The 55668-nt window shown below is 64.8% G+C and carries 53 protein-coding genes, 1 pseudogene and 2 riboswitches (1 of these 56 only partly in view); of the genes and pseudogenes, 12 read left to right on the top strand and 42 right to left on the bottom strand.

Annotated elements, in window-relative coordinates:
• A protein-coding gene (locus AC2FME_RS13735) for a PaaI family thioesterase (RefSeq protein WP_496687376.1) crosses the window boundary here: on the top strand, positions 1-375 show its 3' portion. Its footprint begins 144 nt before the window's first position; only the last 375 of its 519 coding nucleotides appear in the window; its start codon lies off the left edge, out of view; it ends in the stop codon at positions 373-375.
• A gap of 5 nt (positions 376-380) precedes the next feature.
• Positions 381-1697, top strand: a complete 1317-nt coding sequence (locus AC2FME_RS13730) for an MATE family efflux transporter (protein ID WP_496800716.1) — start codon at positions 381-383, stop codon at positions 1695-1697.
• Here the strand turns inward: AC2FME_RS13730 and arsC are convergent.
• The 4 genes from arsC to AC2FME_RS13710 are packed head-to-tail and all read right to left on the bottom strand — an operon-like array spanning position 1694 to position 3853.
• Positions 1694-2035, bottom strand: coding sequence for an arsenate reductase (glutaredoxin) (arsC, locus tag AC2FME_RS13725; RefSeq protein ID WP_496800715.1), 342 nt, complete (start codon positions 2033-2035; stop codon positions 1694-1696). The genes AC2FME_RS13730 and arsC overlap by 4 nt on opposite strands.
• Complete coding sequence (locus AC2FME_RS13720; protein ID WP_496800714.1) at positions 2032-3090, bottom strand: quinone-dependent dihydroorotate dehydrogenase; 1059 nt, start codon at positions 3088-3090, stop codon at positions 2032-2034. Before AC2FME_RS13720 ends, arsC begins: the two co-directional genes overlap by 4 nt.
• On the bottom strand, positions 3087-3518 hold the full coding sequence (locus AC2FME_RS13715; RefSeq protein WP_496687381.1) for a DUF1330 domain-containing protein: 432 nt from the start codon (positions 3516-3518) through the stop codon (positions 3087-3089). The genes AC2FME_RS13720 and AC2FME_RS13715 overlap by 4 nt, the downstream gene beginning before the upstream one ends.
• Complete coding sequence (locus AC2FME_RS13710) at positions 3515-3853, bottom strand: DUF952 domain-containing protein (protein WP_496684407.1); 339 nt, start codon at positions 3851-3853, stop codon at positions 3515-3517. The genes AC2FME_RS13715 and AC2FME_RS13710 overlap by 4 nt, the downstream gene beginning before the upstream one ends.
• Before the next feature lie 107 nt (positions 3854-3960).
• Here AC2FME_RS13710 and AC2FME_RS13705 point away from each other — a divergent pair, with 107 nt between their 5' ends.
• Positions 3961-5538, top strand: coding sequence for a bifunctional metallophosphatase/5'-nucleotidase (locus tag AC2FME_RS13705; RefSeq protein ID WP_496800713.1), 1578 nt, complete (start codon positions 3961-3963; stop codon positions 5536-5538).
• Between the two features lie 60 nt (positions 5539-5598).
• On the opposite strand, the gene AC2FME_RS13700 is transcribed toward AC2FME_RS13705, so the two are convergent.
• On the bottom strand, positions 5599-7251 hold the full coding sequence (locus AC2FME_RS13700) for a tetratricopeptide repeat-containing sulfotransferase family protein (protein WP_496800712.1): 1653 nt from the start codon (positions 7249-7251) through the stop codon (positions 5599-5601).
• 50 nt (positions 7252-7301) lie between these two features.
• On the opposite strand from AC2FME_RS13700, the gene AC2FME_RS13695 reads away from it, so the two are divergent.
• On the top strand, positions 7302-7970 hold the full coding sequence (locus tag AC2FME_RS13695; protein ID WP_496800711.1) for an SOS response-associated peptidase: 669 nt from the start codon (positions 7302-7304) through the stop codon (positions 7968-7970).
• Positions 7971-8020: 50 nt separating this feature from the next.
• The gene (mnmH, locus tag AC2FME_RS13690) at positions 8021-9124 is read left to right on the top strand and encodes a tRNA 2-selenouridine(34) synthase MnmH (RefSeq protein ID WP_496742147.1); all 1104 of its coding nucleotides are present in this window, start codon (positions 8021-8023) and stop codon (positions 9122-9124) included.
• Here mnmH and selD read toward each other — a convergent pair.
• The 7 genes from selD to AC2FME_RS13655 are packed head-to-tail and all read right to left on the bottom strand — an operon-like array spanning position 9064 to position 17174.
• Positions 9064-11223, bottom strand: a complete 2160-nt coding sequence (selD, locus tag AC2FME_RS13685; protein ID WP_496800710.1) for a selenide, water dikinase SelD — start codon at positions 11221-11223, stop codon at positions 9064-9066. The genes mnmH and selD overlap by 61 nt on opposite strands.
• A 5-nt stretch (positions 11224-11228) precedes the next feature.
• A complete protein-coding gene (locus AC2FME_RS13680; RefSeq protein ID WP_496687391.1) occupies positions 11229-11615 on the bottom strand; it encodes a Na+/H+ antiporter subunit G in 387 nt (128 codons plus the stop codon).
• Between the two features lie 7 nt (positions 11616-11622).
• Positions 11623-11892: a K+/H+ antiporter subunit F gene (locus AC2FME_RS13675; protein WP_496800709.1), complete on the bottom strand. Its 270-nt coding sequence runs from the start codon at positions 11890-11892 to the stop codon at positions 11623-11625.
• A complete protein-coding gene (locus AC2FME_RS13670; protein WP_496684569.1) occupies positions 11889-12386 on the bottom strand; it encodes a Na+/H+ antiporter subunit E in 498 nt (165 codons plus the stop codon). The genes AC2FME_RS13675 and AC2FME_RS13670 overlap by 4 nt, the downstream gene beginning before the upstream one ends.
• A complete protein-coding gene (locus AC2FME_RS13665; RefSeq protein WP_496800708.1) occupies positions 12386-13945 on the bottom strand; it encodes a monovalent cation/H+ antiporter subunit D in 1560 nt (519 codons plus the stop codon). The genes AC2FME_RS13670 and AC2FME_RS13665 overlap by 1 nt, the downstream gene beginning before the upstream one ends.
• A complete protein-coding gene (locus tag AC2FME_RS13660; RefSeq protein WP_496680150.1) occupies positions 13942-14301 on the bottom strand; it encodes a Na+/H+ antiporter subunit C in 360 nt (119 codons plus the stop codon). Before AC2FME_RS13660 ends, AC2FME_RS13665 begins: the two co-directional genes overlap by 4 nt.
• Complete coding sequence (locus tag AC2FME_RS13655) at positions 14301-17174, bottom strand: monovalent cation/H+ antiporter subunit A (protein ID WP_496800707.1); 2874 nt, start codon at positions 17172-17174, stop codon at positions 14301-14303. The genes AC2FME_RS13660 and AC2FME_RS13655 overlap by 1 nt, the downstream gene beginning before the upstream one ends.
• A 258-nt stretch (positions 17175-17432) precedes the next feature.
• On the opposite strand from AC2FME_RS13655, the gene AC2FME_RS13650 reads away from it, so the two are divergent.
• Complete coding sequence (locus tag AC2FME_RS13650) at positions 17433-17867, top strand: rhodanese-like domain-containing protein (RefSeq protein WP_496687395.1); 435 nt, start codon at positions 17433-17435, stop codon at positions 17865-17867.
• On the top strand, positions 17864-18682 hold the full coding sequence (locus AC2FME_RS13645; protein WP_496800706.1) for a CE1 family esterase: 819 nt from the start codon (positions 17864-17866) through the stop codon (positions 18680-18682). The genes AC2FME_RS13650 and AC2FME_RS13645 overlap by 4 nt, the downstream gene beginning before the upstream one ends.
• Here the strand turns inward: AC2FME_RS13645 and mdoH are convergent, their stop codons facing one another.
• Genes mdoH through AC2FME_RS13625 form a run of 4 tightly spaced genes read right to left on the bottom strand, consistent with a single transcriptional unit; the run spans position 18683 to position 24664 of the window.
• Positions 18683-20554, bottom strand: a complete 1872-nt coding sequence (gene mdoH / locus AC2FME_RS13640; protein WP_496800705.1) for a glucans biosynthesis glucosyltransferase MdoH — start codon at positions 20552-20554, stop codon at positions 18683-18685.
• Positions 20551-22050: an OpgD/OpgG family glucan biosynthesis protein gene (locus AC2FME_RS13635; RefSeq protein ID WP_496800704.1), complete on the bottom strand. Its 1500-nt coding sequence runs from the start codon at positions 22048-22050 to the stop codon at positions 20551-20553. Before AC2FME_RS13635 ends, mdoH begins: the two co-directional genes overlap by 4 nt.
• Positions 22047-23264: an OpgC family protein gene (locus tag AC2FME_RS13630; protein ID WP_496800703.1), complete on the bottom strand. Its 1218-nt coding sequence runs from the start codon at positions 23262-23264 to the stop codon at positions 22047-22049. The genes AC2FME_RS13635 and AC2FME_RS13630 overlap by 4 nt, the downstream gene beginning before the upstream one ends.
• A gap of 29 nt (positions 23265-23293) precedes the next feature.
• On the bottom strand, positions 23294-24664 hold the full coding sequence (locus AC2FME_RS13625) for a tetratricopeptide repeat protein (protein WP_496800702.1): 1371 nt from the start codon (positions 24662-24664) through the stop codon (positions 23294-23296).
• A gap of 295 nt (positions 24665-24959) precedes the next feature.
• Between AC2FME_RS13625 and AC2FME_RS13620 the strand changes: the two genes are divergently transcribed.
• A complete protein-coding gene (locus AC2FME_RS13620; protein WP_496687404.1) occupies positions 24960-25751 on the top strand; it encodes an inositol monophosphatase family protein in 792 nt (263 codons plus the stop codon).
• Between the two features lie 3 nt (positions 25752-25754).
• Here AC2FME_RS13620 and AC2FME_RS13615 read toward each other — a convergent pair whose 3' ends face one another.
• The 5 genes from AC2FME_RS13615 to AC2FME_RS13595 form a co-directional block, all read right to left on the bottom strand.
• Positions 25755-26321 carry a histidine phosphatase family protein gene (locus AC2FME_RS13615; protein ID WP_496800701.1) on the bottom strand — a complete coding sequence of 189 codons (567 nt, stop codon included), beginning with the start codon at positions 26319-26321 and terminating at the stop codon, positions 25755-25757.
• Positions 26322-27395 carry an ABC transporter ATP-binding protein gene (locus AC2FME_RS13610; protein WP_496800700.1) on the bottom strand — a complete coding sequence of 358 codons (1074 nt, stop codon included), beginning with the start codon at positions 27393-27395 and terminating at the stop codon, positions 26322-26324.
• Positions 27392-29608, bottom strand: coding sequence for an ABC transporter permease (locus AC2FME_RS13605; protein WP_496680168.1), 2217 nt, complete (start codon positions 29606-29608; stop codon positions 27392-27394). The genes AC2FME_RS13610 and AC2FME_RS13605 overlap by 4 nt, the downstream gene beginning before the upstream one ends.
• Entirely contained in the window at positions 29609-30634 is a 1026-nt protein-coding gene (locus AC2FME_RS13600) for an ABC transporter substrate-binding protein (protein ID WP_496680169.1), read from the bottom strand.
• Positions 30635-30727: 93 nt separating this feature from the next.
• Entirely contained in the window at positions 30728-32389 is a 1662-nt protein-coding gene (locus AC2FME_RS13595) for a Na/Pi cotransporter family protein (RefSeq protein ID WP_496800699.1), read from the bottom strand.
• Positions 32390-32556: 167 nt separating this feature from the next.
• On the opposite strand from AC2FME_RS13595, the gene AC2FME_RS13590 reads away from it, so the two are divergent.
• Positions 32557-33372 (top strand): DeoR/GlpR family DNA-binding transcription regulator, encoded by an 816-nt coding sequence (locus AC2FME_RS13590; RefSeq protein ID WP_496680173.1) that lies wholly within the window; start codon positions 32557-32559, stop codon positions 33370-33372.
• Between the two features lie 130 nt (positions 33373-33502).
• Here the strand turns inward: AC2FME_RS13590 and AC2FME_RS13585 are convergent, their stop codons facing one another.
• The 3 genes from AC2FME_RS13585 to AC2FME_RS13575 all read right to left on the bottom strand — a co-directional run bounded on the left by AC2FME_RS13585 (position 33503) and on the right by AC2FME_RS13575 (position 36834).
• Positions 33503-34687 (bottom strand): CaiB/BaiF CoA transferase family protein, encoded by a 1185-nt coding sequence (locus AC2FME_RS13585; RefSeq protein ID WP_496800698.1) that lies wholly within the window; start codon positions 34685-34687, stop codon positions 33503-33505.
• Positions 34674-36293 (bottom strand): thiamine pyrophosphate-binding protein, encoded by a 1620-nt coding sequence (locus AC2FME_RS13580; RefSeq protein ID WP_496800697.1) that lies wholly within the window; start codon positions 36291-36293, stop codon positions 34674-34676. The genes AC2FME_RS13585 and AC2FME_RS13580 overlap by 14 nt, the downstream gene beginning before the upstream one ends.
• A gap of 79 nt (positions 36294-36372) precedes the next feature.
• Entirely contained in the window at positions 36373-36834 is a 462-nt protein-coding gene (locus AC2FME_RS13575) for a DUF302 domain-containing protein (protein WP_496800696.1), read from the bottom strand.
• Between the two features lie 144 nt (positions 36835-36978).
• Between AC2FME_RS13575 and AC2FME_RS13570 the strand changes: the two genes are divergently transcribed.
• Entirely contained in the window at positions 36979-37323 is a 345-nt protein-coding gene (locus tag AC2FME_RS13570; RefSeq protein ID WP_496800695.1) for a DUF1636 family protein, read from the top strand.
• On the opposite strand, the gene AC2FME_RS13565 is transcribed toward AC2FME_RS13570, so the two are convergent.
• From AC2FME_RS13565 to cbiE, 9 genes are all read right to left on the bottom strand, one after another.
• The gene (locus tag AC2FME_RS13565; protein WP_496800694.1) at positions 37311-37805 is read right to left on the bottom strand and encodes a hypothetical protein; all 495 of its coding nucleotides are present in this window, start codon (positions 37803-37805) and stop codon (positions 37311-37313) included. The two genes, AC2FME_RS13570 and AC2FME_RS13565, sit on opposite strands and share 13 nt — an antisense overlap.
• A gap of 64 nt (positions 37806-37869) precedes the next feature.
• Positions 37870-38568 carry a CbtA family protein gene (locus AC2FME_RS13560; RefSeq protein WP_496800693.1) on the bottom strand — a complete coding sequence of 233 codons (699 nt, stop codon included), beginning with the start codon at positions 38566-38568 and terminating at the stop codon, positions 37870-37872.
• A gap of 4 nt (positions 38569-38572) precedes the next feature.
• On the bottom strand, positions 38573-38743 hold the full coding sequence (locus tag AC2FME_RS13555; RefSeq protein WP_496680184.1) for a CbtB domain-containing protein: 171 nt from the start codon (positions 38741-38743) through the stop codon (positions 38573-38575).
• 36 nt (positions 38744-38779) lie between these two features.
• Positions 38780-38988, bottom strand: a riboswitch (cobalamin riboswitch).
• 43 nt (positions 38989-39031) lie between these two features.
• The gene (gene cobF, locus AC2FME_RS13550) at positions 39032-39775 is read right to left on the bottom strand and encodes a precorrin-6A synthase (deacetylating) (protein WP_496800692.1); all 744 of its coding nucleotides are present in this window, start codon (positions 39773-39775) and stop codon (positions 39032-39034) included.
• On the bottom strand, positions 39768-40496 hold the full coding sequence (gene cobA / locus AC2FME_RS13545; RefSeq protein ID WP_496711730.1) for a uroporphyrinogen-III C-methyltransferase: 729 nt from the start codon (positions 40494-40496) through the stop codon (positions 39768-39770). Before cobA ends, cobF begins: the two co-directional genes overlap by 8 nt.
• On the bottom strand, positions 40493-41809 hold the full coding sequence (locus AC2FME_RS13540) for a cobyrinic acid a,c-diamide synthase CobB (protein WP_496800691.1): 1317 nt from the start codon (positions 41807-41809) through the stop codon (positions 40493-40495). The genes cobA and AC2FME_RS13540 overlap by 4 nt, the downstream gene beginning before the upstream one ends.
• Positions 41802-42596, bottom strand: coding sequence for a precorrin-4 C(11)-methyltransferase (gene cobM / locus AC2FME_RS13535; protein WP_496800690.1), 795 nt, complete (start codon positions 42594-42596; stop codon positions 41802-41804). The genes AC2FME_RS13540 and cobM overlap by 8 nt, the downstream gene beginning before the upstream one ends.
• Complete coding sequence (locus AC2FME_RS13530; RefSeq protein ID WP_496800689.1) at positions 42593-42961, bottom strand: cobalamin biosynthesis protein; 369 nt, start codon at positions 42959-42961, stop codon at positions 42593-42595. The genes cobM and AC2FME_RS13530 overlap by 4 nt, the downstream gene beginning before the upstream one ends.
• Positions 42958-44157: a precorrin-6y C5,15-methyltransferase (decarboxylating) subunit CbiE gene (gene cbiE / locus AC2FME_RS13525; RefSeq protein WP_496800688.1), complete on the bottom strand. Its 1200-nt coding sequence runs from the start codon at positions 44155-44157 to the stop codon at positions 42958-42960. Before cbiE ends, AC2FME_RS13530 begins: the two co-directional genes overlap by 4 nt.
• Between cbiE and AC2FME_RS13520 the strand changes: the two genes are divergently transcribed.
• Positions 44156-44905, top strand: coding sequence for a cobalt-precorrin-6A reductase (locus AC2FME_RS13520; RefSeq protein ID WP_496800687.1), 750 nt, complete (start codon positions 44156-44158; stop codon positions 44903-44905). The genes cbiE and AC2FME_RS13520 overlap by 2 nt on opposite strands.
• On the opposite strand, the gene cobJ is transcribed toward AC2FME_RS13520, so the two are convergent.
• From cobJ to AC2FME_RS13480, 8 genes are all read right to left on the bottom strand, one after another.
• Positions 44878-45630, bottom strand: a complete 753-nt coding sequence (gene cobJ, locus AC2FME_RS13515; protein WP_496688981.1) for a precorrin-3B C(17)-methyltransferase — start codon at positions 45628-45630, stop codon at positions 44878-44880. The genes AC2FME_RS13520 and cobJ overlap by 28 nt on opposite strands.
• On the bottom strand, positions 45627-46355 hold the full coding sequence (locus AC2FME_RS13510; protein ID WP_496800686.1) for a precorrin-2 C(20)-methyltransferase: 729 nt from the start codon (positions 46353-46355) through the stop codon (positions 45627-45629). The genes cobJ and AC2FME_RS13510 overlap by 4 nt, the downstream gene beginning before the upstream one ends.
• On the bottom strand, positions 46352-46981 hold the full coding sequence (locus AC2FME_RS13505; protein WP_496800685.1) for a precorrin-8X methylmutase: 630 nt from the start codon (positions 46979-46981) through the stop codon (positions 46352-46354). The genes AC2FME_RS13510 and AC2FME_RS13505 overlap by 4 nt, the downstream gene beginning before the upstream one ends.
• Positions 46981-48108 (bottom strand): precorrin-3B synthase, encoded by a 1128-nt coding sequence (gene cobG / locus AC2FME_RS13500; protein ID WP_496800684.1) that lies wholly within the window; start codon positions 48106-48108, stop codon positions 46981-46983. The genes AC2FME_RS13505 and cobG overlap by 1 nt, the downstream gene beginning before the upstream one ends.
• Positions 48105-51398, bottom strand: coding sequence for a cobaltochelatase subunit CobN (gene cobN, locus AC2FME_RS13495; RefSeq protein WP_496800683.1), 3294 nt, complete (start codon positions 51396-51398; stop codon positions 48105-48107). The genes cobG and cobN overlap by 4 nt, the downstream gene beginning before the upstream one ends.
• Before the next feature lie 6 nt (positions 51399-51404).
• The gene (cobW, locus tag AC2FME_RS13490) at positions 51405-52460 is read right to left on the bottom strand and encodes a cobalamin biosynthesis protein CobW (RefSeq protein WP_496800682.1); all 1056 of its coding nucleotides are present in this window, start codon (positions 52458-52460) and stop codon (positions 51405-51407) included.
• A 2-nt stretch (positions 52461-52462) separates the two neighbouring features.
• The gene (locus AC2FME_RS13485; protein WP_496800681.1) at positions 52463-52846 is read right to left on the bottom strand and encodes a DUF1636 family protein; all 384 of its coding nucleotides are present in this window, start codon (positions 52844-52846) and stop codon (positions 52463-52465) included.
• Positions 52847-52928: 82 nt separating this feature from the next.
• A riboswitch (cobalamin riboswitch) is annotated at positions 52929-53133 on the bottom strand.
• Positions 53134-53205: 72 nt separating this feature from the next.
• A complete protein-coding gene (locus AC2FME_RS13480; protein ID WP_496800680.1) occupies positions 53206-54081 on the bottom strand; it encodes a LysR family transcriptional regulator in 876 nt (291 codons plus the stop codon).
• 108 nt (positions 54082-54189) lie between these two features.
• Between AC2FME_RS13480 and AC2FME_RS13475 the strand changes: the two genes are divergently transcribed.
• The gene (locus AC2FME_RS13475) at positions 54190-55146 is read left to right on the top strand and encodes an NAD(P)-dependent oxidoreductase (protein ID WP_496800679.1); all 957 of its coding nucleotides are present in this window, start codon (positions 54190-54192) and stop codon (positions 55144-55146) included.
• Between the two features lie 424 nt (positions 55147-55570).
• On the opposite strand, the pseudogene AC2FME_RS13470 reads toward AC2FME_RS13475, so the two are convergent.
• Positions 55571-55668: pseudogene (locus AC2FME_RS13470) on the bottom strand (IS5/IS1182 family transposase); the annotation flags it as partial.

Raw genomic sequence — 55668 nt, 5'->3', positions numbered from 1 at the left:
AATTTCGACGAAAAGCTGATCGGCAACCCGTTCCTGCCGGCGATTCATGGCGGCGTCACGGCGGCCTTTCTCGAGGTGACGGCGGTGATCACGCTCAGCTGGGAGCACCTGTTCCCGCGCATCGAAAGCGGTGAGATCGACGCCGATGACATCATCTCTGATCACAGTATCCGCTTTCCCAAGACCATCGACTTCACGGTGGATTATCTGCGCTCGGGCCTGCCGCGCGATGCCTATGCGCGCGCTTTCATCAGCCGGGCGGGACGGCGGTATGCCTCGGTTCGCGTCGAGGCCTGGCAGGACAACCACGCCAAGCTGTTCGCGCAGGCCAGCGGGCATTTCCTGATGCCGCAAGAGCCTTCGGCCAAAGGCTGAGCAAAATGCGGGACGCCTCGGCACCCATCACGCACAGGCGGGTGCTGAAGATCGCGGTGCCGATTGTGCTGTCCAACGCGACGGTGCCGATTTTGGGCGCGGTGGATACCGGCGTGGTCGGCCAGATGGGGCAGGCCGCCCCGATCGGAGCGGTTGGCATCGGCGCGGTTATTCTGGCCACGATCTATTGGGTGTTCGGCTTTCTGCGCATGGGCACGACCGGATTGGCGGCGCAGGCCCGAGGCGCAGGGGACACGGCTGAAACCGGAGCTCTGCTCATGCGCGGTCTGCTCTTGGGCGGCGCTGCGGGACTTTTCTTTGTCGTAGCGCAGGTGGCGGTATTTGCAGGGGCCTTCGCCCTGTCGCCCGCAAGCCCCGAGGTCGAGGCGCTGACGCGCGATTACCTCGAGATTCGCATCTGGGGCGCACCGGCGACCATTGCGCTTTATGCGGTGACGGGCTGGCTGATCGCGGTCGAGCGCACGCGCGGCGTGTTCGTCCTGCAGGTTTGGATGAACGGGCTGAACATCCTTCTGGACCTGTGGTTCGTGCTGGGTCTGGGCTGGGGCGTCGAAGGTGTGGCGGTAGCCACGCTGATCGCCGAATGGACCGGTCTGGCGCTGGGCCTGTGGCTGTGCCGCGATGCGTTCGGTGGCAATCAATGGCGCGATTGGGCGCGGATCTTCGACCCCGCCCGCCTGCGCCGGATGATGCAGGTCAATGGCGACATCATGATCCGGTCGGTCCTGCTGACCGGGTCCTTCACCACCTTTCTGTTCGTGGGCGCCGATCTGGGCGATGTGACGCTGGCTGCCAACCAGGTGCTGCTGCAGTTCCTGGAAATCACCGCTTTTGCATTGGACGGGTTCGCCTTTTCCGCCGAGGCGCTGGTGGGCAGCGCCGTCGGGGCCAAGGACCGATACCAGGTCCGGCGCGCCTCGGTCATGGCGTCGCAATGGGGCGTCGGTGGGGCTCTGGTGCTGGGGGTCACGTTCTTCGTGGCGGGGCCCGCGTTGATCGACCTGATGGCCACAGCGCCCGAGGTGCGGATCGCGGCGCGCGAATACCTGATCTGGGCTGCGCTGGCCCCGGTGATCGGCGTCGCCAGCTGGATGTTCGACGGCATCTATATCGGCGCCACCTGGACCCGCGCCATGCGCACCGCCATGGTCCAGTCGGTGGCGATCTATGTGGTGGCGCTGTTCCTGCTGGTGCCGAGCTTTGGCAATCACGGGCTGTGGGCCGCGCTGATGGTGCTGAACACCGCCCGCGCGGTGACGCTGGGCCTGCGCTATCCCCGGCTCGAGGCGCAGGTGGCCTAGAGAAGGGTCAGCAGGTGCTCGGGCGGCCGACCGATGGCGGCCTTGTCGGCAGTGATCCCGACGGGGCGTTCGATGAGGATCGGGTTCTCGGCCATGGCATGAATCAGGGCTTCCTCGGGCGAATTCTTGCTCAGCCCCAGTTCCTTGAACCGCGCCTCGCCCCGGCGCATCATCTCGATCGCCGGGATGCCCAGCCGGGACAGCACCGCCCGCAGCTCATCCGCGCCGGGCGCGTCCTCGAGGTATTTGCGAATGGTGACTTCGGCGCCGCGGTCCTGCAGCAGGGCCAGCCCGGCGCGCGATTTTGAACAGCGTGGGTTGTGCCAGTATTCGATCACAGCCAATCCTCTCGTTTGCTGCCGACGGCGTCGGCCACCGACTTGAACCCGTCCCGCGCCAGCAGGGCATCCAGCCCCCGCGCGATCTCGGCCGCCAGCGACAGGCCGCCATAGACCATCGCGGTATAGAACTGTACGGCCGAGGCACCGGCGCAGATCTTGGCATAGGCCTGTTCGGCGGTGCCGATGCCGCCCACGCCGATCAGCGGAATCTGCCCGTCGGTCAATTGGCTCAGCCGGGCCAGAACGCGGGTCGATTTCTCGAACAGAGGCGCGCCGGACAATCCGCCGGCCTGATCCTTGTGCGGGCTGCGCAGTCCTTCGCGTGACAAGGTCGTGTTGGTGGCGATGACACCGTCGATGCCCGTGTCACGGGCGACATCGGCGATGTCCCGCAGTTCGTCATCCGTAAGGTCGGGGGCGATTTTCAGAAACACCGGGATCGGCCGCGCCAAGGCTTCGCGGGTGTCCAGCACACCTGCCAGCAAGGCGCTCAGCGCCTTTTTTCCCTGCAGGTCGCGCAGCTTTTCGGTGTTGGGCGACGAGACATTCACCGTCGCGAAATCCAGCCATTGCGCGCAATGGGCCAGCACCTGCGCGAAGTCCCGCGCCCGGTCGGTGCTGTCTTTGTTGGCGCCCAGGTTCAGGCCGATCACCGCGTCCTTGGGGCGATGCGCCAGACGCCGGGCCATCGCCTCCATCCCTTCGTTGTTGAAGCCGAACCGGTTGATGGCGGCGCGGTCCTCGGTCAGGCGGAAGAGGCGCGGCTTGGGGTTGCCCGGCTGCGGGCGCGGTGTGACGGCACCCACCTCGATAAACCCAAAGCCCGCGCGTGACAGCGGGCCCAGGACTTCGCCATTCTTGTCGAACCCGGCGGCCAGACCTACCGGGTTGGGCAGGTCGAGCCCGGCCAGCTGCGTGCGCAGGCACATTGAGGTGACGGGACCGGGCGCTGGGGTCAGCCCCGATTTCAGCGCCTTGATCGACAGGCCGTGCGCGGTTTCGGGGTCGAAACGATGCAGTGCGGCCAGGGCCAGTTTCTCGGTCAGTTTCATCCGAAGGACGCTCCGTTTGGGCTAGGGGCGGTGCGGATCAGGCGCGAGTCGGCCACCGCCGCCTGCCGGTGAATCACCGCCGCACGATAGGCCGGGTCGGTCACCATCTCCAGGAACGCATGGGCCGAGGGGTAACGGGCGATGAACATCTCGTCCCACACTTCGCCCTGCGGGCCGATCAGCGTTGTCTGGAACGTGCCGCGCCAGATGATCGAGGCCCCCAGCCGCGCGATGATCGGCGCCGTTTCGGCCCCATACCGGCGATAGGCTTCGGCGCCGCTCAGCCCCGCGGCGGCCAGGTCGTGGCTTTCGGGATAGGCCGCCTTGGCGCGGAACCTCACAAGGTTCAGCATCTCGATCGGGTGATCGCGGTCCAGCGCCTTGAACGCCTCGAACTGGGCGCGGTCGGGGTCGATATGGCCGGTCATTGCATTTCCTCGGGGAAGCGGTGCGCGCCGTTTTCCAGCGGCAGCGGCTTGGCCCAGACCACATCCGCCATGCGCATGTTGCGATAGAGATGCGGGAACAAGGCACCCCCGCGCGAGACCTCCCATTTCAAATCATCGCCCATTTTCCGGGCATCGCAGGCCACGAGTGTCAGGTTTTCGGCCCCGGCAAAGTGTTTGGCCGCGGTTTCCGCGGCCTGTTCGGCGGTGGAAAAATGCACGAACCCATCCGCCACATCGACCGGCGCGCCCCGGGTTTCGCCCTGTGCCTGCAGGGCCGCCCATTCCTCGGCCCGGAATATCTTGTAGATCAGCATGGCGCCGTGATGCCCCGCGCGCGGGGTAGAATCAAGCCGCATTTCCCCCTTTGACTCTTTGCCGCCCTCGGCGCACGATCTTGGCAATCAATAACAGGGAGTTTCAAATGATTACACGTTTCCTGACATCCGTCGCGGCCCTTGGCCTGACTGCAGGCATGGCGGCGGCCGACTACAAGCTGACCATTCTGCACACCAACGACTTCCATTCCCGGTTCGAGCCGATCAACAAATATGACAGCGGCTGCAGCGCCGAGGACAATGCCGAGGGCAAGTGCTTCGGCGGTTCGGCGCGCCTGGTCACCGCGGTCAACGATGCGCGCGCGCGGGCCGAGAACTCGATCCTCGTGGACGGCGGCGATCAGTTCCAGGGGTCGTTGTTCTATACCTACTACAAGGGCAAGGTCGCGGCCGAGTTCATGAACAAGCTGGGCTATGACGCGATGACCGTGGGCAACCACGAATTCGACGACGGCCCCGAGGTTCTGGCGGGCTTCATCGACACCGTCGATTTCCCGGTTCTGATGTCGAACGCGAATATCGAGAACGAGGAACTGCTGACCGACAGGATCATGCCTTCGACCGTGATCGAAGTGGGGGGCGAAAAGATCGGCCTGATTGGCCTGACCCCCGAGGATACGGATGAGTTGGCCTCGCCCGGCCCCAACATCACCTTCTCGGACCCGGTGCCCGCAGTTCAGGCGCAGGTCGACAAGCTGACGGCCGACGGCGTCAACAAGATCATCGTGCTCAGCCACTCGGGCTATGGCGTCGACCAACGGGTCGCGCAGGAAACCACGGGCGTCGACGTGATCGTGGGCGGACACTCGAACACCTATCTGTCGAACACGTCGGACAAGGCGGTTGGGCCGTATCCGACGGTTGTGAACGGTGTGCAGATCGTTCAGGCCTATGCCTACGGCAAGTTCCTGGGCGAGCTGAACGTGACCTTCAATGACGACGGCAACGTGGTCGAGGCGGTGGGTGAGCCGCTGATCATGGACAACACCGTGACCGAGGATCAGGCGGCCCTTGATCGCATCGCAGAACTGGCCAAACCGCTGGAGGAGATCCGCAACAAGGTCGTGGCCAGCGCCGCGGCACCGATCGAAGGTGACCGGTCAATCTGCCGCGTGCAGGAATGCGAAATGGGCAACCTGGTAGCCGATGCCATGCTGGCGCGGGTCGCCGATCAGGGCGTTCAGATCGCCATCGCCAACTCGGGCGGCCTGCGGGCTTCGATCGACGCGGGCGACGTGACCATGGGCGAGGTGCTGACCGTTCTGCCCTTCCAGAACACGCTTTCGACCTTCGAGATCAGCGGTCAGGGCATCATCGATGCGCTGGAAAACGGGGTCAGCCAGGTGGAAGAGGTCAAGGGCCGCTTCCCTCAGGTGGCTGGGTTGAAATTCACCTGGGATCCGTCGGTTGCCCCCAACGAAGGCCGCGTGACCGAGGTCATGGTGGCCGAGGGTGATGGCTATGTGCCAATCGATCCGGCCAAAACCTATCTGGTGGTCACCAACAACTATGTCCGTAATGGCGGGGACGGGTACAAGATGTTCACGGGCGACGACAAGAACGCCTATGATTTCGGCCCTGATCTTGCGGATGTGACTGCTGAATATCTGGAGGCGAATGCACCCTACACGCCTTACCTCGACGGTCGTATTCAGAAGAAGTGATTATTTGCTAAAAGAAGAAAGGCCGCATCCGGGGATGCGGCCTTTTTTCGTTGGCGGGTCTCAGTCGAACTCGTATTCCGGCCACAGTTCTGGGTCGAACCCGTCCAGCATGGAGCGGACGTGATCGGCGACCTTGCGCCAGCCGCCGATCGACTTGGTCGAGATTTTTTTGCGTACCTGGTCGATACTGGCAGTGCGCACCTGTTTCTTGTTTTCCTCCGGGTGCATCATGCTTTCTTGCCAATCGATCCCGCAGAACGCGGCCACCTGCTTGCTGTAGGTCTCAGGGTCGGCCACCAGTTTTTCGTAGGGCACCGTCAGGATGCGATCCCCGAAGATGGCATCCCAATGCTGCATGTAGCGCCGATACAGGTTGGCCGAATGCGCGATGGAGTCCAAGTTTGACGCGTAGCGCATTCCACTCGCGGGAAAACGGCGAATCCATTTTGACAGACCTACGTCGCGCGGGTCGCGTAGCATGTGCACGATCTTGGCATTCGGGAAGGCCGAGAGGATGAAGCCCACGCGCTGATAGTTGTGAGGCATCTTGTCTACAAAGGCGATGGAGCCGTTAGGGATTGGCGGCATCAGTTCGCGGAACTCTTCGGCGAATTTGCGGGCCTCGGTATCGCCGAACGGCTGATTTTCATCCGAGTAGACCGCCGACAGATCGGCGGCAAGGGTCAGTTCTCCGCAACCGGCGACATCCGGGACCGCACTCAGCATCATCTCCATCAGCGTGGTACCCGAGCGCGGCTGTCCGACTACGAAGATGGGCAAAGGTACGTCTTCGACGCCGGAACTGGGAACGGCCTCCGGGGAGGGGAACAGGAACTTGATCCGCTCGAGTTTCTTCTCCTCGGCGCCGAAGTCGTAAGGGTTTTCCGCGTGTTGGGCGGCATTGGCGCGCGCGAACTGCGGGAGTGCGGCCTCCAGGCCCTCGATTTTCGACTCAAGCTGGGCCTTGGCGAATTCCAACGTCGAATCCCTGTGGTTGAGCTCGGCCATCGCCGCCTCGACCTGCGGCATCAGTGACTTGGCCTGCTCCCGGTCGACCATCGAAGACAGCTGATACAAGGCCGAAATGTGGTGCGGTTCCTGTTCCAGAATGCGCCGGAGAATCTCGGTACACCCCGTCTTGTCACCCGCCTGATGCAGATCGACCGCCTTTCGGAAGGCGATCCCCATGTCGTCTGGCGCCAGTTCATACGCCCGCGTGATGTCGCGCGAACTGTCATCGACAAAGCCAATCCGGCCATAAGCCCGGGCGCGCATGGCCAGAAGTTTGGGATTGTCGGGGTCGCTGGCCAGTCTTTGCGTGGCATGCTCGACGATACTGCGCCAGTTTTGTCCCTTGAGTTTTATCTCATCTATGACGCGGATGATTTCTTTGTTGCCCGGAAATTTGTCCAACATCCGTTCGGAATAGGCCAGGGCCTGGGCGATCTGCCCGGTCTGCATCAGCGCATTGGCGATGTTTTCAACGAATTGCGGGTCATCCGGCTTCAGACGTGACGCCTCCTGAAAATGAGGGATGGATCTCTTGTACTGCTTCATTTCAGTCAGCACGAAACCCGCAATGGCGAAAAAGTCTGCGTCCTTCGGAAATTTCTTGGTGCCCAGCGTCGCTTTTTTCAAAGCCTGGGGCAGTTTGCCTGTTTCCAGATCGGCCAATGCCTTGGCCTTGAGGGAATTTGGTGCTTGAGTTGCCATGAAACTTTGCGTCGCCCGATCCTGTTTTTCCGGTGTTAGGTTCATTACCCATGTGTGGACGGTTTGCAATAACTCTTCCCAATGATGCCATGGCGCAGCTGTTTGCCGCGCGCCCGGCGAATGACTTGCCGCCGGTGCCCAACTTCAATGTGTGTCCCACCAACCCGGTGCATGTGGTCCGCGCCGGGGAAACGGGGCGCAGGCTGGATCCGTTGCGATGGGGGTTTCTGCCCCATTGGTACAAGTCCGAAAATGACGGCCCGCTTCTAATCAATGCGCGCGCAGAGACCCTGGCGGACAAGCCGGCCTTTCGCGCCGCCTGCCGGGATCGGCGCTGCATCGTCGTCGCCACGGGTTTCTATGAATGGACCAAGGACGCGGACGGCGCGCGCCTGCCGTGGTATTTCTACCGCCGCGACGGTGCCCCCATCGCCTTTGCTGGGATCTGGCAGGAGTGGGGGCCGCCTGACGCCCGCCGCGTCACCTGCGCCATCGTGACCACCGCCGCAAACACACGGGTCAAGGCCATCCATCACCGCATGCCACTGATACTCGAGCCGAAAGACTGGGCGCTGTGGCTGGGCGAAGTGGGCAAGGGGGCCGCACGCCTTATGCGCCCCGGCCCCGGGGACCTGCTGGAGTTCTACAGGGTCAGCACCGCAGTCAACTCGAACCGGGCCAGCGGCCCGCAGCTGATCGCGCCGATCGCCGAGGGCTGATCGCTCGGTCGCGGGTTTCCATTGAGCCCCGGCAGCGCTAGACCTTGTCCATGGCAATCGAATTCCCAGACCTGACCGCGTTCTACACCCACGGGTTCGACACGGTGATCGACGTGCGCAGCCCGGCGGAATATGCCGAAGACCACGCGCCCGGCGCCATCAACCTGCCGGTTCTGAACAACGAAGAGCGCGCTCGGGTCGGCACCATCTATGTGCAGCAAAGCCCGTTTCTGGCCCGCAAGCTGGGCGCGGCGCTGGTGTTCCGCAATGCCGCCGACCATATCGAAAACCGCCTGAGCCATCACGATGGCGGTTGGCGCCCCCTGGTCTATTGCTGGCGCGGGGGGCAGCGATCGGGGTCGTTCACCTGGATGCTGCAGCAGATCGGCTGGCGCGCCGAGGTCGTCTCGGGCGGGTACCGCACCTATCGGCGGCTTGTGAACCGGTTTCTGTATGACGACCCGCTGCCGCACCGGCTGGTGGCGTTGGACGGATATACCGGCACCGCCAAGACCGAGCTTCTGGAGCGCTTGCGCCAGAGGGGCGTGCAGGTTCTGGACCTCGAGGCGCTGGCCAATCACCGGGGCTCGCTTCTGGGCGAGCAACCGGGCGGCCAACCCAGTCAAAAGGCTTTCGAATCCTCACTCGCCGCGGCGCTGATTGCGCTGGACCCTTCGCGCCCGGTCGTGGTCGAGGCCGAATCCTCGAAGATCGGTACGCTGATCCTGCCGCCCTCGGTTTGGAAGGCGCTGCGGATCGCGCCGCGTATCCGGATCACCGCACCCATCGAGGCGCGCACGGCTTATCTGGTGTCGTCCTATGACGACATCCTGTCCGATGCCGAGCGGCTTAAAGAGCGTCTGTCACCGCTGCGCCATCACCGCGGCCATGACGTGGTGGATAGCTGGTTCGATCTGATCGCCCAAGGCGACAAGCCCGGGCTGACCCGTGCCCTGATGGAGCAGCACTATGACCCGGCCTATGAAAAATCGCGCCGGGTCCACAAGGTGGACTTGATGGCGCAACTGCAGGCGGAGTCGCTCACCGCAACAGCGCTGGACAGTCTGGCATCGCAAATCGAAGAGCTGTTGGTTCAACCCCGAAGCTTCAGCCCCGGATCCTCGATCAGTTCACCCACGATTTCGGCCGGATAACCCGCAGCCCGCAGCCGGTCGCGCAGGGCCTTGGCGGCGTCGGGTTGGACGGCAGCCAGCAGGCCTCCGGCGGTCTGGGGGTCGAACAGCAGATCGGCTTTGTTGCCTTCGGGCAATTCGGGAACGATCGCACGGTTGTCGGCAAACAGGGTCGAGCGGATGCCGGCGCGGCTCAGCTGGTCCGCCCCATCCATGACCGGCACCGCGTTCAGGTCCAGAATTGCGCCGCAACCCGAGGCCTCGCACAGCCCGGCCAGATGCCCGGCCAGCCCAAAGCCGGTGACGTCGGTCATTGCATGCGCCGCGCTCAGTATACGCGCCGCCTCGCCCTGGGGCTGCGTCATCAGATCATATGCCGCCTGCACCCAGTCGCCGCGTGCATCACCGGACATTTCGGCGGCCATGAGGACCCCGCTGCCCAACGGTTTGGTCAGCAACAGCGCGTCGCCCGGCCGTCCGCCGGACAGGGTGATCGGGTCGGTGTCGCACAGGCCGGTCACCGTGAAGCCGATGGTCATCTCGTCGCCCATCGAGCTGTGGCCGCCGACGATCTCGGCCCCGGCCTGCCGCATGGCCTGGGTCGCGGTCTCCATGATTTCCGCCATCGTCCGGTTCTGCAGTTGCGTGGACATGCGCGGCAGGATCAGGGTTGCCGTGGCGGCGTAGGGCGCGGCGCCCATTGCCCACACATCCCCCAACGCATGCACCGCGGCGATCCGGGTCATCAACACCGGGTCGGCAACGAAGGCCCTGAGGTGGTCGGTGGTCATCACCATCCGGGCCGTGCCGACGGTCAGCAGCGCGGCGTCATCTCCGGGCAGAGGCGTGACATCCGGGCGGTCGCTGCCGGGCAGGACCGACAGGGCCGCGCGCAGCGCGCCGCGCCCGACCTTGGCCCCGCAGCCGCCGCACATCGGCTTTTCTCCCAACGTCTCGCGCAGGCCGGCGGCGTGGTGACGCGGCAGGGGCGGGGCTTTCATACGTGGCAGGTCGCGAAACCGATCCATGAACTTCTGGTCGATGTGGTCCTTCCATCTCCACACCAGCGGGCCGCTGAAAGATGTACCCAGCCGCTCGGCCAGCGCCGATTTCTCGCCCATTGAAATCAGTTTGAGGTAGTCCTTCTGCGGCCGATAACTCCGCATCCGCCCGGCCCCCAGCGCGGCGCGCAGGTTGTCGAACAACACTGGTGCTTCGCGGACCGCAAAGACTCCCGCCTTTGGCCGGGGATCTTCGGACAGGTGCGCGCAGTCCCCGGCCGCAAAGATCAACGGATCGCTGGACTGTAGGTGGCTGTTCACGCGGATGAACCCCTCGTGCAGGGCCAGACCGGTCTGCGCGATCCAGTCATAGGGGCGGGCGCCTGCGGCTCCGGTCACGAAATCTGCGGCGATGTGGCGACCATCTGCCAGTTCCAGGTAATCCGGTCCGACGCGAAGAATGCCGGCTTGTTCGATGCAGTCGATACCCAGGTCGTGCATGGTTCGACGAAGGGTCGCCGCCGCCTTGGAACCAACCGCCGACAAGGCCTGGTCGCGGTCGATAAGCGTCACTAGCGCCTTGCGGTTGCGCGCACGCAAGGCATGGGCCATGGCCATGACCAGTTCAACCCCGGCGACCCCGCCGCCGATGACCGCAACCGAGGCCGGGCCCGAGCCGTTCAGATAACCGGCCCAGTGCGCGGCAAACGGACCCAGAGGCTTGGCCGGCACTGCATGTTCTGCAAAACCGGGCAGGTCGGGCATGTCGGACGTGATCCCCACATTGACCGAGGCCACGTCAAAACCGATCTCGGGGTGGTCGGGCACCTGAACGACGCGACGTTCGGGATCAAGCCCGGTGGCGGGGCCAAGGATGAGCCGAGCGCCCGCGAACCGCGCCAGGCGCACCAGGTCGATATCGAGATCTTCCCGTGCGTAGTGCCCCGCGACAAATCCCGGCAACATGCCAGAATAGGGGGCCGTCGGCCCCGGGTTTATCACGGTTAAACGCACGCCTGGCAGCGGGTTCATGCCCCATTTGCGCAGCACCAGGGCATGGGTGTGGCCTCCGCCGATCAGAACCAGATCGCGGGTCAGGGGCAGGGACGGCGTTTGCATGCGGCTCAGTTCTTGCTGTGGTCCGGGACGTCTTCCATCTGCTCGACCGCGTGGGTGGCCCACAGGCCATCCTCGCCGGCATCGGGCAGGTTCTCGGGCTTTTCATGGCGGTGAATATGCCATTTGGCAATGAACAGGGCCGTGATCGGCGCGGTCAGGAACAGAAACAGGGTAATCAGCAGTTCGTGCATCGACAGGCGCCCCTCGATCAGAACCGAATGGAAGATAGAGGCCAGCAGAACGCCGCCCACGCCCAGCGTGGTTGCCTTGGTGGGCGCATGCAAGCGCGACATCGGGTCTTTCAGCTTGATCATCCCGAATGAGCCGACAAAGCCGAAGATGCCTGACACGATCAGGAAAAAAGCGATCAGCAGTTCAAACAGAAACTCCATGCCGGCCTCACTCGATGATGTTTCCGCGCAGCATGAAGCGCGCGTAGGCCACGGTCGAGACAAAGCCCAGCATGGCGATGATCATCGCGGATTCAAAGAAGATCTCGGTTCCGACGGCAAGGCCAAACAGAATCATCAAGGCGATGGTGTTGATGACCATGGTGTCAAGCGCCAGTACGCGGGTTCCGACGCCGTCGGCGGTGATGATCCTCCAAAGGCACATCATGATCGCGGCGCCGAAACAGGCAAAGGCAAAGTATATTGCATACTCGATCATTCGAAGATCTCCTTCAGGCGGCGCTCGTACCGCTGTTTGATCTGGTCGCGGACGGCGCCCGGATCGGGGGAATCCAGACAATGCACCAGCAGGCAGTGGCCCTGGGCGGACAGGTCGCAGCTGACGGTCCCGGGTGTCATCGTGATGGTACCGGCCAGAACGGTAATCGCCTCGGGGGTGCGCAGTTCAAGCGGGATCGAGACCCAGTTGGGCTGGCGCTCAGCATCCGGCTTGAACAGGATTATCCGGGCGACGGTGATGTTGGCCACCACGATGTCCCACAGCACGACGAGGATGTATTCCACCACCATCGGCCAGTTGCGCAGCACTGGACGGTCGGGCCAGTAGGGCTGCGTAATGAAGGGGATGACGATACCCAGAAGCAACCCGAAAACCAGCGAATTCAGCGACGGCGCGTTGGCCAGCAGCACCCAGACGATCGTCAGCAGAAAGCTCAGATGCGGGTGGGGAAATATCCGGCGCAATAGTTTCATCAGTCTTCCCTTCCCAATACGGCCGAGATGTACTGTTCCGGCGCAAACAACTGCGCCGCCGTGCTGCGAGTGTAGTCCAGCGCCGGCCCGGCGAACAGGGTCAGCAGGACCAGCCCCGCGACGAGGCCGAAGACCGAAGTGAAGGCAAGGCCGGGCTGCGGCTCGGGCGGCGGCGGTGGCGCGGGGTCTGCGTCTTCGGGGGCGGTTTCCGCTTCGGGCGTCGGATCATCCTGCGTGCTGGCGTCGTGGCTTTTCCAGAAGATCAACGAGCCGGCACGCGCAAGCCCCACGATGGTGACGAACGAGCCGATCAGGACCACGGCCCAGATGGCGGTGGCATCAGGCGCGTTCCGCGCGGCATCCAGCACCAGCAGTTTTCCGATGAAGCCTGACAGGGGCGGCATGCCGGCCATGGCGATTGCGCCGACGAAAAACAGAGAAGCTATCAGCCCGTTCTGCGGCATCGGCGGCCGCGGCGCGATTGCCCCGCTGCGGCGTTGCATGACCAGATCGGCCACAAGAAACAGCAAGGCGGTGGCTAGGGTGGAGTGGTAGACATAGTACAAGGCCGCGGCGGTCGCCGACTCGGTGAACAGCGATATGGCGACCAGCAGCGTTCCCATCGAGGCTATGGCGCAGAAGGCCACCATTCGGGCGATATGCTGGGTTCCCAATATGCCGATGGATCCGATGGCCAGCGTCACCAATGCGGCGGGTTGCAGCCAGTCGCCGACCAGTCCCTGCGAGGCCGGGACGTCCGGGCCGAAGACCAGTGTATAGACCCGCAGGATCGAGTAGGCCCCCACTTTGGTCATGATCGCGAACAAGGCGGCCACCGGCAATGGAGCATTGGCATAGCTGGCCGGCAGCCAGAAATGCAGCGGCAGGACGGCGGCCTTGATGCAGAAGACCAGCAGCAGCAGAACCGCGCCCACGCGCAACAGGGCGGTGTCTTCGGCCGGCATCTCGGCCACGCGCAAGGCCAGATCAGCCATGTTCAACGTTCCGGTCACCGAATAGATCGTGCCCAATGCAAACAGGAACAGGGTCGACCCCAGCAGGTTGTAGGTGACGTATTGAACGCCGGCCTTCAGACGCACAGCGCCGCCGCCATGGGTCATCAGACCGTATGATGCGATCAGCAGCACCTCGAAGAACACGAACAGGTTGAAGGCGTCCCCCGTCAGGAAGGCGCCGCAAACCCCCATCAGCTGAAATTGGAACAGCGGGTGGAAATGATCACCGCGCTCATCCCATCCGGACGCGATGGCGTACAGCACGATGGGCAAGGCCAGCAAGGCGGTCAGCAGCACCATCATCGCCGAGAGCCGGTCAAGCACCAGCACGATGCCGAACGGGGCGGGCCAGTTGCCAAGCTCGTAGACATGGATGTCGCCACCCGCCGCCTGCGCGGTGATGGTCAACGCGATACCCAGCAGGCCCACCACGCCCGCTACCGAAAAGATGCGCTGCAGGTCCAGATGATAGCGCAGGACCATGATGATGAACGGGGCCAGGATCGCGGGCAGGACGATCGGCGCAACGATCCAGTGGTTCATGCGTCTTCTCCCGCGCCGTCCACGCTGTCGCGCGCGGCCATGTCGATGTGGTCATCCTTGGCCGAGAGATAGGCGCCCAAGGCGATCATCACGATCACCGCCGTCATCCCGAACGAGATCACGATGGCCGTCAGCACCAGCGCCTGCGGCAGCGGGTCGGTGTAGGGAACCTCTTCGTATTTGTTCAGAACCGCAGGAGCATTCACGGCCAGCCGTCCCGTGGCGAATAGAAATACGTTGACCGCATAGGTCAGCAAGGACAGGCCCAGGATGACCGGAAAGGTCCGACGGCGCAGGATCAGAAAAATCCCGGCGGCGGTCAGCACGCCAACGGCCGAGGCGACGAGAGCTTCCATCAGCCCTGCTCCTTCTTTTCTTGTTCTTCTTCGATCGGGTCATCGCGCAAAGGGTTGATGTCCATCGGGAATTCTTGCGCCATGCCCGGCCGCCACGCAAAGCGCGACAGGCTGTCCAGAGCCAACATCACAGCGCCCAGAACGGCAAGGAACACGCCTGTGTCGAACAGCATGGCAGTGGCCCATTCGAACTCTTCCAGTGGTGGCCAATGCAGATAGCCGAAATCGCTGGTCAGGAAGGGCCGCTCGTTGAACCAGGCGCCCAAACCAGTAGCCGCAGCGATCAATACGCCCCAGCCGATGGTGCCATGGTAGTAGAACCGTTGCCGCTCGATCGCCCAGGTGTAGCCGCTGGCCATGTACTGCATCAGGAAGGCGATCGCGACTATGAGACCGGCGATGAACCCGCCTCCGGGTTGGTTGTGTCCCCGGAAGAAGATATAGGCACCCACCATAAGGGCAATCGGCATCATCACACGTGTCGCAACAACCATCATCAGCGGGTGAGAGTCGCCCGATTGGGGCCAATGTGGCTTGCGGTTCAGCAGGTAGGCGCGAACACTGGTGCCTAGCACGGCCTCGGTCAAAGCAAAGATGATCAGTGCCGCGATCCCCAGCACGATGATCTCGCCGAAGGTATCAAATCCCCGGAAGTCCACCAGGATCACGTTGACCACATTGGTGCCGCCGCCACCCTTGTAGGAATTGGCCAGGTGGAATTCCGAAATCGTCGGGAAGGCGAAATCGCGCAGCATGAGCGCATAGATCAAGCCCCCAGCTCCGATACCGGCCACCACCGAAATGGCAGCATCACGCCAGCGCCGTGCCGTGCTGCTGTCCCATGGGGTCTCGGTCGGCAGGAAGTTCAGCGAAAGCAGCAGGAGGATCATCGTGACAACTTCGACCGAGATCTGTGTCAGAGCCAGATCAGGCGCGGACAGATAGTTGAAGGCCATCGACACGATCAGCCCCACCACCCCGATCAGGACCAGAGACAGCAGACGGTTGCGGTGGAACCACATGATGCCCATCGTCGCTACGATCAGGCACAGCCAGCCGATGATCGGGATGATGGGGGCCTCCAGCGGAACCCGCGTTTCCAACCCGATCGTGCCGGTTGCGAAAGCATAGTACCCCAGCCCGACGGTGAAGGCGATCAGGATGATCGCATAGCGGCTGATGACACCGTTGTGCAGCTCGTCCGTGATCCAGCGACTGGCGGCGGTCAGCGCACCGATGACGGCGTCGAAGATGGACTTGGCCTCGGGGCGGGGGAGGGCGTTCCAGGCAGTTTCGCCGCGACGGTGCAGGGCCAGCAGAAACAGACCGCCCAGCGTAGCGATGACCGACATATACAGCGCCGGCGTAAACCCGTGCCACAGTTTCAATGAATAATAAGGCAGCTTCTCGCCGCCGATCACCGCGGAAGACACAACCGCGACCAAGGGGCCGACGATGACAGCCGAGTTCAGGCCGATCAGGACGACCAGAACCACCAGGAACGCGGGGGCCAACCACAGGCCTGCAGGGGGGTCGTGTGGATGGGCGGGATAGTCGTCACGCTCGGGGCCCAGAAACACGTGGCTGATGAAGCGGAAGGAATAGGCCGCGGAAAAGATCGCTGCCAGCAGAGCCAGACCTGGCACCAGATAGTGGGAATTGCGCCAGACGGTGTGGACCGTCTCTTCCAACATCATCTCTTTCGACAGGAAGCCGTTCAGCGGCGGAATGCCGGCCATCGACAGCGCGGCGATGGTGCCGATGGTGAACGTAATCGGCATCAGGTGGCGCAATCCTCCCAGCCGCTTGATGTTCCTAGTGCCGGTTTCATGGTCGACGATCCCCGCGGTCATGAACAGGGCGGCCTTGAAGGTGGCGTGGTTGATGATGTGGAAGATGGCGGCCACGACGGCGATCTTGGTGCCGAACCCCAGCAGCATCGTGACCAGTCCCAGATGCGAAACCGTCGAAAAGGCCAGCAACGCCTTGAGGTCATCCTTGAACAGCGCGATCACTGCACCGATCAGCATTGTTACAAGACCGGTGGTTGCGACGATGTAGAACCACGCCTCGGTCCCCGCCAGAACCGGCCACATGCGTGCCATCAGGAACAGGCCGGCCTTCACCATCGTGGCCGAGTGCAGATAGGCCGAAACCGGCGTTGGCGCGGCCATGGCATGAGGCAGCCAGAAATGAAACGGGAACTGGGCCGACTTGGTGAAACACCCCAGCAGGATCAGCACCAGCGCCGGCAGGTAATAAGGCGAGGCCTGGATCAGTTCGCGGTTTTGCAAGATCACGCTCAGGTCATAGGATCCCACGATGTTGCCAAGGATCAGCATACCTGCGATCATCGCCAGCCCTCCGGACCCGGTCACGGCCAGCGCCATTCGCGCGCCCTGGCGACCTTCGGGCAGGTGTTTCCAATAGCCGATGAGCAGAAACGAGCTGAGCGAGGTCAGCTCCCAGAAAATCAGCAAAAGCAGGATGTTGTCCGACAGAACGATGCCAACCATCGCGCCTTGGAACAGCAGCAGATAGGTATAGAACTGCCCCATCGGATCCTCGCGCGACAGGTAGAACCGCGCGTACAGGATGATCAACAGACCGATGCCAAGGATCAGCAGGGCAAACAGGAACCCCAGCCCGTCCAGCATGAAGTTGGCGTTTAGCCCCAGCCCGGGAATCCAGTCGAAACGGGCGGTCACGACCTCACCCTGCATGACGGCGGGGATGTGGATCAACAGCCCCATGAGCGCCAGGAAGGTGGTCAGCCCGGCGGCCGAGGCTGCCGCATTGCGACCGGCCCGGACCAGTAAGGCCGGAAAGACAGCGCCAAGAAACGGAAGGGCCGCGATGAGGAATAGGGACAAGTGCGATACTCCGGGCTGAGCGGTCAGTGTGGGCTTGAATTTGTAAGGATAATTTATTGGCTGTCCAGCTATTGCAAGTTTTTCACCTTGCCCTAACGCCCGTGGATTCCGCCGGCCCAAATGCGAAAAAATGACGCAAACTTGATTTCCGCGCGCGAATTTGGCGCGGCGGTGAAAGGGCCCTTGTGCTAGAAACGGGCCATCCCAACCGGAGGGTTCGAGTTGGCAGAGCAGAGGTTGAAACGGCGCAGATGGGTGTTGCTGGCTGGAACGGCCGCTTTGGCCGTGGGGTTTGCGATCCGCGAGTACCGTCTGATCCCCGAGGAGTTTTCCGGCGGCAAGCTGAGCGTCGCGCAGGCGCAGGCCAGCGCCGTGTCCGGCGACGTTCTTCTGATCGACATCCGTACACCGCGGGAATGGCGGGCGACGGGTATCGGGCGGGGCGCGATCCCCTTGGATATGCGGCGCGACGATTTCGTGGCCGCACTCGACCGTCTGACCGGCGGCGACCGCAGCCGTCCGGTTGCCCTGATCTGCGCGCGCGGTGTCCGGTCGGCCCGGCTGAGCAACGCCCTGACCCGCGCCGGGTTTTCCAACATCATCGACGTCCCCGAGGGCATGTTGGGCTCGGCGGCCGGGCCGGGCTGGATCCGGGCCGGGTTGCCGGTCGACCCCTACGAGGTGCAATCGTGAGTGCCGTTGCCCGGTGGCTGTCGGTCTGGGCCGCGTTGCTTGCCGGACCGGCGCTGGCGGCCTGCGATGGGGTCGAAGGGGCGTGTGAAACCGCGCGGGGTACCTATCTGATCGAGGTCCCCGACCAGGACCATCCGCCCTTGGTAGTGTTCCTGCATGGTTACGGCGGCAGCGCGTCGGGGACCCTCAGGAACCGCGGAATGGTCGAACCGCTGCTGGCGCGCGGATACGCGGTGATGGCACCCGATGGCGCGCTGCGCAACGGGCGCAAAAGCTGGAACTTCTATCCCGGTTGGGAGGGCCGCGACGAAGCCGCATTCCTGGCCGAAGTGGTCCGGGATGCCGTCCGCCGGTTTGACATCGACCCCGACCGCGTCATCCTTGGCGGGTTTTCGGGCGGCGGGTTCATGGTGAACTACCTGGCCTGCGCCACGCCCGACGCGTTTTCGGCCTTTGTTCCGGTATCGGGCGGGTTCTGGCGCCCGCATCCCGACGGCTGCGCCGGGCCTGTCCGCCTGTTCCACACCCATGGCTGGACCGACAACGTGGTACCGCTCGAGGGGCGGGCGCTGGGTGGCGGCCGGTTCCTGCAGGGTGATATTTTTGCCGGTCTGGAAATCTGGCGGCAGGCCAATGGTTGCGCCGATAACCGCCCGGACGGGATTTCCACTACGGGGCCGTTCCTGCGCCGCAAATGGACCCGCTGCGCCGATGGCAGCGCGCTTGAATTCGCCCTGTTCCCCGGTGGCCACACTGTGCCCGCAGGCTGGGCCGACATGATGCTGGATTGGTACGAAGGCCTACCGGGCGGCTGATCATTCCGCCGCGGTCAGCGTTCGTTTGCCCTTGATCAGGCGCTTCAACTCGTTGCGGTGGGCACGGGCGGCGCGGCTGATCGCTGGTTCCTTGACATCCTCAGGCATCCGCAGCAACCGCCGCGCCCGGGCCGCCGAGACCCCGCTGAGCGCCGAGAGCGGCACCGCGAAGGTCAGGCTGACGGCGATCGGGGCCAGCCAGACCGAGACCAGCCCGGACAGGATGCCGACGCTCAGCGCCACGCCGCTGACCGTTTCCAGCGCATGAAACAGGATCAGCGTGCGCAGACCGTACCGGCCACCCGCGCGCGCCTGGGGCGCCCAGCCCTTTTGCACCCCGAACATCGTGCGGAATACCGCGATCATCTGCTGGACCATCAGGATGGGGGCAAACAGGATCGACAGGATGACCTCGAACAGGAAGGACGCAAAGAACCGCCCGGCGCCGCCGAAATCGGAGTAGCGGACCCCGCTCAGCGGCAGGGCCAGCGCACCAAGGATCTTGGGCGCCAGCAGCATCGCGTACATCACCAGGATGATCAGAACGTGGCGCGTCTCGGTCATTTCCGGCCATTGCGGGAACAGGGGATTGTCGGGGCTGAAGTAATGCAGGACCGAGGCGTCCTTGCCCTGGCCGATCAGCGCCCACATGAGAAGCAGAGCGAACCACAGGGGTGACATCAGATATCCGACGGCCCCGTGGAACAGGTGAAAACGCGATACGGCCTTGAAACCCGCCGACCCCAGCAGCCGCAGATGCTGCAGGTTGCCCTGGCACCAGCGACGGTCGCGTAGGGCATGGTCGATCAGGGTAGGGGGTGTTTCCTCGTAGGACCCGCGGATGCGGGGCAGGAACCGGACCCCCCATCCGGCCCGGCGCAGCAGGCCGGCCTCCACGAAATCGTGGCTCATGATCAATTGCTCGCGTCCGTTGAGAGCGCGCAGTTTTGGCAGGCCTGCGCAGGCCGCAAAGGCCTTGGTGCGGATGATCGCGTTGTGGCCCCAGTAATTGCCTTCTTGCCCGCACCAGCGGGCCAGCCCCTCGGCAAAGGCGATGCCATAGACGCCGTTGGCGAATTGCTGCATCCGGGCAAAGACCGACTGGGCGCCGATCAACTGCGGATAGCTTTGGATCAGCCCGGCGCCGGGGTCACGGGCCAATGCGTCGGTCAGCCGCGCGATGGCGCGCCCGGTCATCAGGCTGTCGGCATCCAAAACCAGCATCGCATCCCAGGCGCCGCCCCAGCGGCTGACCCAATCGGCGATGTTGCCCACCTTGCGGTCGGTGTTTTCGGCGCGGCGGCGGTAATACAGTTCAAGCCCCGGGGCCAGCGTGGTGCGCAGCGCCTCGACGCTGGCCTGTTCCTGGGCGGCGATATCGGGATCGCGCGTGTCAGACAGGATGAACATCGCATAGTGATGCTGACCGCCGCGCGCGCGCAGGTCTTCCAGCATCGTGCGCGCATTGCCCAGAACGTTCCACGGCACTTCGTTGTAGACCGGCATCAGCAGGGCCACGCGCAACGGCTGCGGCCGGGCCGCGCGCCGGGGCCGGTCTTGGCGGGACAAGGAAACCATTCCCAGCAGAACCGTACTGACGGTGAATGCGATCCAGAAGAAGTTGAACGAAATAAGCGTTAGCAGAATGGCCTCGACCAGGTTGATGCCCTCGGTGTCGAACCAGTCCACCAGAAACCACAACAGGGCCAGCGTCGCGCCCATGGCGGGGGAAAACGCCATTGCCCGCCACAGGCCCGCAGACCGGTCGCCGGGCCGTTCGGGCACTTTCGCGTCGCGAAACCCGGCGCGGAAGTCCTGCGCGGGCATCGGCAGGGGGGCCTCGGGCGGCATGATATGAAGATCGGGGCTCATGCGGTCCACCGGTAAAGCCAGACCTCGGAGGCCGGGGCCTCGCCCAGACGCAGCTGCGCCCGCAATTCGACATGGTCGCGGTCGCCCGGCTGGAAGGAAAATGCCAGCCGCAGCCCGCCGGTGTCGGGGTTGCGCTGCAGTACGCCATCCGACGTTTCGGCATGGGGTGACTGCACGAAGACGCTCAGCGCGTCGGGGTCTTCGAACAATTCGCTGGGCTCGAAGTCGATCACGGCCAGCCGGCCCTCGCCAAAGGTGTTCTCGCCCATGGCCGTGCGGATCACCCGGGGCATGGCCGTGCGCTGTGGCTGCTCGCCCCAAGTCAGGCGATAGGCCAGATCGACCTGCGTGCCCGCCGCCATCGGCTCGGCCGGGCGCCAATAGGCGACGATGTTGTCATAGATCTCCTGGTCTGCCGGAATTTCCACCAGCGTCACGGTGCCCTTGCCCCAATCGCCGATCGGTTCGACCCACAGACCCGGGCGTTTGTGGTATTGCGCCTCGAGATCGGCATAGTCGGAAAAGGCGCGCTTGCGCTGCATCAGGCCAAAGCCGCGCGGGTTCATGTCGACGAATGATGAAATCTGCAGCCGCGTGGGGTTGGCCAGTGGCCGCCAGATCACTTCGCCGGCGCCATTGCGGATCATCAGCCCGTCGCTGTCATGCACGGCGGGGCGGAAATCGTCGAACCGGTTGTGATTGGTCTGGTCGAACAGGAACATCGAGGTGCCCGGCGCGATGCCCACATGGGTCAGGTCGGTGCGCGGGAACAGGGTCGCCTCGACCTGCATCTGGCAGTCTTCGCCGGCGGTAATGTCAAACCGGTAGGCCCCGGCCACGCTGGGGCTGTCCATCAGCGCATGCACGACCATGTTGCGTTGGCCGGGCCTGGGCCGTTCCAGCCAGAACCGGATGAATTCGGGGAATTCCTCGCCCTCGGGGTCGCCGGTTTTCAGCGCCAAACCACGCGCCGACAGGCCATAGACCTCGTGCAGCCCGATGGCGCGGAAATAGCTGGCGCCCTGGAACACGCAGAACTCGTCGGTCTTGCCGGGGCGGTGCATCTCGGTGCGCAGACGGAACCCCGAGAAGCCAAGTGTGTCGCTGACAGGCAAGGGCGGGACGTCCTCGGCCCGGTCGAACATCTCGAGATCGAAGGGTACGGCCTCGACCCGGCCGCCCTCGACGGTCGAGATCTGGACCGGGCGGGGGAAGTACAGGCCGGGTGCAAAGAAATCCGCGTTGAACGGGGTGTCGGTCCCGAACCAAAGCCCGTGATCCAGCCGGAACCGGATCGACCGGTACTGCTCATAGGTCAGGTCCAGCCACTCTTGCGGAACCTGGGCGCGCGCCTGATAGGGGCGGCTGGCCAGGTCTCGGGCCATGGCGATGACATCGGCCCGGTCAAACGCAACGTCGCCGCCCGTGGCCCATGCGGCCCGGGCGAAGGCGAGCGCCGTTGTCGACGCCAGAAAGGAACGACGCGTAAGCTTCATGTCTTCGACTTCCACGGGTGTGATTTGAACCAAGCGGCCAGATAGGCAACGCCGATCAGCATTGCAAATCCAAAAAGATTGGCGGTCAGAACGGCGGCGAAATCCCGCCCGAATTCATCCAGGAAAACGCCGATAAGTCGTGCCACTGCCATGGAAAATACGAACACGGCAAGCGATTGCTGGCCGACTTTGGTGATCAGCTTCAGGACCACTTGCCAGATCCGCGCGTAGGCGCCGTGTCCCGTTGCGATTAGCCGGTGCCCATGGGTGCCCGCCGCGACCCAGCCCAGATAGGCCAGCGACAGAAAGTGCACATAGCGGAACAGGCCGAAATCCGTCTTTTCGCGCAGTTCGGCCGTCAGCGGCCAGACCTTGCGGATTTCGGCCGCCAGGTCGGGGGCTGCGGCCTGAACCCACAGAAACACTTTCCATGATCCGAAGGGCGCAGACAGGACCAGAAACGCCACCGCCGCCCAGATCAGGGTCTTGGACACCGGGGGCGCCGGCAGCCAGCCGCGCATAAAGGCAAAGCCTGTGAAGAACAGAAGCTGCCAGCCGAACGGGTTGAAGAACCACTGCCGGTCCGACCACGGCTCGGCCGGCAAGGCCAACGCGCCGGTTTGCGCGACCAGCCAGATCGCGACCGAAACCAGCCCGACCGCCCAGACCCCGACCCGAGACAGCCCCATGAACAGCGGCATCATCGCCAGAACCACCAGGTACATGGGCAGGATGTCGAAATAGTTCGGAACATATGTCAGCGTGAAAAGACCCACCATCTGCGGCGCCGGGTCGTTGAAGAAATGCTGCAGGTTCAGAGCGTTGACATAGCTTTTGTCGAAGGTACCCGACAGATCCAAGGCCGCCATGGACATGGCGACGAAGAAGAACAGGCAGATATGCGCCCAGTAGACCTGCCAGATGCGGAAGCTGACCCGCGCCGTGCCCATCCACCAGCCCTTGCGCAGGAACGCTCCGCCAAAGGCGATGGCCGAGGCCATGCCCGAACAGAAGACGAAAATCTCTGTGGCATCGGAAAAGCCGAACCGCGCCGGAATCCAGCGCGACCACGGGTTGTTGGGAATATGTGCGATCAGGATGATGAACATCGCGATGCCGCGATAGAAATCCAGCCGCGGGTCCCGCGTCGTGGAGCGGGCTGCGGCGGGGGTTTCCACCGGGGCGAAATCAGAAACGGGCGATGCGGTCGCCATGCGGTCTCGGGTCCTTCTTGGTCTTGTCGTTATTCTGCAGGCACGCTTTGCGCATCCGACTGGTCGCGCGCGGCGTCGATCAGCGCACGCCGGGCTAGGGCATAATTGTCCTCGGCGCCTCCGCGCTTGGCCCGCCTGTCGTCCAAAATGCGCTCGACCGCGTCGAACCGCCCCGCGCGCAGGCCGGAATCGATGGTGATGCGTTCGAAGACGTCGCGTTGCGCGTGGCTGCCGCCCGCCAGCTGCATGCTGTCGCGCGCGGCCAGCAGGTGGTCAAAGGCGCGGGCATGGTCGCCCTCTCCGAACGCCTCGAGTCCCTTGGCAGCCGCTAGGCCGGGATCGGCCATGCGCCTTGCCGTGTCGGTCTCGGGGGTCTGGGCATCCTTGTGAATGCGCCCCAGCAACTTGGCCGTGGCATCGGCGCGGCTGTCTCCGGTAAGGGCCAGCAGATAGTGCAGATCGGCAAAGATCAGGCAACCGTCCTCGGTGCGCGCCGCGCTCAGATCGGCCAGTTCTTCCCACCTGCTGCCGACATCGACGCCTTCCAGTTCAAGCCGCGACAGCAGCGAAGTCGCGTTCGAGATGTCGCGGTAATCATCCGTCTTGTCCTTGCGGATCTCGTGATCGTAGAGCGCGATCACCTGATCGACCTGACCCAGATCCAGATGCATCAGCGCCTTGTGCCACCAGACGTGATAGCGGAAATTGTTGCAATGCGCCCAGGCTGCCTCGCGCCCCGCGAACCAGTCCAGGCCGGCCTTGGCGTTGCCGGTCATCTCGTGCACATGCGCCACCGCGTGCAGGCCCCAGGCATCGTCCGACACCATCCATAGCGCCTGCCGGCCCGCGATCTCGGCCTTGTCGTAGTCGCCGGTTTCCTCGAGCGCGAAGGAATGGCAGCCCAGAAGGTAGCCGCGGCCCGGATGATCGGGCGCATAGGCGGGCAGGACCCGCTCGATCGAGCGGCGCATGCCAGCCGCGTCGCCCAGAACGAACCGGGTGGCATGGCTGAGCTTCATGGCCAGCGCGTCCTCGGGGTGGGCGCGCAGGATGGTCTCGAACGTCTGGATCGCGCGCGACGGATGACCCGCCAGCCAATGATCCAGGGCGTCCAGATACAACGCCTCGCGCGGGGTGATCGGCTGGTGATCGGCAGCGGCGCGGGCGGTTGCGGCGGCCTCGTGGGCGACGGCCGTCATTTCGCGCCGGCCCAGCAGCACCATGAACAACCCCTTGACCGCATGGCCCAGCGCAAATTCCGGTTCCAGTTCCAGCACTCTGCCCAGATGCTGGGGTGTTACGGCCGCGTGGGCCAGGAAACCAAGCAGCACACCGTTCCACGCCTCGACCGCAGCCGGGTCGATGAGGGTGTTCATCTGTCCAAAAAGGTCTTGTTTCATGCTTGGGTCCAATCCGGTTGCGCAAAGTGACACCTCTGGGCTTAGCAGAGTGTTCGGGTGCGACGTACCAGTATCGGGCCTGCTCTCGAATTGGTGAAAGCCCGTGTGCGGCAAACGCGAAAAAATCCGCCTGTTCCGGCACATTTTCAGCAACTTGCCGCCGAAACGGGCCAGAGTGTTTCAGTTGCAGGCTGTGTTTGCCGCGCGATCACCCAGAGGTATCTCGCAAGGGACGGTCGGTTTGCCTTTCGGGGCCACAGTTGCCACAGTACGGCGCATAACATGGAGGTGCCCCGTGACAAACGACCTGACCCGCAAGGATTTTGCCGTTGCAATCTGCAAGCAGGCCGGTGAACTCGCCATGCGCTATTTTGCGGATCGCAGTGCGCTGGTCGTCGACCGGAAGGGCGCGCAGGACTGGGTCAGCGAGGCCGACCGGAATGTCGAGACCTTCATTCGCCAGAAAATCGCAGAGACATGGCCCGAGGATGGGGTGGTGGGCGAGGAACACGGCCGCACGCCGGGGACCAGCGGCTTTGACTGGGTGATCGACCCGATAGACGGCACAACGAATTTCGTCAATGGAATCCCGGTCTGGACGGTGGTTCTGGCCGGGGTCGCTGATGGGCGGACCCAGATCGGCGTGATCCATGATCCGAATGTGCACGAAACCTTTGCGGCCGCGCGCGGTGGCGGCGCCACGCTGAACGGAGCACCGATGCAGGTTGCTTCCGGCGTCGCGTTGAACTCGGGCACGGTGGCGGTGGGCTATTCGAACCGGATCGAGGCGCGCCATGTCGTGCCGATCGTGTCAGACCTGATTGCGCGCGGGGCGATGTTTCACCGCAATGCCAGTGGGGCCTTGTCCCTGGCCTATGTCGCGGCGGGGCGGTTGTTGGGCTATGTCGAAGAGCACATGAACGCCTGGGACTGCCTGGCGGGGCAACTGATGATCGCCGAGGCCGGTGGCTGTGTCGAAGATCAGGATGCCGATGCCATGATCCGCCAGGGCGGCCGCGTGATCGCGGGCACGCCCGACGTGTTCGACACCCTGCGCGAGATCGCCGAGCAGGCCTGGGCGGACTGACCGCTAGCCGATCGAGCGCCACCCGGTCCGAGGCCGCAAGGTTGCCAGATCCGCGCGCCAGAAATGTCCTTGGAAAGGTTGGTCGAATTGGCGGTCGATGGGCCGGTGCGACAAGGCACACCACAATAGCGTGCCGACGGCCCCATGGGTCACGACCGCAAGATCCGCCCCGTCATGCGTTGCGACAATCCGGGAAACGGCACCGAGCATCCGGGTCTGCGCGGCGCGAGCGGTTTCCCATCCGCAAAAGCTCTGGTCGGGCTGGGCAAAAAACGCGTCGGCCGCGCTTTCGAACACGGTGTGGGGCAAATATCCTGTGGCGCTGCGATCATTTTCGCCCAAGGCCGCGTTTTGTGCCACAGGCAAGGCGCGAGGCGCCGCAAGGATCGCAGCGGTTTCGCGGGCCTTTCTTTCGGTGCTGACCCATATATGTGAAACTTTGTCCATTTCGGGGCTGGCGGCGAATGTCTTGGCTCGGCGGCGGCCCCGGTCGCACAGAGGCCAGTCCACCACCAGGATGTCGGAGTCGACGACGACTTCGGGATGCGTGATCACCAGCAGGTCGGGCATCTATGCCTCGGGCAGCAGGACCGGGCCTTTGTCGGCGAAGGCCATCCGCACCTGCGCGCCGGGGGCCAGCGGGGTGTCCACGTCTTCGTGCACCGCGAAGACCTGGCCGAAATTGCCGGTCAGCGTGTATTCCATCCGCACACCGACATAGGTTGCTTTGGCCACCGTGGCCGGAATTCCCCGCTCGGCCCCGATCACCAGCCGCGACGGGCGGACGGCGACGGTGCCCGGCCCTTGGGGCAGCCCGCGGGATGGCAGGCAATGGCGATAGCCTTCGATTTCGATCGTTGCGGTTTCGCCTTCGATGGCAACGATCTGACAGGCCAGCAGGTTGGCCTCGCCGATGAAATCGGCCACGAAGCGGTCGTTGGGGGCATCATAAAGCTGTCGGGGCGTTCCGATCTGGGCAATGGCGGCGTTGCGCATCACCACGATCTCGTCCGATACGGCCAGTGCCTCTTCCTGGTCATGGGTGACATAGACCACTGTCAGGCCGAGATCCTGCTGGATGGCGCGGATGTCCTCGCGCACCTGGCGGCGCAGCTTGGCATCCAGATTCGACAGCGGCTCGTCGAACAACAGTACTTGCGGTTCCAGAACCAGCGCACGCGCCACGGCGACCCGCTGCTGCTGACCGCCCGACAGTTCCGATGGCAACCGCGCGTCAAACCCCTTGAGGCCCACCAGATCCAGCCCCTGCAACGCGCGGCTGCGGGCCTCGTCCTTGCCGAAGCCCGAAAAGGTCAGGCCATACATGACGTTTTCCAGCACGCTCATGTGCGGGAACAGGGCATAGGACTGGAACACCATCGACACGTCGCGGTCGGTCGCCGGTAGCTTTGTCACGTCGCGGTCGCCGATAAGGATGCGGCCCGAACTGGCCATCTCGAGCCCCGCGATCATGCGCAGGGTCGTGGTCTTGCCGCAGCCCGACGGACCCAGCAACGTGACCAGCTTGCCCGCTTCGACATGCAGGTCGATGGCGTCGACGGCGACGACATCCTTTCCGAAAACCTTGGACACGCGTTCAAAGCGGACCGGGGCGGCCTTCGAGCCGATATGAGTGTCGGTCATGGCAATGTCTCCGTTTCGTGCACTGTGCGCCGCCCGATGCGGACCCGGCCCACCAGAAGTTGCAGCAGCCCGACCGCCGCTAGCATCACGAAGATCAGGGTCGTGGAATAAGCGATGGCCAGGCCATAATCGTTGTTCTCGACCCGCCCGATGATATAGCTGGTGGCCATGTCATATTCGGCACTGACCAGGAAGATCACGGCCGAGATGGCGGTCATCGCGCGGACGAAGCTGTAGACCAGCGCAGCCAGGATCGCCGGCCGCAGCAGCGGCAGGATGACCCGCCGGAAGGTCTGCCAGGAATTCGCCCCCAGCGTCAGCGAGGATTCATCCAGGCTGCGGTCCAGCTGTGACATGCTGGCGATGCCGGCGCGCACACCCACCGGCATGTTGCGAAAGATGAAGCTGACCACCAGGATGACACCGGTTCCCGTGATCTCGATCGGGGGCACGTTGAACGCCAGAATATAACTGACGCCGATCACCGTGCCGGGAATGGCAAAGGACAGCATGGTGCCGAATTCGAAGGCGTTCTTGCCCGCAAAATTCTGCCGGGTCAGAAGGTAGGCCGTCACCAGACCCACGGCGGCGGTCAGCGGGGCGGCGATGGCGGCGATGGTTATGGTGGTCCAGAAACTGTCCCAGGCGGCGCCGGTCCAGCGGATGCCTTCCGCATCCAGCCGCACCGAGAAGGCGGTGACGTAGTGCTTGAAGGTCAGCGTGTTGTTGACCCCCCACAGCTCGACCACGCTGCCATAGACGATCATCGCATAGACGACTACCGTGAACAGCGCCCAGCCCAGCGCGATTACCGCTACCGGGATCGACAGGCCCGTGGGCATCAGCGGATGCACACCGGAATCGCCCTTGCCGGTCACGGTGGTATAGCTTTTCTTGCCCAGCCACACGCGCTGAGCGTAGAAGGCCGACAGGGTAAAGAACAAAAGCACCATCGCCAGCACCGCCGCGCGGCCCTGATCGTACTGGGCGCCGACGATGGCAAAGAAGATCTCGGTCGACAGCACGTCGAAATTGCCGCCAAGAACCAGCGGGTTGCCGAAATCGGCCATGCTCTCGATGAAGCCCAGCAGGAAGGCGTTCGCCAGGCCCGGTCGCATCAAGGGCAGCGAGACGGTTCTGAAGGTCTGCCACCGGTTGGCCCGCAAGGTCTGTGCGGCCTCCTCCATCGAGGGCGAGACACCCTCGACCACGCCGATCAGCACCAGGAAGGCGATGGGCGTGAAGGCAAGGGTCTGTGCGATCAGGATGCCGGGCATCCCGTACAGCCAGCGCGTGGGCTGGGTGCCGAACAGATCGGCGACGAAGCGCGTTACCGATCCGGACAGGCCGAACAGCAGGATCAGCGCCAGTCCGATCACGAAGGGCGGGGTGATGATAGGCAGCACCGTCAGGGCGCGCAGCGCTCGTTTGTAGCGAAAGCCCGACCGGGTGACGACCAGCGCGAAACACAGGCCCAACGCGGTGGTAAGCAGCCCGACCAGAACCGCCAGCACCAGCGAATTCCAGGCCGCACCGCATTTCGCGCCCCATAGGCACCCTAGCCCCCACAGCCGGTCGTCGAAGAATTTCGAGAAGAAGACCGCCACCGAATAGGCCCCGTCCTCGGTCACGAAGGCGGCAAACAGCATTCTGGCGATCGGGAAGAAGACAAAGGCGGTGACGATGGTGATGACGCCGCCGATGGCGCTGACGACGAACACGTCTCCGTTCACGGCGCCGCGCGCGGCGATCCCTTGGGTCAGCAAAAACAGAAAGCTCGAGGCGCAGATCATCGCGCCATAGCCCATGCCGAACTGCCGGTCGCCCAGCTCTCCGAACAGGGCGGTGAGCCAGTCGAAGTTGAACCCACGGATGCCGATGCCGAACCCCTGCGCGATCAGCCAGGCAAAGCCGAACGCCCCCGACAGGATCAGGATGCGGGCGTGCAGCGGGTCGGATTTCGGCCGGCCCAGCGCCAGCAGTGGCAAGGCCAGCGCAAGGACCATCGGCGCCAGCCAAAGCTTCTTGCCCTGTGCAATCAGAAAGGCCGCAGGGGCATAGTCGTCGTCAAACGGATAGCCATCGACCAGCCAGTGGAACGACCAGAAGCCGTCCTCGACCATGTACCACGGCAGCAGGCAATAGCCGACCCACCCGGCGGCGATCCAGAAGATCAGCACCGAATGGGCCGTTTTTGTGGTGGAACGCGTCATTTACTGCGGCAGAACCGAAACCTCTTCGTCCCATTTCTGCAGCAGGCGTTTGCGTTCGTCGGACGAGCCGTATTTCTTGAAATCATAGTCGATCAGCTTGATCTGGCTCATGTCCGGCGCGCTGTCCGAGGTCTTGGCCGCCTTGTTCGACGGTACTTGAAAAGCGTTGACCTCGAGCGCCAGGTTCTGCGCCTCAGCGCTCAAGGCCCAGTCATAGAATTTCTTGGCTTCTTCGACGTTGCGGGCGCCGTCGATGATCGACATCGACCCGATCTCGTAGCCGGTGCCTTCGCACGGGGCGACCACCTGGATGGGAAAGCCCGCCACGGCTTGTTTTACCGCGTCATGCATGAAGACGATCCCGATGGTCGTCTCGCCACGGGCCGCCGCCTTGATCGGGGCCGAGCCCGATTTGGTGTATTGATTGATGTTCTTGTGCAGGCCCTTCATGAAGTCGAACCCTTCGTCCTCGCCGAAGATCTGCACCATCGAGGCCAGCGTCGTGTAGGCGGTCCCCGACGAGTTCGGGTTCGCCATCTGGATATGGCCCTTGTATTCGGGCTTCAGCAGATCCTTCCAGCAGGACGGCTCGGCCAGGTTGTTGGCTGCCAGCAACTCGGTGTTGTAGCCATAGCCCAGCGCGCCCGAATAGATGCCGATCGTCCGGTTTCCGGCACTTTCGGCCTGCGCGAGCGCCCAGTCATGCAACTGGTCGCGCATGGGCGAGAGATACTCCATCGTCAGGCCCTCTTCTGCGGCCTGCAAGTGCGGATCACCCGTACCGCCCCACCACACGTCGCCCTTGGGGTTGGACGCCTCGGCGCGGATCTGGGCAAAGGTCTCGCCCGAGGATTTGCGGGTCATGTTGACATCGATGCCGGTGGCGTCCTCGAAGCTGCGCGCCATCAGCTGGCACCAGTCTTCCTGCGCCGAGCAGTACAGGGTCAGCTTGTCCGCGTAGGAGGCCGAGACCGAGGTGGTCAGGGCCACGAGTGAACCTGCGAATGTCAGTGTGAGTCGTTTCATGTCTTTCCTCCCAGTTGCATGTCGGTGGCCGGGTTGGCCGCCTCGTACTCGTCCTCACACGGTCTTGCGCCGCTTTGTTTCAGTCCGCTTCCTTCAGGATGCGCCTCCGATCTTGCGGGGGCGGGCCAGTCGGCTGCCCAGCAGATCACCGGTTTCCTCGGCGATCGGATAGGCCACGAAGGCGAGGGCCGCGTTCACCTGCTTGAGCAGGCGCAGTGTTTCTTGATGGATGTTCGTGGTTTCAATGCTGGCCGCCGCGCCGTTCTGCAGACGTTTCAGGTGCCGTTCCTGCAGGTTCTGTTCCTCGATCCGGATCCGGTCCTTCTCGGCCACCAACTGACGAGCGGCCTCGGCGTCGCCGGTTGTCAGAACGCTTAGCGCCAACTGGCCGTTCGTAACGACCTGATCGTGGAAATGTTCGATGTCGGCCAACCCTTCCTTGGAAAAGGTCAACGCTTCGTCGGCCAGTTTTTGCGCCACCGCCACCAGGTTGACCGCGAGCCGGTCGGCGGCCTCTTCCAGGTTGTTGGCCGTGGCCACAATGCCCAGCGATTTCTTTTCCTGCTCCGGCGTCAGGTCGTTTTCGCGCATGCGCGAGATGTAGATCTTGATGGCGAAGTGCATCCGGTCGACGTCGTCCTCGCGCAGCTGGATCACCCGGACTAGTTCCGGATTCCAGTTCCGAAACAGTTGAACCACCGGCACCAGCATGGCCTGCACCGTTTCTGCCATACGCAGCAGCTCGCGCTGTGCGCAGGCCATTGCCAGAGGCGGGTGGTCGAGGGCGCCGGGATCCAGCGCCGAAACGCTTTCGGTGGTTGACGCCGCGTGGCGCGGCAGAAACCTGTCGACCAATGCAACCAGAGGTTCGGTCAGCGGCAGTGCGACCACCAGAAGGATGGCGTTCAGCAGGATATGCAGCAGGACAACCTGCTGGCCCGGCGCAGCAGCGAGCATGTCCATGTTCAGTATCCCGGCCAGCAGCAGTGTCAGGGCAACCAGCGTCAGACCCGCACGTGCCACGAGGTTCGACAGAACCACCAGCCTGGCCGGGCGCTCGTGTCCCCACAGCAGGGCTACCGGAATCACCGCTCCGCCCAGATTGGCCCCGATCACCAGTGCGGCCGCGACCGGGGCGGCGATCAGTCCCGATGCAGTGAAAGTTGCGAACGTCAGTACCGAGGCCAGGCTGGAATGCATCACCCAGGCCAGCAATGCGCCGATCACATAGGCGCTGAGCAGATCGTTCTCAAAATAGGCGGCAATGCTCTGGACGATCGGGTTGGCCCCGATCGACGCGGTGGCCTCGCGGATCATGCCAAGCGACAGCAGCACCAGGGCAAATCCGATCACGATGCGGCCGACCTGTTTGGTCTTGCGGCGCTGCGCCTTCAAGAAGGTGACCACGCCCGCAAGCAAGGCAAAGGGTATCACCGCCTCGACCGGCAGGAACAGAACCTGCGTCATCAAGGCCGAGCCCAACTCGGCCCCCAGAATCAAGGCCAGAGCCGATTGCGCCGCCAACATCCCCGATACGGCGAATCCCGCGCCGATCAGGGCCACCGCAGTCGCGCTTTGCATCAGCATGGCCGTCAGGCTGCCGCCAAGTGCGGCCGACAGCTTGCGTTCGGACAAGGTTTTCAGCCCACGCTTCAGTTCCGGCAGAAAGGCGCGTTCGATGCCCGTTCGGATCAGCCGGACTGACCACAACAGCAGCGCCACCGCCGCCGCGAGATGTGTGGCAAGTACGATCATGTGGAAGTCGCCCGCTTCAGTCTTTGGTGGCGCATTGTTGACCAACCGCGTTTGTATTCTCGAAGTTTGGCAAGTGTCACCACCAATTTGAGGGTTTTGCAACAAAATATTTGCAAAAATGCTGGAAAGCCCACAGTTTTGCCATGTTGACCGGGCCGGAGTTCAAGATGTCAAACACCAAGGCAAAACAGAAAGACGCCAGGAAGGGAAAGGACCGGCTGAAGAAATCAGACCGGCGGCGACAGATCCTGCTCGAGCTGAAATTGCGGCCGCATGTCCGGATCAGCGATCTGGCCCGCAGCTTCAACGTCTCGACCGAGACCGTCCGGCGGGATTTTGACGCCCTCGCCAAGGATGGCCTGCTGGCGCGCGCGCATGGCGGGGCCTCGACCGCGTCGCAAGGCCATTACCCCAGCCTTGACGAGCGTACGGCCGCCCGTGCCGCCGAGCGTACGCGTATCGGGGAAACGGCGGCTGCGCTGGTGCAGGAGGGCGACACGGTAATGATCGACTCCGGGTCAACAACGATTCAACTGGCCCGCGCTCTGGCGTTGCAGGGGCGGTCTTGTACGGTGATAACGAACTCGATTCCGGTCGCCGCAGCGCTGGGTGACAGCGCGGCCGACGTGATCCTCTGTCCGGGGGAATTCCTGCCGGCTGAATCGGCCGTGATCGGCGCCGATACGCTCGAGTATCTCTCGCGGTTCAATGTCGATCGCTGCCTGATCGGCGCGACGGGCCTGACCGACGAGGGGGTGTCGGAGGCGATCAGCGGCTTTGCGGCGATCAAGAGGACGATGCTGCAGCGCGCGGCCAACAGGCACCTGCTGATCGATGCGCAGAAATTCGGCTGCAAGGGTTTGGTCCGCGCCGGCGCGCTGGCCGATTTGGACAGCGTCGTGGTCGATACCGCGCCGACGGGGCCGTTGCGCGCGGCGCTCGACGCTGCAAACGTGGAAATCGTGTTGGCGGACTTTGGCTGAAACCGGCAAGCTCTGGTCCAAGAAGGGCCGCACAGAGCCGCGCCAAACTTCCGTTGTCCAAATTTGCGCCCAGTTCAGTGTGATCGTCGGGGCGATGGCCCCACATATGCCCGATCAAGGCAGTTCCTGGTCATGCCTCGAACGGGTCGTCCGCGTCCAGGACGGCTTGGGTATCCGCCCCAAAGGTCGGAGGTGCCGTTCGATAGGTCACGGGCGTGCGGGACAGCTTCAGCGGGTTTCCGATCAGACTGACGGGGGCGGGGCCGGCCTGCATGTCGATCTGCATCTGCCGCGCGGCCACCTGGTCCGAGGCAAAGACCTGATCCAGCGTCTGAACCGGGCCGACCGGCACTTTCAGCGCCTCGAGGCCATCGATGACGGCCTTGGTGTCCAGCCGCTGCAGCGCGGGCCGCAGTACCGCGTTCAGGGCATCGCGGTGTTCCAGCCGGGCCGGGTTGGTGGCGAACCGCGCATCGTCGGGCAGGTGATCGAGGTTCAGAAAGCCGCAGAAGCGCCGGAACTGGCTGTCATTTCCCACGGCCAGAATGACGTGGCCGTCGGCGGTTTCATAAACATCGTAGGGCACGATGTTGGGGTGCCCATTGCCGCGCCGCTGTGGAACCTGGCCCGAGGTCAGATAATTCACGCCCTCGTTGATCAGCCATGCGATCTGGCTGTCGACCAGTGCGATGTCGATCTGCTGGCCTTCGCCGGTTTGATCCCGGTGGCGCAGCGCCGCCAGAATGCCGACGATCGCGTACATGCCGCACATTACGTCGGCGATGCCCACGCCCACTTTCATCGGGGCTCCGTCCGGTTCGCCCGTCAGCGACATGATCCCGCCATAGCCCTGCGCCATCAGGTCATAGCCAGGCTTGGCCGCGTTCGGGCCGGTCTGGCCGTAGCCCGAGATCGAACAGTAGATCAGCCCCGGAAAGTCGCGCGAGAGGGTTTCATGGTCCAGCCCGTATTTGGCCAGCCCGCCGGGTTTGAAGTTTTCTATGAAGATGTCGGCATGGGAAGCCAGCCGCCGGATCTGTTCCTGCCCCTCTGGCGTGGCGATATCGATGGCGACGGACTTCTTGTTGCGGTTCGCGGCCATGAAATAGGCGCTCAGATCGGTCGGGTTGCCATCCGCATCGGTGACATAGGGCGGCCCCCACTGGCGGGTGTCGTCGCCACCGGTGGCCGGATTTTCCACCTTGATCACGCTAGCGCCTAGATCGCCCAGCAGCTGCGTACAGGTCGGGCCGGCCAGAATGCGCGACAGATCCAGAACCTTGACGCCCTTCAGCGGCCCTTCAGATGCGGCCATCATAGCCTCCGCGGTCGATCTCGGCGGCGATCACGGTGAACGTGTCGGCGGCCATCGCGGCCTTCAGCGCCGCCCGCAGTTCGGCGCGGTTGCGCACGGTGTGGCCGTTGCCGCCGAACGCCCGGCCCATCGCGGCATAGTCATGCCGGTCGAAATCTACGCCCCGGTTGCCCATCTGGCGCTGGCGTTGTTTCAATTCGATCAGTGCCAGGCTGGCATCGACAAAGACCAGAAAGATCGGGTTTCCGCCCATTTCTGCGGCGGTCGACAACTCACCGGCCACCATCAGGAACCCGGCATCGCCGGAAAAACTGATCACCGGTCGGTCTGGTTCGGCCAGTTTCAAGCCGATCGCCATTGGAACGGCGCAACCCATCGTGCACAGCGCCGACGACTGGATCAGGCCGCGCGCTTCGGAGCATCGCCACATCTGGCTAAGGAGGATGCGGTGCGCGCCGCTGTCGGCGGTGGCCAGTGTTTCGGGGGGCAGGGTGTCGCGGGCCTCGGCGATCACGGCGGCGGGGCCCCAGTCGTCATCGGTCGGAAAGGCCGCAGCCAATGCGGCCTTGACCTGCGCCGGTTGGCCTTGGGGCCAAGTCGGTCGTGCAGGGTTGCCCTTGGCGATCGCCTCAAGCGTGGCGCCGGTATCGGCCACCAGGTTCAGCCCCGCCTGGTGCATGTAGTGGTCATTCGCTACGGCCGAGATGTCGATCACGCGTTTCTCGTCCGGGTCCCAGATCTCGCGCCAACCTGGGCGCATCTCGATCGGGTCGTAGCCCAGACACAGGATCAGGTCGGCCTGTTCGACCAGCGGCACAAGGAGCGTGTCGGCCAGGGGCGACAGGCCCGCACCGCCCAGGCACAGCGGGTGATCCTCGGGCACCACGCCCTTGGCCTTGTAGGTCGTGACGAACGGGATGCCGAAATGTTCCAGAAACGCCCGCACAACGCTGCGCGAGTCGTCATACAGCACGTCCAGCCCGATGATCGCCAGCGGACGCTCGGCCTCGGCCACCCAGCGGCGGGCCTTCTCCAGGCATGTCCCCTCGGGCGCGACGCGGGCGGCCCGGGTCAGCCGTCGGCGTTTGGTGACCGACACCCGGGTATCGGCGACGGAAATCGGCACGTCGATATGCACCGGCCCCGGTCGCGGCTGGGTGGCCAGCGACACGGCCTTGTCGGCGATGATGTCGGCGCCCATGGCCGTCAGGGTGAACGTGCCCTTGGTGATCGAGCGATAGACCTGCGCGTGATCCATGACCTGATGGGTATAGGTCAGCGCCTCGTCGGCATCGACGCAGCCGGTCAGCACGATCATCGGCACCCGATCCTGCAGCGCGTTGGCCACGACATTGATGCCGTTCATTGCCCCCGGCCCCAGAGTCGCCACCAGAATCGCTGGCGCGCCGTCGCGGTGGTGCACCGCCTCGGCCATGAAACCAGCGGAGTTTTCGTGCTTGGTCAGGTGAAAGGTGATCCCGGCCTTTTCCAGCGCATCGACCAAGGTCAATACCTCGCCCCCGGGCATGCCGAAAGCGTGGCGGCACCCGGCCTCGTACAGCCGTTTCGCCAGAAGGTCCGCAGCGCGGGGGGACAGGTCCTGCATCGAACAAGCTCCGTAAGTTCCGTTGCGCAGCAGATTGCGGAGGTTCCGGGCCGGCGCAAGCCGCATCACGTCAGTGTGACTAATTGACAGCCATCTCGGCGATGGCGGCGAACTTGGCGTCCAACTCTGCGGCGATCGCGGTCAGGGCGCCGGTGCCATCGGTGTAAGGGGTAAAGACCAGGCTGGGCGTCTTGTAGGACAGCGTAGCGGTTCCGTCCTCGTTTTCCGTGACATACAGGCGGATCGGCGCCTCGATCATCGCGGGCACCGATTGTTCCAGAACCCGCACCGCATAGTCGTTGTTGAAGACGCCGATCACCCGGTTGCCAGGAATGGTGATGCCGCGCGCGGCGGCGGCCTTGGTCGGCCCGGCCTGGGTGACCACGGCCATCCCGTTTGCCTTGACCGCTGCGATCGTGTCGGCCACCAGCGCGTCATGGGCCTTGGCTGTCGGGTAGACGGCCCAACCGGGCCGGGGTTCGATATCGGCCGCCAGCGCGGGAAGCGCCAGCAGGCCGAGGAAAAACAAAAGAGGTTTCATCACGGGCTCTCCAGGTCGTGGGTGGCCCAAGTCTTCCCGAAATCCTGCATGCGTACAGTCACAATATCGTGGGCGGCGGGCTTGCGCCGGGGGTGCGAAACCCGCACAAGCGACAGTGTGAAACGGAAAAGGCAGGCGAGGGGCATGCGTGTTTTGATCTGCAGCAGCTGCGCGGGCGAGCGCGACCAGCCGGCCGAGCGACAGGCCGTATTGGAAGCCCTGCGCGCTGCGGGACTGGACGGGCAGGTCGAGATCGCCGAGCACGCCTGTTTCAGTGGCTGCAATGAACCGACCGTGGTGGCGATTCAGGGGGAAAGCTTGGCGTCTTACGTGTTTTCGGGGATCGATCCGGTTGCCGATGCCGATGACATTGCGGCGACCTGCCGGACCATTCTGAACAGCCCGAATGGCTGGATCGAGGACGCCCGGCCGTGCGGGCGGCTTCGCTTGTGTCTGCGGGCGCGGATCCCTGCGCTTCAGTCCACCTGAACCGTGACCGAGGCGCTGACAGGCACCCCATCCACGGCGAGCGGGCTGTGGCTGTTGGCGTTCAGCGAGACCTCAATGGTGGCTTCTCCCTTGGGCAGGTCCGGAAGGTGCATCCAGTTACCATAAAGCCGCGCTAGCTTGACGCCGTTCACATAGACATGCGCATGGCCTTCGCCAGGCCTGTCCGCCAATGAGGCGTTCTCCGGAGAGAAGTGGAAGTTCTTTGGCACCACATGCAGGTTCCAACCCGCCATCGGGTCAGGGGTGACGGCGATCTCCAGCCCCGGCGCATCCGGTCCGGCGGGCAGGTTGATGGCGGTGCTGTGATCATGGGCCGTGGCCTCGACGTGATGGCCGCCGTGTTGAGCGGGGTCGGTATGGTCGTGACCGTCGAAGGTGACGCCGTTGGCTGCGGCCAGCACGAACCCGGCGCCCCCGCCAAAGACCAGACCGATCGCAAATAGTGCAAGCGAGCGTGTCATCTTGTTTCCTTGAAAAGCAGATGATCCGCCAGTTGGTCGCCGGCGGATCGTGGGATTTCGGGGATCAGGCCGCGGCTTCGACGCGCTTGCCCTCGCTTTGCCAGAAATACCCGGCAAAAGCACCCAGCAGCACCCAGGCCGCAAGACCCACGCCGAAGGCGCGCGCGGCGAACAGGGCCCCGATCTCGGTCGGAACCGGCCCGGTGAACACGTCGGGTTCCGGCGCGCCGATCAGGTGCGGGGCCATCAGCAGCACGGCCGCGACCAGATAGCTGACGATGTTGCCACCAAAGGCGATCAGCCACAGCGCCACCACGGCAGCCGCGACGGTTGCCCACCACCAGATTTGCCGCGCGAACACATCGGCTGCGGCTACGCCCGGAACCTCAGGGGCCAGGGTGAAACCCGGCGCCAGATGAAAGGCGATGAAACCGGCCAGGCCCCACAACACGCCCGTGCGCCCGTCAACCGGGTGGCCCAGCGCCTCGGCCAGCGACATCAGGGCGACCAAAACCAGCGCATAGCCGGTATAGGTCAGCATGGTGAACACCACGCTCAGCCCATCGCGGGGCAAGTCCGAGAACATGCCCGGCAGCTCGGGATGGGCCGACACGGCCTCGGCCCCGAAATGCACCAACTCCCCGGATTCATAGAGTTCAGCGTGTAGCAACACGGGCTGCACGAATAGCAACTGCAGCAGGGCGACGATCAACCCGGCTGCGGCACCAGCGAACAACGCGCTGGTCAGAATGCGGCTGAACATTGGTTCAGTGGCAGGGGAAGCCGGTTGCGTGGCGCACGTCATGGGCGGCGTCATGCAGCGCCGATGCCTGAACGTGACCGGCCACGGTAATAATCCCCAGGCCCAAGGCCGCCGCGAACACTGCCGAAAGCATGCCGGCGCGTACCGTTGATGCGGTTTGCGTTTGTGTCGTCATTTTCTGTCCTCCTGTGCCGCCGCACCCGACGGCCGGTGTTTCATTGTTCGCCTGGCAGGTCTCCTGGCTTGCGGGTCAGCGCCTCTGTTCGCCTTCCCCCCGAACGGATCGGGAGTGGCTGGTTGAACAGGGCTCACCGCTTACAGTCGCGGGGGCGGCTTTGGATTTGACCTGCGCGCAGGCCGCACCAAATTCCCTCTTAGCATCCGGATGTCTCCGGCAGGACCAGACCCGTCCATTTAGACGTGAATGCCGCTATGGCGCAATCGCCATTTGCGACCTTTCGCGTCAAATCCCGCGCTTTTTGAGGACATAGATATCCATGATCCACCCGTGCCGGGCGCGGGCTTCGGTGCGCGTGCGCAGAATCTCGTCGGCCACATCGGCCAGTGGACCCTTGATCAGGATCTGCTCGGGCATACCCACGTAAGCCCCCCACCAGATGTCAAAATCGGCCATGTTCAGCGTCTGGAACGAACACGCGCCATCCAGCATCACCGCAACCGTATGCGCGTCTCTGGGCCAGCCCTCGTCGCGGATGCGCCGGCCGGTGGTGACCAGATAAGGCGCGCCGATCTCGTTGATGGGCATGGCATGGGCCGCCGTCAGCGCCTGCAGCGCCGTGATGCCTGGGATCACGGTGGTGTTTGGCTGCGGGTCCAGCCGCGCCGCGATTCGCAGCGAACTGTCATAGAGCGACGGGTCGCCCCAGATCAGCAGGGCGACGGTGCGTGCCTCGGGGTGCCGAGCCATCGCCTCCTGCCAGCGCAGGGCGATTGCGTCGTGCCATTCATCCACGCCGCGCAGGTAGCCGTCCTGTGACCGGCGCTCGGGGATGTCGAAATAGGCAATTTGGGGCGGTGTGTCGGTGACCTTGCGGATGATTTCCTCGCGCACCCCCGCCAGATCGGCCTTGTTGGCGCCCTTACGCGGGATCAGGATCAGATCGGCGGCGCGGATCGCCTGCGCGCCCTGAAGCGTCACATGATCGGGGTTGCCGGTGCCGATCCCGACCAAGACCAGATCAATCATCGTCGCTCTCCGCCAGCGGACCATAGAGGATCAGCGCCGGCGCGGTACCGATCTCGGAGTTTAGGCGCTCGGCCAGGGCGCCGACGGTGGACCGGTGCAACGATTGCTGAGGCGTCGAAACCGATTCGGCCATTAGCGCAGGGGTGTCCAGCGGAAGCCCATGCGTGTGCAGAACCCGTGCCAGCATGGGAAAGGTGCGCTTGCCCATGAACACCACCGTCGTCGCGCTCGGGTCGGCCAGCGCGGGCAGGTTCAGGTCCTCGGGCAGCTTGCCGCTGACATCGTGGCCGGTGACGAATTGCACCCGCCGCGCGGTCAGGCGCCGGGTCAGCGGGATGCCTGCCGCGGCAGCCGCGGCAATCGCCGAGGGGATGCCCGGAATGATCTCGTATGCGATCCCGGCGGCGCGCAGGGCCACCAGTTCCTCTTCGAGCCGCCCGAACAGGCCGCCATCGCCCGATTTCAGCCGCACGATTCGTTGGCCGGTCTGGGCGTACTCCACCAGTAGGCGGCTGACGTGGTCCTGCTTGGGCGAGGGCCGCCCGGCGCGCTTACCCACGCCCACAAGGTCGGCCTCTTTGCGCGCATGGCTCAGGATCGGCCCGCTGCTGAGATCGTCGAACAGCACCGCGTCGGCCTTTTGTAGCCGGTCCACGGCTTTGAGGGTCAACAACTCTGGGTCGCCGGGACCGGACCCGATGAAGGAAACGAAACCGTTCATGCGCTGGCCTCTGCGATCAGATGGAAGAACGTACCGGTGACATGCCCGCGGAGCGATCCGGTCTGTGGGCCTTCGGCGCCTTCGGCGTCAAAAACCCGTGCCAGGGGCGCATCGGGCTGCTCGACGATCGAAGAATAGTGGAACTCGTGCCCCCGCAGCGCGGTTCCAGCAGAGAATCCGGGCATGTCGGCCAGCAACTCGGCCCGGCGATAGCCCAGGTTGAATTTGCGCTTTTCGTACGAAGTGACCAGGCCCAGCAGCCCGGCCATCCGGTGGCGGGTGCCGTCCTTGTCGATCAGCCCTTGGCCCAAGGCCATGTAGCCGCCGCATTCGCCATGCACGGGCTGCGTTTCGGCATGTTTGCGCAAGCCGGTCAGGAACCGCTCTGCCGCAGCCAGGGTTCCGGCGTGCAGTTCGGGGTACCCGCCGGGCAACCAGACCAGATCGGCATCCGGGGCCGGGGCCTCGTCCGCCAGCGGAGAAAACGGCAGGATCTCGGCCCCGGCCGCTCGCCAGCCTTCCAGAAGATGCGGGTAGGTAAAGGAAAATGCCGCGTCTTGGGCCAGCGCGATCCGTTGCGCCGGAGGGTGCGGCAGCGCGGCCGACGACGGCCCCATCGGGCCCGAGGAGGCCGCCCGCTTGATCGCCTCCAGATCCACATGCGCGCGCAGGAAGGCCGCGTATCCGGCAATCGCGCTTTCCAGATCGGGGTGCTCGACCGCTTGGATCAGGCCCAGATGCCGCTCGGGCAGGGTCAGGTCGCCGCGCCGGGGCAAAACGCCCAGAACCGGCAGGCCCGCGCGCTCCATCCCTAGGCGGGTCAGGCGTTCGTGGCGCTGGCTGGCGCAGCGGTTCAGGATCACGCCAGCAAAGGGCAGGTCGGGGTTGTACATCCGAAACCCCAGCGCCGTGGCCGCAGCCGACTGAGCCTGACCGCCCACATCCAGCACCAGAACCACGGGCCAACCCATGCGCAGCGCGGTTTCGGCGCTGGACCCATGGCCCAGTTCGCCCGGCTTGGCGACGCCATCGAACAGGCCCATCGATCCTTCGGCGACAACGATGTCGGCGCCTTTGGCCTGCGCTGCAATCGCGCCCAGTAATGGCGCGCCCATCGCCCAGCTGTCCAGGTTGAACGAGGCCCGCCCCGCCGCCGCCCGGTGAAAGGCCGGGTCGATGTAGTCCGGCCCGCTCTTGAAGGGTTGCACGGTCAGCCCGTCCTCGGCCAGCGCGCGCAGCAGGCCCAGCATCACCGTGGTCTTGCCCGTCCCCGAGGATGGGGCCGAGATCAGCAGTCCGGGCGGGTTAGTCATCTCCGTGACTCCAGCTCGACCACGGGCTGTCGGCGCTTTGTGGGCGGTAACGGCGGTCATAGGTCTTTGAATACAAACAGCTTTCGTCGAATCCTTCACCGGCCAGCGCCGGCCCGACCAGGATCAGCGCGGTGCGCGAGATGCGCTCGTCCAGCGATTCCTTCAACGTGCCCAGGGTGGCGCGGACGATCCGCTCGTCCGGCCAGCTGGCGCGGTACACCACGGCCACGGGGCAATCGGCGCCATATGCGGGGGTCAGGTCAGCCACTACCTTGTCCAGATTGCCGATCGACAGGTGGATGGCCAGTGTGGCGCCAGTGCGGGCGAAGTTTTCCAGCGTTTCGCCCTCGGGCATGGACGAGGCGCGCCCCGGGGTCCGCGTCAGCACCACCGATTGTGCCAGCCCGGGCAGGGTCAGTTCGGTGCCCAAAGCGGCCGCGGCGGCGGCAAAGGACGGAACGCCGGGGGTCACGCTGACGGGAATGCCCATCTGTTTCAGGCGTCGGATCTGTTCGCCCATCGCCGACCAGACCGACAGGTCGCCCGAATGCAGGCGGGCCACGTCCTGACCGGCGTCATGGGCGGTTTTGATTTCAGCCATGATCTGATCCAGATCCATCGGCGCGGTGTTCATGATGCGCGCGCCTTCGGGGCAGTGCGCCAGGATCTCCTCGGGCACAAGCGACCCGGCATACAGGCACACCGGGCAAGCGGCGATGATGTCGCGTCCGCGCAGGGTCAGAAGGTCGGCGGCGCCCGGTCCGGCGCCGATAAAATGAACGGTCATGTCTGTCCTCCGATGGCGACCGCGCAGGTGGCAAGCCGGTCGTCCGAGATCTGTCGGGGTGAAAGCAGCCGCGCGCCCGGTCCGGCGGCGGCAAGGGCGGAAGCTTCGGCCACGCTGCCGGTGCCATGACTGGCGCGGCTGCGGGGCGAGCAGGTGAGGGTGCGTTGCCCGGCCAGATCGGCCGGGTCCGCGAAATGCAGGGGCAGGGCGCAGGCGGCGGCAAATTCGGCCAGCGCCGGGTGGCCGGCTTTGTCGGCGGCGGTGGCCAGCACGTCCACCGCGTGCCCGGCGGTGGCGCGGTCGAACGCGGCCCGCAGGCTGGCGCAGGTCGCGGTGGACGAAAACCCAAGCCCGGCTACGATCATAGGGTCACGCTCCACTGAACGACCGGATAGGCCGATTTCCAGCCACGCCGGGGGCCGAGGTCGCCCGCCTGCGCCAGCTCGATCCGCAGCAGGTCGCCGCCCAGCTTGGCGTGCCATTGGCTCAGCACTGCTTCGCTTTCCAGTGTCACGGCGTTGGCCACCAGCCGGGTGTCCGAGGGCAGGTTGGCCGCAAGCCAGTCCAGCAGCGCGTCGCTCAGCCCGCCGCCGATGAACACCACGTCAGGCAAGGGTAGGCCGTCCAGCGCGTCAGGCGCCCGGCCATGGATGATCTGCAACCGATCCTGTCCCAGCGCGTCGGCATTGGTGCGGATGCGCGCGGCGCGGTCTGCGCGCGGCTCGATCGTGGTGGCGGTCAGGGACGGGTCGCACATCAGCCACTCGATGCCGATCGAGCCGCTGCCGCCGCCGATGTCCCACAGATGCTCGCCCCGAGCGGGCGCCAGCGCCGACAGGGTCAGCGCGCGCACCGGCCGTTTGGTGATCTGCCCATCGGTTTCGAAGATCTCGTCGGGTTTGCCCGAGGCCAACGGCAGCGCACGCCCGTCGCCCGAAACCTCGAGCGCAACGCAGACCGGATGCTCGAACGAACCCAGCAGGGCTTCGGTCAGGGGCATGCTGCGCGCGCGTTCCCGAGGGCCGCCGAGGGCCTCCATCACGTGCAGGGTCGTATCGTCGAACCCGGTCTCGGTCAGATAGCGGGCCAACTCGGCCACCGCGGCACCGTCGCGCAGCAAGATGATGGCGCGCAGGCCGCGGGACAGATGCGGACGCAGGCGGGTCAGGGGGGCGGCGTGCAGACCGAAGGTGGCAGTGCTTTCTAACGGCCAGCCCAACCGCGCGGCCGCCAGCGAGAAGGTCGACTGCCCCGGCCGTGCCACCCAGTCTTCGGGGGCGAAATTGCGCGCGATCACCGACCCGGAGCCAAACCAGAACGGATCACCCGAGGCCAGCACCACTGTGCGCCGACCCTTCAGCCCCTGCAGGATAGGCAGCCCGTCAGCGAACGGCACAGGCCACGCAATGCGTTCGGCGCCGGTTTCGGGAACCAGTGACAGGTGCCGGGGCGGGCCCATGATGACCTCGGCACGCTCCAACTCTTGACGGCTTGCGGCCGACAGTCCATCCAGTCCATCCTCGCCCAGGCCCAGAATGGTCAGCCACGGAGTTTCAGACATGCCCAACCTCCTGATCCTTGGCGGCACGACCGAGGCCAACGCATTGGCCCGCGCCGTGGCGGATTTGGGTGTGGCGGCAACCTATTCCTATGCGGGCCGGGTCGACAACCCGCGGCCGCAACCGCTGCCCACGCGCGTGGGTGGCTTTGGCGGGCCCGAGGGTCTGGCGCGTCATATCCGCGACACCGGCGTGACCCATGTGATCGACGCGACCCATCCCTTTGCCGCGCAGATGAGCCGCAATGCCATCGCCGCCTGCCAGCAAACGCAGACGCCGCTGGCCGCGCTGACCCGCGCGGAATGGACGGCCGCGCCCGGCGACCGGTGGCAACGCGTGCCCGACATCGCCAGCGCCGTTGCCGCGCTGGCCGGGCCGCCGCGTCGGGTGTTCCTTGCGGTGGGGCGCATGCATCTTGATGATTTCGCGGCGCAGCCCCAGCATCACTATCTTCTGCGGCTGGTCGATGAACCCGGCGCGTTGCCCTTTGCCGATTGCGAGGTCGTCGTGTCGCGCGGGCCGTTCTCCGTTCAGGACGACACGGCGCTGATGCGCTGGCACCGAACCGAACTGGTGGTGTCCAAGAACGCTGGCGGCACCGGGGCCCGCGCCAAGCTGGACGCCGCGCGAGCGTTGGGCATCCCGGTGCTGATGATCGACCGGCCCAGGCTGCCCCGCCGGGTCGAGTTGACAAGCGTGCCGCAGGTTCTGGACTGGCTGGCTCATTCCGGCGTGGACCTTGGAGTATAGACGATGGGGCCGATGGGCCGGTCGATGACGCGGGTCAGCGACGAGCCGACGATCACCACCGTCTGCATGTCGGCCATGTCGGGCGTTGCCTCGGCCAGGGTCGCGATGCGGATCGCCTCGTCTGGGCGCGATACGGCGCGAGCGAACAGGATCAGACGCTCGGGCTCGCATTCCTGCCGTAGGATTTCCAGCGTCTTTACAAAGCCTTCAGGCCGCGACTTCGAGCGGGGATTGTAAAAGGCCATTGCGAAATCGGCCTGCGCGGCCAGCCGCAGGCGTTTCTCGATCACGGCCCAGGGCTTGAGGTTGTCGCTGAGGTTGATGGCGCAGAAATCATGGCCCAGCGGCGCGCCCGCCCGGGCCGCGGCGGCCAGCATGGCGGTGATGCCGGGCAGAACCTCGACAGGGATCTCGTGCCAGGTGTCGGGGCCGTTTTCCAGCGCCTCGAACACGGCGGCAGCCATGGCAAACACGCCCGGGTCGCCCGACGAGACCACGACCACCCGCTTGCCCTCGGCCGCCATGCGCAGCGCGTGCTGCGAGCGGTCGATCTCGACCCGGTTATCGCTGGCGTGCAGGGTCAGGCCCGGCCGTTCAGCCACCCGCGCGACGTAGGGAATATAGCCCACCACATCAGTCGCATCGGCCAAGGCGGCGGTCACCTCGGGGGTCACCAGCGCCTCGTTTCCGGGGCCAAGCCCGGCGATCTTGACCCAGCCGTTCATGGCCGCCGCCCCTGTCCGTGCACGATGATGATCGAGAAATAGGGCGTGACCTCGGTGCAGGCGTCGCTCAGCTTGCGGACGGTCTGGTTGGGCATCTGCGCGTATTCCACGATCCAGGCCCGGTCGAACAGGCCCGCCGTTTTGAGCGCGCGTTTCACCTTGTCGATGTTGCGGCCGATCTTCATAACCACCAGCGCGTCGGTGCGCGCCATTCGGTCGGCCAGAACCTCTTCGGGCAGGGTGCCCATCAGCACCGTCAGGATGTCGTCGCCCCAGGTGATCGGATCACCCGAGGCCGTCCAAGCGCCCGACATGCCGGTGATCGCCGGCACCACCTCGACGGGCACCACGTCGCGCAGGCGGGTGTAGAGATGCATGAACGAGCCATAAAAGAACGGGTCTCCCTCGCACAACACCACCACGTCCTCGCCCTGATCGGCCAGTTCTTTCAAGCGCGCGGTGCAGCGTTCGTAGAACTCGGCCAGAAGCGCGTTGTAGCGCGGATCGGAGACCGGGATCTCGGTTGTGACTGGGTATTCCATGGGAAACTCGACCGCATCGTCGCGGATCATCCCGTTGACGATCTTGCGCGCCTGCCCGCTTCGGCCGGGCTTGCGGAAATAGGCCACGTGTTTCGCGTTGCGCAACAGGCGGTCGGCCCGGACGCTCATCAAATCGGGATCGCCTGGGCCGAGGCCCACGCCATAGATCGTGCCCATGGTCATTCCGCCCGGCTTGCGATGGCGTTGATCGCGGCGACGGTGATGGCGCTGCCGCCCAGACGACCCTTGACGATGCAGCTGGGGACGGGCTGGGCCTCCCACAGCGCGTCCTTGGATTCGACCGCGCCGACAAATCCCACCGGGCAGCCGATGATCGCGGCGGGGCGGGGGCAGTCTGGGTCCTCGAGCATGTTCAGCAGGTGAAACAGCGCCGTGGGCGCGTTGCCGATGGCGACAAGCGCGCCTTCAAGGTGCGGGCGCCACAGTTCCAGCGCGGCGGCGGATCGGGTGTTGCCCATCTTCTCGGCCAGCGGGCGCACGCGCTCGTCCTGCAGCGTGCAGATGATCTGATTGTCGGCGGGCAGGCGAAAGCGGGTGACGCCTTCGGACACCATCCGCGCGTCGCACAGGATCGGCGCGCCGTTCTCCAGCGCCGCGCGCGCGGTGCCCACGAAGCCGGGTGAGAAATGGATGAACTCTTCCAGACCGACCATCCCGGCGGCATGGATCATGCGGACGGCGACCTGCTCTTCGTCGGGGTCGAAACGGGCCAGATCGGCCTCGGCCCGGATCGTGGCGAAGGATTGCTTGTAGATCGCCGCGCCGTCGGTTTCGTATTCATAGGGCATCAGGTCAGGTCCATGGTCTTCAGTGTTTCGGGGTCCAGCCCGCGCTGCAGGGGCTCATCTCCCGCGCGGCCGTGTTTTACAAGATCAAAGCGCCCGTCGCGGCCCACCAGCGTCAGATCGGCTGCGCCCATGCGCGCGCAGCCTTTTGCGCAGCCCGAGACATGCAGGCTGCCGGACACACGCGGGGCCAGCGCGCGGGCGATGGCGCGGGTCTCGGCCTGCGCCTGCGGGCAGAATGGCGCGCCGGGGCAGGCGTCGGTGGCCAACAGGGGGTCGGCGCCGTCGGTCACGAAGGCCGGGGCGGGGGTCGCCGCCCCGCCTTCCAGCAGGAACAACCGCCAGGGCGTGACACGCAGGGCAGCGGCGCCCGAGGCTTCGACCAGCGCGCGCAGGTTGTCGGCGGGCAGTTGCCCGAAGGCCGCGCCGTAGATCGGGCCGATTGCGCTATTGCCGGGTTGCAGCGGGTGGGCCGTGGGTCCGGGGGCGTGGCCCTGCCATTCCTTGGGCAGCTCCTGCGCTGCGATCAGACGGGCCATGCGGCGGGTGTCAGAAGTGAAGCGCTCGGCGAACCACTGGGCCAGTTCGATCACGCAGTCGATCGCCGCGTCCTCGGTCACCAAACGGCCGGTCTCGGCCCCGTCGGCGCGCAGGATCAGGCCCGAAGGTCCCCGCTCCAGCCGAATATCGGCCGAGTCCCCGGCCAGCAGCCGCGCCTGGTCGGTATCCACCGCAAAGCCGAACTTGGCGGGCAGGGCGGGCAGGTCGCCCAGCCGGTCGACCAATGCCTGTGTCAGGCGCGTGGTCAGGTCGCCCGGTTGATACAGCGGCGACACAAGGATGTTGCGCCGGGTCTCAAGCCCCGGTTCAGGATCCAGAAGGTTCAGCGCCGACAGCTCGGCCAGCAGCGCATGATGGTCCGTCTCGGCCACGCCGCGCAGTTGCAGGTTGGCGCGGTTGGTCAGGTCGATGGTCCCGTTGCCGAACCGCAGGGCCAGATCACACAGCCCCAGCGTCTGCGCGGCGCTCAGCCGGGCCAGACGCGGGCGCACCCGTACCACCAACCCGTCGCCGGACATCATCGGGCGATGCGCGCCGGGGCACCAGCCCTGAACGACCGGGGCGCTCATCCCAGCCCCTCCAGATCGGCGCGGATCGAGTTGCGGCGGGTGTTCCACAGCCCGGCCTCGTACAGCGCGCGGAACCGGTCCTGCATGGCTTGATGGGCCTGCGGATTGGCCTGCTGCAGGAACGCGTCCACCTCGGGGTTGCCCAAGGTCGCATCGTGGTAGAGGTCGAACAGATGCGGGGCGACGCTGCCTGACAAATGCGCGAAAGACGCCATGTGGTCGAGCGTTGCCGCGATCTCGGCCGCACCGCGGAAGCCGTGGCGCTGCATCCCGGTGATCCAGTCAGGATTGGCGGCGCGCGCATGGACCACGCGGCTGATTTCCTCGGGCAGAGTGCGGGCGCGGGGTGTTTCAGGGCGCGTATTGTCCAGATGATACAACTGCGCCTGCCCGCCGGTCAGCTTTTTGGCGGCGGCAAAGCCGGCCTCGTGCGTGGCATAGTCGTTTGCCAGCAGCAGGTCGGTTTCGGTCAGGTCCTGCAGGTGCACGAAACTGTCGGCCTGCGCCACGCGCTGGGTGATCCCGTCGGGGTCGTGGGCGATGTGCTCGCCCTCGAAGGCAAAGGCACTGGCGTCCAGCCAGGCCTGACCGGCCTGCGCGCGCGCCTCGTCTGTATAGGTTTCCGACAGGTGGGTCATGTTCAGCCCATAGCTGCCTGGCGCCGGGCCATAGACGCGGGCGGTGGGCGGCTGACCCGCATAGGGGTTCCAGTCGGGCGCCTCGTCGCGTTCCGACAGCGCCCGGACCGCCTGTCCGAACAGGGCCGACAGGGTCGGGAACACGTCGCGGAACAGGCCCGAGACGCGCAGAGTCACGTCCAGCCGGGGGCGCTCCAGATCGGTGATCGGCAGAACCTCGATCCCGCTCACGCGCTCCGACCCCGGATCCCAGACCGGTTTGACGCCCAGCAGGTGCAGCGCCATGGCGAATTCCTCGCCCGCCGTACGCATCGTGGCCGAGCCCCACAGATCGACGATCAGGCCCTTGGGATAGTCGCCTTCCTCCTGCAGGTGGCGGCGCACCAGTTCTTCGGCCAGTTTCACCCCCTGCGCATAGGCCGCGCGGGTCGGGACGGAGCGCGGATCGGTGGTGAACAGGTTGCGGCCCGTGGGCAGCACGTCGGTGCGCCCGCGATAGGGCGAGCCGGACGGCCCGGCCTCGATCCGTTTGCCGGCCAAAGCATCCAGCAGGGCCTGCCGTTCGGCCTGTGCCGACGCGGCAGTGTCGAAATTGCCCGCACTCTGCGGCGCGCGGCCAAAGACATGCAGCCCGTCGCCGAACTGGCTTTCCTTGATGTCACAGACGAAACGGTCGATGCGGGTGATCGCCTCGGCGGTGCTGGTGGCCTGATCCAGCCCCAGATCGGCCTCGAGCCCGATGGCGCGGGCCTCGTCACGGATATCGGCCTGCAGCAGGTCGCGCCGCTTGGGGTCCAGCCCGTCGGCGTTCGAGAACTCGTCCAGCAGCGATTCCAACCGCACCATGCGGTCGGGCGTGCTGCTCTGCTTCATCGGCGGCGGGATGTGGCCCAGCGTGACGGCCCCGATCCGGCGCTTGGCCTGCGCGGCTTCGCCCGGATCGTTCACGATGAACGGGTAGATCACCGGCAGATCGCCGATCAGCGCCTCGGGCCAGCATTCCGCCGAGAGCGCCACCGATTTGCCCGGCAGCCATTCCAACGTTCCGTGTGCGCCGATATGAATCAGCGCATCCGTCCCCAACCCGTGCCTCAGCCACAGGTAAAAGGCCACATATCCGTGCCGGGGCGTGCGCGACAGGTCGTGATATTCGTCGTCCCGCAATTCCGGAGTGCCGCGTTCGGGCTGCAGCGCCACCAGCGCCTTGCCGCGCCGAAGCGCGGTGAAGTGGAATGCCCCATCGGCGCAGGCCGGGTCATCCTCGGGCGCACCCCAGACGGTTTCCAGATCGGCGCGCAACGCTTCTGGCAGTTGCGCAAGTGCGGCGCGGTATGCCGAGACCGGCCATGAAATCCGGGCGTCCAGCAGCGTGTCGGCAATCGGCTGGGCGGGGGCGGTGTCATACCCCGCGCCCTGCAGGTCGGACAGGATCGCCTCGGCCGAGGCCAGCGCGTCCAGCCCCACCGCATGGGCCATCTGCCAGTCCTTGCCGGGATAGGTGGACAGGACCAGCGCGGGTACCTGTTGCGCCTTTGGTTTCTCGGCCAGGTCCACCCAGGCCATCGCCCGGTCGACGATGGCGGCAATCCGGTCGGGCTCGGGGCGGTGGGCGAAGCGGGAGTACTCAAGATGCGGGTCGCGCTTGCCCGGTTCCTTGAACGAGGCGACACCGGCCGAGATGCGCCCGTCCACCTCGGGCAGCACAACATGCATGGCCAGATCGGCAGGCGACAGGCCGCGCTCGGCCTCAGCCCAGGCCTTGCGGCGCGAAGTGGCCAGAGCGACCTGAAACACCGGCACGCCCGCCACGTCCAAGGGCGATGTGCCCGACGCGCCCTTGCCCGAAAACGAGGTGGCATTGATGATGGCCGAGGGCGCCATCGCTGGGATGTTCTCAGCCAGCCATTGCGCCGCCGCAGGCGCTTTGAGCGAGGGTGCGAACAGCCCCACCGCCTGATGACCCCGCGAGCGGACTTCCCGGATCAGGGCCGCTACCGGCGCGGTATCGGCCGAAGTCAGATAGGCGCGGTAGAAGGTCACGATGATGCGCCGGCCTTCGCCCGCGAAGGCGTCCTCGGGTGCGATCACACCGCGATCCGGGCACCACGCTCCGCATTCGGGCAGGGTCTTGGCCCCCATAACCGGCCCGGCATAGAGCCCCGCCGCCAGCGCCATCTGCGCCAGTGCGGCTTGGGCCGCGACCTCGCCACCGGTGTCGCACAGATGCGCCAGTCGCCGCAGGGTCGAGACCGGCAGGGTCGAATAATCGTCCAGCCGCGTATCCTCGCGCCCGTCGGCGGGCAGCACCGCCAGCGCGATGCCCTTGGCCTGCGCCAGCGCCAGCACCTGCTGCAACCCGTAGGACCAGTAGGGCACGCCGCCGATCAGGCGGATCAGGATGCCCTTGGCGCCCTCCAGCGTCTGCTCGACATAGGTATCGACCGACAGCGGATGTTTCAGCGCCGTCAGGTTCGCCAGCCGCAACGAGGGCATCCGCCCCTCGGGCCCGCCGCCGCGATGCCAGCCGGCCGCGAAAGCACCCAGATCGCTATCCGAAAAGGACAACACCACCAGATCCGCCGGGCTCTGGCCCAGATCGGTCGGGGTCTCGGTTTCTTCGAGCCCGTGGCTTTCGCGGAAGACGACGTGCATTGGTGCTTACTCGACGGCCTCGGTGACGCCTGTCAGGATGCCACGGATCGCGGATTCGTCGATGTCGTGATGCTCGGCGATGACCACAAGGCGCGAGCGGCGCTCTTCGTCCGGTTTCCACGGGCGGTCATACTGGTGCCGCACCCGCGCGCCGACCGCCTGGACCAGCAGACGCATCGGCTTGCCCTGAACGGCGGCATAGCCCTTGACCCGCAGGATGTTCAGCTCGTTCGCCAGACGTTCGATATTGGCGACCAACTGCGCCGGGTCGGTCTGTTCGGGCAGTTCGACCACGATGCTTTCGAAATCATCATGTTCGTGGTCGTCATGGCCATCGTGATGCGAGGGGCGGGCGTCCATGTCGTCCTCGGCCGCGGCGCCTAGCCCCAGCACCACGCGCACGTCTACCGCACCTTCGGCCACTTCGACCACGGGCAGGGGGCGGGGCGCCTCGGCGGCGATGATCTCGCGCGCTTTGGCCACGCCTTCGGGGCGGGCCAGGTCGGGCTTGGTCAGCAGGATGATGTCGGCGCACGAGATCTGGTCCTCGAACACCTCGGACAGGGGTGTTTCGTGGTCGATCGAGTCATCGGCCATGCGCTGGGCGTCCACCGCCGCGACATTCGGGGCAAAGCGGCCTGCGGCCACGGCCTCGGCATCGGCCAGGGCGATCACGCCGTCCACGGTGATCTTGGAACGGATATCGGGCCAGTCGAACGCCTTGAGCAGCGGTTTCGGCAAGGCCAGACCGCTGGTTTCGATCAGGATGTGATCAGGGCGCGGGTCCAGCGCCATCAGCGCCTCGATCGTGGGGATGAAGTCATCAGCCACGGTGCAACAGATGCAGCCATTGGCCAGTTCCATGATGTTTTCCGCCGGGCATTCGGGGATGGCGCAGCTCTTCAGGATTTCGCCATCGACACCCACATCGCCGAATTCGTTGACCACCACGGCCAGGCGCTTGCCCTGCGGGTTCTGCATCAGGTGGCGGATCAGCGTGGTCTTGCCCGAGCCGAGAAAGCCGGTGATGACGGTGACGGGAAGTTTTTCGAGGGTGCTCATGCTCAGGCTCCAATCGGGGGAATGCGGGCGGCGCAGTTCTTGCGGAAATGTTCGGGGCGGTCGCGCCATCTCACAAGGCCATCTTCGGTGGCCAAGTACTTGGTGGCGCCTTCGACAATGATCTCGACATGGTCGGATTCGTTCAGGTTCTCGTAGACGAAGGTCCAGCGCGACGGCCCGCCTCGCAGAACGATTGAGCAGCCCTGATCGCAGTTAGACAGGCATTCGACCGGCTTCAGGGTGATGCCTTCGGGCAGGTCGGCTGCGGCCAGCGCCTTGTGCAGCAGCGTGCCGGGGCGCTGGGCGTCATCCTCGATGGGCAGCCCGCGTCGGCAGGTGGTGCAGACCAGCAGCTCGACTGGTGCGGTCTCGGTCACGTCTCTCATCCCCCCTCTATTGGTTGTCGGGGGACGGGGTATGCGCGGGCCACGTTGCCGACATGGGCCCGACACCGGAACACCCCGTCCGGTTTGTCTTCGGGCGTTGGCAGGTCTCCCGGCTTGCGGATGTCAGAGCGGTGCTCTGTCGGATGTCCTGCCTTCCCGGCCTGCGGCCAGTGGCATTTGGGCACCCTCTCCGGTCACGGTCGCGGGGGCGGCTGCGTTTGACGGAAAACCGCTGACGCATTCCCTTTTCATCTGCTTGCACAGACACCAACGCAAGCGACATGCGGCACGGGCAGGGGGGTTGTCAAGCGCGCGGGGCCAAGTGCCTTGCCTCGGATCGAAAAAGCGACTTGCCAGGATCAATCCGCGGCATCGCTGGCCAGGCAGTCGCGCAGCCAGGCCAGGAACAACTGGGCAGGGATGGACGGAGGCGCCGCGCTGACGCTGCGGATCAGGTAATGCGACTGGGCAAAGGGAATCGCCGGCCCCGCAATCCGGATCGGCGCACCCTGGGCGATGGCGTTGCGCGCGAACCGCTCCAGAACGGTGGCGTAGCCCGCGCCGGCCATCACCAGTTGCAGCGCCGTGACGGTCGTATCCGCCGAATGGCGCGCGGGGCGGTCGGGCAGGTCGATGCCCGTGGCCTCGAAGTACCGCGCCCAGTTGTCCTCGTACCCCAGAATGTGGATCAACGGGCCGTTTTGCAGGTCTGGCGACGAGTCCTGCGCCCGGCAGACGGGCACCAGCCGTTCCGAGCACAGTCGGTCCGCCGCAACACCGGGCCAGTCGCCATAGCCCAGCCGGATTTCCACGTCTACATCCGCGGGCGTGGCCGAGTCGTTCCAGATATGCGACACAAGCCGCACCGGGATCTCGGGGTGCTGGGCGCTGAACGCGGGCAGCTCGGCCGCGATCCAGTAGGTCATCGTCGATATCGCCGCCCGGATGGTCAGCGCCTGTCGCGAGGCGGGGCCGAATAGGCTGTTGGTGGACAGCGCGATATCCGACAGCGCCCGGCGCACGGTCAGTGCATACGACTGGCCCAGCTCGGTCAGCGACAGGTGTCGCGCGTTGCGGGCAAAAAGCGGCTGCCCGAGGTCCGCCTCGAGCGAGCGGATATGCAGCGATACCGCCGTCTGGGTCAGGCCCAGTTCTTGCGCGGCAGTGGTGAAATTCAGGTGGCGGGCGGCGGTCTCGAAGCTGCGCAACCACGCCGGATTGGGCAGGCGGTCCATTCAGCACCAAAATAATTTTTGTATAGATAGCTTTATTATTCGTTTCTTTTGTCGATGGGCAACGGAAATACTCGGGCCAACGAAAACGCGCCTGCGGGAGGGCAGAACATGAAGGTCGGGTTCATCGGTTTGGGCAATGTGGGGGGCAAGCTGTCGGGGTCGCTGCTGCGCAACGGTATCGACCTGACGGTGTACGACCTGAACCCCGATCTTGTGGCGGAATTCGCGGCCAAGGGGGCCAAGGCCGGCGAAAGCCCGGCCCAGATGATGCGCGATTGCGATGCGGTCATCACCTGCCTGCCGTCGCCCGCTGCCTCGGACGCGGTGATGCAGCAGATGCTGCCCGAGGTGAGCCACGGCAAGATCTGGATGGAGATGTCCACCACCGATGAGGCCGAGGTCAAACGGCTTGGGGCCATGGTGATCGAACGCGGCGGCGCGGCGGTGGACTGCCCGGTTTCGGGCGGGTGCCACCGGGCGGCCACGGGCAATATCTCGATCTTCGCGGGCTGCGACCGGGCCACGTTCGAGCGGATTCTGCCGTTCCTGACGACGATGGGCCGGCGCATCCTGCATACCGGCGATCTGGGCACTGCCTCGGTTCTGAAGGTGTTGACCAACTATCTGGCCACAGCCAACCTGATCACCTGCGCCGAGGCGCTGGTGACCGCCAAGGCCGCCGGGATGGACCTGAACACCACCTACGAGGCGATCAAGATCTCGTCCGGTACGTCCTTCGTGCATGAGACCGAAAGCCAAGTGATCCTGAACGGCTCGCGCGACATTTCCTTCACCATGGACCTGGTGAAAAAGGATATCGGCCTGTTCCAGGAGGTCGCAGACCGCGCCGGCGTGCCGTTGGAGATGAACCCGTTGATGATCAAGATTTTCGACGACGCCATCGCCCGCTATGGCGCGCGCGAGCTGTCGCCCAACGTCATTCGACGGCTCGAGGATGCAACCGGGCTGAGCATTACCGCGCCCGGTTTTCCGGCCGAGATGCAGGACGATGAACCTGAAGAGCCGGGGTACGAGGTGATTCCGCAAGGCCGAAGCACGGTCTGAACCGACGGTCAGCAAAACGGCGGCCTTCGGGGGGCGTCTTGCTTGAAACCCAAGGTGGCAGTGTCCCCTTGCGCGGCCAAGAACAGTTCGAGCTGGATTTCGACCAATCGGAAGGCAGCGATGCGGAACCAAGTCGGAGCAGTGGAGGCGAGTACCGGAATCGAACCGGTGTACACGGATTTGCAAGAGATCGACATCAAAAATAACCAATGAAATTCAATGTTATGCGCGGGAAAGTTTTCGTTGTGTGCCGTTTTGTGTACAGTTAAGCTTTTCCGCAATTAGTTGATTTTATTTGCTTTTTCAGCTGTCTCGCGCATGACTTTAAAAGCCAGCATGAGGATTAGCATACATGCGAACAATCCACTTACGTCGCCAATGAAATAGCCAATCAGCGTATCTGTGTTGTGGCTAGGGTCAGGACTCATAACCAGTATATGACGAGAGCGGCAAGGGCGATGGCGGACAGGAAGACTTTCGGGCATCTGTCGTAGCGGGTTGCCACCCGCCGCCAATCCTTGA

The organism is Ruegeria sp. BHSC026 (assembly GCF_059613065.1).
Note: the sequence above shows the minus strand (reverse complement) of the source record. Positions and strands in the feature narration are given on the sequence as shown.

Coding starts and splice junctions, on each gene's coding strand:
- AC2FME_RS13730 (WP_496800716.1), top strand. CDS start 381: ATGCGGGACGCCTCGGCACCCATCACGCACAGGCGGGTGCTGAAGATC.
- AC2FME_RS13720 (WP_496800714.1), bottom strand. CDS start 3,090: ATGAAACTGACCGAGAAACTGGCCCTGGCCGCACTGCATCGTTTCGAC.
- AC2FME_RS13715 (WP_496687381.1), bottom strand. CDS start 3,518: ATGACCGGCCATATCGACCCCGACCGCGCCCAGTTCGAGGCGTTCAAG.
- AC2FME_RS13710 (WP_496684407.1), bottom strand. CDS start 3,853: ATGCTGATCTACAAGATATTCCGGGCCGAGGAATGGGCGGCCCTGCAG.
- AC2FME_RS13705 (WP_496800713.1), top strand. CDS start 3,961: ATGATTACACGTTTCCTGACATCCGTCGCGGCCCTTGGCCTGACTGCA.
- AC2FME_RS13700 (WP_496800712.1), bottom strand. CDS start 7,251: ATGGCAACTCAAGCACCAAATTCCCTCAAGGCCAAGGCATTGGCCGAT.
- AC2FME_RS13695 (WP_496800711.1), top strand. CDS start 7,302: ATGTGTGGACGGTTTGCAATAACTCTTCCCAATGATGCCATGGCGCAG.
- mnmH (WP_496742147.1), top strand. CDS start 8,021: ATGGCAATCGAATTCCCAGACCTGACCGCGTTCTACACCCACGGGTTC.
- selD (WP_496800710.1), bottom strand. CDS start 11,223: ATGCAAACGCCGTCCCTGCCCCTGACCCGCGATCTGGTTCTGATCGGC.
- AC2FME_RS13680 (WP_496687391.1), bottom strand. CDS start 11,615: ATGGAGTTTCTGTTTGAACTGCTGATCGCTTTTTTCCTGATCGTGTCA.
- AC2FME_RS13675 (WP_496800709.1), bottom strand. CDS start 11,892: ATGATCGAGTATGCAATATACTTTGCCTTTGCCTGTTTCGGCGCCGCG.
- AC2FME_RS13670 (WP_496684569.1), bottom strand. CDS start 12,386: ATGAAACTATTGCGCCGGATATTTCCCCACCCGCATCTGAGCTTTCTG.
- AC2FME_RS13665 (WP_496800708.1), bottom strand. CDS start 13,945: ATGAACCACTGGATCGTTGCGCCGATCGTCCTGCCCGCGATCCTGGCC.
- AC2FME_RS13660 (WP_496680150.1), bottom strand. CDS start 14,301: ATGGAAGCTCTCGTCGCCTCGGCCGTTGGCGTGCTGACCGCCGCCGGG.
- mdoH (WP_496800705.1), bottom strand. CDS start 20,554: ATGAGCCCCGATCTTCATATCATGCCGCCCGAGGCCCCCCTGCCGATG.
- AC2FME_RS13635 (WP_496800704.1), bottom strand. CDS start 22,050: ATGAAGCTTACGCGTCGTTCCTTTCTGGCGTCGACAACGGCGCTCGCC.
- AC2FME_RS13630 (WP_496800703.1), bottom strand. CDS start 23,264: ATGGCGACCGCATCGCCCGTTTCTGATTTCGCCCCGGTGGAAACCCCC.
- AC2FME_RS13625 (WP_496800702.1), bottom strand. CDS start 24,664: ATGAAACAAGACCTTTTTGGACAGATGAACACCCTCATCGACCCGGCT.
- AC2FME_RS13615 (WP_496800701.1), bottom strand. CDS start 26,321: ATGCCCGACCTGCTGGTGATCACGCATCCCGAAGTCGTCGTCGACTCC.
- AC2FME_RS13610 (WP_496800700.1), bottom strand. CDS start 27,395: ATGACCGACACTCATATCGGCTCGAAGGCCGCCCCGGTCCGCTTTGAA.
- AC2FME_RS13605 (WP_496680168.1), bottom strand. CDS start 29,608: ATGACGCGTTCCACCACAAAAACGGCCCATTCGGTGCTGATCTTCTGG.
- AC2FME_RS13600 (WP_496680169.1), bottom strand. CDS start 30,634: ATGAAACGACTCACACTGACATTCGCAGGTTCACTCGTGGCCCTGACC.
- AC2FME_RS13595 (WP_496800699.1), bottom strand. CDS start 32,389: ATGATCGTACTTGCCACACATCTCGCGGCGGCGGTGGCGCTGCTGTTG.
- AC2FME_RS13590 (WP_496680173.1), top strand. CDS start 32,557: ATGTCAAACACCAAGGCAAAACAGAAAGACGCCAGGAAGGGAAAGGAC.
- AC2FME_RS13585 (WP_496800698.1), bottom strand. CDS start 34,687: ATGGCCGCATCTGAAGGGCCGCTGAAGGGCGTCAAGGTTCTGGATCTG.
- AC2FME_RS13580 (WP_496800697.1), bottom strand. CDS start 36,293: ATGCAGGACCTGTCCCCCCGCGCTGCGGACCTTCTGGCGAAACGGCTG.
- AC2FME_RS13575 (WP_496800696.1), bottom strand. CDS start 36,834: ATGAAACCTCTTTTGTTTTTCCTCGGCCTGCTGGCGCTTCCCGCGCTG.
- AC2FME_RS13570 (WP_496800695.1), top strand. CDS start 36,979: ATGCGTGTTTTGATCTGCAGCAGCTGCGCGGGCGAGCGCGACCAGCCG.
- AC2FME_RS13565 (WP_496800694.1), bottom strand. CDS start 37,805: ATGACACGCTCGCTTGCACTATTTGCGATCGGTCTGGTCTTTGGCGGG.
- AC2FME_RS13560 (WP_496800693.1), bottom strand. CDS start 38,568: ATGTTCAGCCGCATTCTGACCAGCGCGTTGTTCGCTGGTGCCGCAGCC.
- AC2FME_RS13555 (WP_496680184.1), bottom strand. CDS start 38,743: ATGACGACACAAACGCAAACCGCATCAACGGTACGCGCCGGCATGCTT.
- cobF (WP_496800692.1), bottom strand. CDS start 39,775: ATGATTGATCTGGTCTTGGTCGGGATCGGCACCGGCAACCCCGATCAT.
- cobA (WP_496711730.1), bottom strand. CDS start 40,496: ATGAACGGTTTCGTTTCCTTCATCGGGTCCGGTCCCGGCGACCCAGAG.
- AC2FME_RS13540 (WP_496800691.1), bottom strand. CDS start 41,809: ATGACTAACCCGCCCGGACTGCTGATCTCGGCCCCATCCTCGGGGACG.
- cobM (WP_496800690.1), bottom strand. CDS start 42,596: ATGACCGTTCATTTTATCGGCGCCGGACCGGGCGCCGCCGACCTTCTG.
- AC2FME_RS13530 (WP_496800689.1), bottom strand. CDS start 42,961: ATGATCGTAGCCGGGCTTGGGTTTTCGTCCACCGCGACCTGCGCCAGC.
- AC2FME_RS13520 (WP_496800687.1), top strand. CDS start 44,156: ATGCCCAACCTCCTGATCCTTGGCGGCACGACCGAGGCCAACGCATTG.
- cbiE (WP_496800688.1), bottom strand. CDS start 44,157: ATGTCTGAAACTCCGTGGCTGACCATTCTGGGCCTGGGCGAGGATGGA.
- cobJ (WP_496688981.1), bottom strand. CDS start 45,630: ATGAACGGCTGGGTCAAGATCGCCGGGCTTGGCCCCGGAAACGAGGCG.
- AC2FME_RS13510 (WP_496800686.1), bottom strand. CDS start 46,355: ATGACCATGGGCACGATCTATGGCGTGGGCCTCGGCCCAGGCGATCCC.
- AC2FME_RS13505 (WP_496800685.1), bottom strand. CDS start 46,981: ATGCCCTATGAATACGAAACCGACGGCGCGGCGATCTACAAGCAATCC.
- cobG (WP_496800684.1), bottom strand. CDS start 48,108: ATGAGCGCCCCGGTCGTTCAGGGCTGGTGCCCCGGCGCGCATCGCCCG.
- cobN (WP_496800683.1), bottom strand. CDS start 51,398: ATGCACGTCGTCTTCCGCGAAAGCCACGGGCTCGAAGAAACCGAGACC.
- cobW (WP_496800682.1), bottom strand. CDS start 52,460: ATGAGCACCCTCGAAAAACTTCCCGTCACCGTCATCACCGGCTTTCTC.
- AC2FME_RS13485 (WP_496800681.1), bottom strand. CDS start 52,846: ATGAGAGACGTGACCGAGACCGCACCAGTCGAGCTGCTGGTCTGCACC.
- AC2FME_RS13480 (WP_496800680.1), bottom strand. CDS start 54,081: ATGGACCGCCTGCCCAATCCGGCGTGGTTGCGCAGCTTCGAGACCGCC.
- AC2FME_RS13475 (WP_496800679.1), top strand. CDS start 54,190: ATGAAGGTCGGGTTCATCGGTTTGGGCAATGTGGGGGGCAAGCTGTCG.